This is a genomic window from Lysinibacillus sp. NPDC093197 (genome assembly GCF_044754025.1).
In the GTDB taxonomy this organism is placed as follows: Bacteria; Bacillota; Bacilli; order Bacillales_A; family Planococcaceae; genus Lysinibacillus.
The window spans coordinates 57,672-115,342 of sequence record NZ_JBIVOH010000004.1; the positions used below are offsets into that span (position 1 = coordinate 57,672).

53 protein-coding genes and 2 riboswitches (2 of these 55 cut by a window edge) are annotated in these 57,671 nt (G+C 37.0%); of the genes, 8 read left to right on the forward strand and 45 right to left on the reverse strand.

The annotated features are described in order from the left end of the window. The 10 genes from yunB to sufC all read right to left on the reverse strand — a co-directional run. Window positions 1-450, reverse strand: partial view of a sporulation protein YunB gene (gene yunB, locus ACIP9G_RS12670; protein WP_340822805.1) — the 5' portion only. 321 nt of this gene lie to the left of the window's left edge; the window shows 450 of its 771 coding nt (coding positions 1-450); the start codon lies at window positions 448-450; its stop codon lies beyond the left edge, outside the window. Window positions 451-494: 44 nt separating this feature from the next. Beyond that, window positions 495-1,604 carry an HD-GYP domain-containing protein gene (locus ACIP9G_RS12675; RefSeq protein ID WP_401019736.1) on the reverse strand — a complete coding sequence of 370 codons (1,110 nt, stop codon included), beginning with the start codon at window positions 1,602-1,604 and terminating at the stop codon, window positions 495-497. Between the two features lie 37 nt (window positions 1,605-1,641). Beyond that, a complete protein-coding gene (locus tag ACIP9G_RS12680; RefSeq protein WP_401019738.1) occupies window positions 1,642-3,009 on the reverse strand; it encodes a bifunctional metallophosphatase/5'-nucleotidase in 1,368 nt (455 codons plus the stop codon). 16 nt (window positions 3,010-3,025) lie between these two features. Continuing rightward, window positions 3,026-3,847: a sulfite exporter TauE/SafE family protein gene (locus ACIP9G_RS12685; protein ID WP_401019740.1), complete on the reverse strand. Its 822-nt coding sequence runs from the start codon at window positions 3,845-3,847 to the stop codon at window positions 3,026-3,028. Continuing rightward, window positions 3,847-4,704 (reverse strand): DUF72 domain-containing protein, encoded by an 858-nt coding sequence (locus tag ACIP9G_RS12690; RefSeq protein WP_340822798.1) that lies wholly within the window; start codon window positions 4,702-4,704, stop codon window positions 3,847-3,849. Before ACIP9G_RS12690 ends, ACIP9G_RS12685 begins: the two co-directional genes overlap by 1 nt. A 115-nt stretch (window positions 4,705-4,819) precedes the next feature. After that, entirely contained in the window at window positions 4,820-6,217 is a 1,398-nt protein-coding gene (gene sufB / locus ACIP9G_RS12695) for a Fe-S cluster assembly protein SufB (protein WP_340822699.1), read from the reverse strand. A gap of 24 nt (window positions 6,218-6,241) precedes the next feature. Beyond that, on the reverse strand, window positions 6,242-6,670 hold the full coding sequence (sufU, locus tag ACIP9G_RS12700) for a Fe-S cluster assembly sulfur transfer protein SufU (protein ID WP_340822698.1): 429 nt from the start codon (window positions 6,668-6,670) through the stop codon (window positions 6,242-6,244). Continuing rightward, window positions 6,660-7,889: a cysteine desulfurase gene (locus tag ACIP9G_RS12705; RefSeq protein WP_401019744.1), complete on the reverse strand. Its 1,230-nt coding sequence runs from the start codon at window positions 7,887-7,889 to the stop codon at window positions 6,660-6,662. The genes sufU and ACIP9G_RS12705 overlap by 11 nt, the downstream gene beginning before the upstream one ends. Beyond that, a complete protein-coding gene (sufD, locus tag ACIP9G_RS12710; protein ID WP_340822695.1) occupies window positions 7,889-9,196 on the reverse strand; it encodes a Fe-S cluster assembly protein SufD in 1,308 nt (435 codons plus the stop codon). The genes ACIP9G_RS12705 and sufD overlap by 1 nt, the downstream gene beginning before the upstream one ends. Before the next feature lie 18 nt (window positions 9,197-9,214). Beyond that, window positions 9,215-9,994, reverse strand: a complete 780-nt coding sequence (sufC, locus tag ACIP9G_RS12715; protein ID WP_401012697.1) for a Fe-S cluster assembly ATPase SufC — start codon at window positions 9,992-9,994, stop codon at window positions 9,215-9,217. Window positions 9,995-11,021: 1,027 nt separating this feature from the next. Between sufC and gltC the strand changes: the two genes are divergently transcribed. Continuing rightward, the gene (gene gltC, locus ACIP9G_RS12720) at window positions 11,022-11,924 is read left to right on the forward strand and encodes a glutamate biosynthesis transcriptional regulator GltC (RefSeq protein WP_340822694.1); all 903 of its coding nucleotides are present in this window, start codon (window positions 11,022-11,024) and stop codon (window positions 11,922-11,924) included. A 282-nt stretch (window positions 11,925-12,206) separates the two neighbouring features. Here the strand turns inward: gltC and ACIP9G_RS12725 are convergent, their stop codons facing one another. From ACIP9G_RS12725 to ACIP9G_RS12795, 15 genes are all read right to left on the reverse strand, one after another. Continuing rightward, entirely contained in the window at window positions 12,207-14,261 is a 2,055-nt protein-coding gene (locus tag ACIP9G_RS12725; protein ID WP_401019748.1) for a cellulose biosynthesis cyclic di-GMP-binding regulatory protein BcsB, read from the reverse strand. 11 nt (window positions 14,262-14,272) lie between these two features. Next, window positions 14,273-15,532: a glycosyltransferase family 2 protein gene (locus ACIP9G_RS12730; RefSeq protein ID WP_401019750.1), complete on the reverse strand. Its 1,260-nt coding sequence runs from the start codon at window positions 15,530-15,532 to the stop codon at window positions 14,273-14,275. Then, entirely contained in the window at window positions 15,525-16,964 is a 1,440-nt protein-coding gene (locus ACIP9G_RS12735; protein ID WP_401019753.1) for a hypothetical protein, read from the reverse strand. The genes ACIP9G_RS12730 and ACIP9G_RS12735 overlap by 8 nt, the downstream gene beginning before the upstream one ends. Beyond that, the gene (locus ACIP9G_RS12740) at window positions 16,954-17,811 is read right to left on the reverse strand and encodes a diguanylate cyclase domain-containing protein (RefSeq protein ID WP_401019756.1); all 858 of its coding nucleotides are present in this window, start codon (window positions 17,809-17,811) and stop codon (window positions 16,954-16,956) included. The genes ACIP9G_RS12735 and ACIP9G_RS12740 overlap by 11 nt, the downstream gene beginning before the upstream one ends. Further along, a complete protein-coding gene (locus ACIP9G_RS12745; RefSeq protein WP_340822687.1) occupies window positions 17,786-18,823 on the reverse strand; it encodes a glycosyl hydrolase family 8 in 1,038 nt (345 codons plus the stop codon). The genes ACIP9G_RS12740 and ACIP9G_RS12745 overlap by 26 nt, the downstream gene beginning before the upstream one ends. Window positions 18,824-19,073: 250 nt before the next feature. Further along, window positions 19,074-19,937: a MetQ/NlpA family ABC transporter substrate-binding protein gene (locus ACIP9G_RS12750; protein WP_401019759.1), complete on the reverse strand. Its 864-nt coding sequence runs from the start codon at window positions 19,935-19,937 to the stop codon at window positions 19,074-19,076. Window positions 19,938-19,999: 62 nt separating this feature from the next. Then, entirely contained in the window at window positions 20,000-20,668 is a 669-nt protein-coding gene (locus ACIP9G_RS12755; protein ID WP_340822684.1) for a methionine ABC transporter permease, read from the reverse strand. Beyond that, the gene (locus tag ACIP9G_RS12760; protein WP_340826432.1) at window positions 20,658-21,686 is read right to left on the reverse strand and encodes a methionine ABC transporter ATP-binding protein; all 1,029 of its coding nucleotides are present in this window, start codon (window positions 21,684-21,686) and stop codon (window positions 20,658-20,660) included. The genes ACIP9G_RS12755 and ACIP9G_RS12760 overlap by 11 nt, the downstream gene beginning before the upstream one ends. An 84-nt stretch (window positions 21,687-21,770) precedes the next feature. Continuing rightward, window positions 21,771-21,875: riboswitch (SAM riboswitch) on the reverse strand. Between the two features lie 55 nt (window positions 21,876-21,930). Then, window positions 21,931-22,242, reverse strand: a complete 312-nt coding sequence (locus ACIP9G_RS12765) for a thioredoxin family protein (RefSeq protein ID WP_401019762.1) — start codon at window positions 22,240-22,242, stop codon at window positions 21,931-21,933. Between the two features lie 13 nt (window positions 22,243-22,255). Beyond that, window positions 22,256-22,597 carry a toprim domain-containing protein gene (locus ACIP9G_RS12770; protein WP_401019764.1) on the reverse strand — a complete coding sequence of 114 codons (342 nt, stop codon included), beginning with the start codon at window positions 22,595-22,597 and terminating at the stop codon, window positions 22,256-22,258. 259 nt (window positions 22,598-22,856) lie between these two features. Beyond that, complete coding sequence (gcvH, locus tag ACIP9G_RS12775; RefSeq protein ID WP_401019766.1) at window positions 22,857-23,237, reverse strand: glycine cleavage system protein GcvH; 381 nt, start codon at window positions 23,235-23,237, stop codon at window positions 22,857-22,859. An 81-nt stretch (window positions 23,238-23,318) separates the two neighbouring features. Further along, entirely contained in the window at window positions 23,319-23,672 is a 354-nt protein-coding gene (locus ACIP9G_RS12780; protein ID WP_340822678.1) for an arsenate reductase family protein, read from the reverse strand. Between the two features lie 696 nt (window positions 23,673-24,368). Next, the gene (locus ACIP9G_RS12785; protein ID WP_340822677.1) at window positions 24,369-26,153 is read right to left on the reverse strand and encodes an acyl-CoA dehydrogenase family protein; all 1,785 of its coding nucleotides are present in this window, start codon (window positions 26,151-26,153) and stop codon (window positions 24,369-24,371) included. A 71-nt stretch (window positions 26,154-26,224) separates the two neighbouring features. Beyond that, window positions 26,225-27,397, reverse strand: a complete 1,173-nt coding sequence (locus tag ACIP9G_RS12790; protein ID WP_401019770.1) for an acetyl-CoA C-acetyltransferase — start codon at window positions 27,395-27,397, stop codon at window positions 26,225-26,227. Window positions 27,398-27,441: 44 nt separating this feature from the next. Beyond that, entirely contained in the window at window positions 27,442-29,826 is a 2,385-nt protein-coding gene (locus ACIP9G_RS12795) for a 3-hydroxyacyl-CoA dehydrogenase/enoyl-CoA hydratase family protein (RefSeq protein WP_401019773.1), read from the reverse strand. 460 nt (window positions 29,827-30,286) lie between these two features. Between ACIP9G_RS12795 and ACIP9G_RS12800 the strand changes: the two genes are divergently transcribed. Both ACIP9G_RS12800 and ACIP9G_RS12805 read left to right on the forward strand, forming a co-directional pair. Next, window positions 30,287-30,631 (forward strand): thioredoxin family protein, encoded by a 345-nt coding sequence (locus ACIP9G_RS12800; RefSeq protein WP_340826431.1) that lies wholly within the window; start codon window positions 30,287-30,289, stop codon window positions 30,629-30,631. 300 nt (window positions 30,632-30,931) lie between these two features. Continuing rightward, the gene (locus ACIP9G_RS12805; protein ID WP_340822674.1) at window positions 30,932-31,435 is read left to right on the forward strand and encodes a C39 family peptidase; all 504 of its coding nucleotides are present in this window, start codon (window positions 30,932-30,934) and stop codon (window positions 31,433-31,435) included. On the opposite strand, the gene ACIP9G_RS12810 is transcribed toward ACIP9G_RS12805, so the two are convergent. The 11 genes from ACIP9G_RS12810 to ACIP9G_RS12860 form a co-directional block, all read right to left on the reverse strand. Then, a complete protein-coding gene (locus ACIP9G_RS12810) occupies window positions 31,428-32,315 on the reverse strand; it encodes a 5'-3' exonuclease (RefSeq protein ID WP_340822672.1) in 888 nt (295 codons plus the stop codon). The genes ACIP9G_RS12805 and ACIP9G_RS12810 overlap by 8 nt on opposite strands. A 471-nt stretch (window positions 32,316-32,786) precedes the next feature. Then, window positions 32,787-33,785 carry an agmatinase family protein gene (locus tag ACIP9G_RS12815; protein WP_401019775.1) on the reverse strand — a complete coding sequence of 333 codons (999 nt, stop codon included), beginning with the start codon at window positions 33,783-33,785 and terminating at the stop codon, window positions 32,787-32,789. A 1-nt stretch (window position 33,786) separates the two neighbouring features. After that, a complete protein-coding gene (gene hutI, locus ACIP9G_RS12820) occupies window positions 33,787-35,058 on the reverse strand; it encodes an imidazolonepropionase (protein WP_401019778.1) in 1,272 nt (423 codons plus the stop codon). A 203-nt stretch (window positions 35,059-35,261) separates the two neighbouring features. Beyond that, complete coding sequence (locus ACIP9G_RS12825) at window positions 35,262-36,278, reverse strand: polysaccharide deacetylase family protein (RefSeq protein ID WP_401019780.1); 1,017 nt, start codon at window positions 36,276-36,278, stop codon at window positions 35,262-35,264. After that, window positions 36,266-37,012, reverse strand: a complete 747-nt coding sequence (locus tag ACIP9G_RS12830; protein WP_401019782.1) for a hypothetical protein — start codon at window positions 37,010-37,012, stop codon at window positions 36,266-36,268. Before ACIP9G_RS12830 ends, ACIP9G_RS12825 begins: the two co-directional genes overlap by 13 nt. Continuing rightward, window positions 36,993-38,666, reverse strand: a complete 1,674-nt coding sequence (locus tag ACIP9G_RS12835) for a GNAT family N-acetyltransferase (RefSeq protein ID WP_401019784.1) — start codon at window positions 38,664-38,666, stop codon at window positions 36,993-36,995. The genes ACIP9G_RS12830 and ACIP9G_RS12835 overlap by 20 nt, the downstream gene beginning before the upstream one ends. Window position 38,667: 1 nt before the next feature. Next, a complete protein-coding gene (locus ACIP9G_RS12840; RefSeq protein ID WP_401019785.1) occupies window positions 38,668-39,792 on the reverse strand; it encodes a glycosyltransferase family 4 protein in 1,125 nt (374 codons plus the stop codon). An 18-nt stretch (window positions 39,793-39,810) separates the two neighbouring features. Continuing rightward, a complete protein-coding gene (locus ACIP9G_RS12845; RefSeq protein WP_401019787.1) occupies window positions 39,811-40,446 on the reverse strand; it encodes a sugar transferase in 636 nt (211 codons plus the stop codon). 162 nt (window positions 40,447-40,608) lie between these two features. After that, window positions 40,609-41,061 carry an SACOL1771 family peroxiredoxin gene (locus ACIP9G_RS12850; protein WP_401019789.1) on the reverse strand — a complete coding sequence of 151 codons (453 nt, stop codon included), beginning with the start codon at window positions 41,059-41,061 and terminating at the stop codon, window positions 40,609-40,611. 39 nt (window positions 41,062-41,100) lie between these two features. After that, the gene (locus ACIP9G_RS12855) at window positions 41,101-41,403 is read right to left on the reverse strand and encodes a hypothetical protein (RefSeq protein WP_340822661.1); all 303 of its coding nucleotides are present in this window, start codon (window positions 41,401-41,403) and stop codon (window positions 41,101-41,103) included. Window positions 41,404-41,405: 2 nt separating this feature from the next. After that, window positions 41,406-41,609 carry a helix-turn-helix transcriptional regulator gene (locus ACIP9G_RS12860; RefSeq protein WP_340822660.1) on the reverse strand — a complete coding sequence of 68 codons (204 nt, stop codon included), beginning with the start codon at window positions 41,607-41,609 and terminating at the stop codon, window positions 41,406-41,408. A gap of 201 nt (window positions 41,610-41,810) precedes the next feature. On the opposite strand from ACIP9G_RS12860, the gene ACIP9G_RS12865 reads away from it, so the two are divergent. Then, window positions 41,811-42,416 (forward strand): NUMOD4 domain-containing protein, encoded by a 606-nt coding sequence (locus ACIP9G_RS12865; RefSeq protein WP_401019791.1) that lies wholly within the window; start codon window positions 41,811-41,813, stop codon window positions 42,414-42,416. Between the two features lie 75 nt (window positions 42,417-42,491). Here ACIP9G_RS12865 and ACIP9G_RS12870 read toward each other — a convergent pair whose 3' ends face one another. The 3 genes from ACIP9G_RS12870 to ACIP9G_RS12880 form a co-directional block, all read right to left on the reverse strand. Next, the gene (locus ACIP9G_RS12870; RefSeq protein ID WP_401019793.1) at window positions 42,492-44,180 is read right to left on the reverse strand and encodes a GNAT family N-acetyltransferase; all 1,689 of its coding nucleotides are present in this window, start codon (window positions 44,178-44,180) and stop codon (window positions 42,492-42,494) included. Between the two features lie 253 nt (window positions 44,181-44,433). Then, window positions 44,434-46,122 carry an FAD-binding protein gene (locus ACIP9G_RS12875; RefSeq protein WP_401019796.1) on the reverse strand — a complete coding sequence of 563 codons (1,689 nt, stop codon included), beginning with the start codon at window positions 46,120-46,122 and terminating at the stop codon, window positions 44,434-44,436. 146 nt (window positions 46,123-46,268) lie between these two features. Then, window positions 46,269-46,973, reverse strand: a complete 705-nt coding sequence (locus ACIP9G_RS12880) for a tryptophan-rich sensory protein (RefSeq protein WP_401019798.1) — start codon at window positions 46,971-46,973, stop codon at window positions 46,269-46,271. A gap of 282 nt (window positions 46,974-47,255) precedes the next feature. On the opposite strand from ACIP9G_RS12880, the gene ACIP9G_RS12885 reads away from it, so the two are divergent. After that, on the forward strand, window positions 47,256-47,942 hold the full coding sequence (locus ACIP9G_RS12885; protein ID WP_401020168.1) for a ZIP family metal transporter: 687 nt from the start codon (window positions 47,256-47,258) through the stop codon (window positions 47,940-47,942). A gap of 136 nt (window positions 47,943-48,078) precedes the next feature. Here the strand turns inward: ACIP9G_RS12885 and ACIP9G_RS12890 are convergent, their stop codons facing one another. Then, a complete protein-coding gene (locus ACIP9G_RS12890) occupies window positions 48,079-49,137 on the reverse strand; it encodes an S-layer homology domain-containing protein (RefSeq protein WP_401019799.1) in 1,059 nt (352 codons plus the stop codon). A gap of 471 nt (window positions 49,138-49,608) precedes the next feature. Between ACIP9G_RS12890 and ACIP9G_RS12895 the strand changes: the two genes are divergently transcribed. Then, window positions 49,609-50,508, forward strand: coding sequence for a 3-hydroxyacyl-CoA dehydrogenase (locus ACIP9G_RS12895; RefSeq protein WP_401019802.1), 900 nt, complete (start codon window positions 49,609-49,611; stop codon window positions 50,506-50,508). A gap of 971 nt (window positions 50,509-51,479) precedes the next feature. On the opposite strand, the gene ACIP9G_RS12900 is transcribed toward ACIP9G_RS12895, so the two are convergent. Continuing rightward, window positions 51,480-52,121 (reverse strand): hypothetical protein, encoded by a 642-nt coding sequence (locus ACIP9G_RS12900; protein ID WP_401019804.1) that lies wholly within the window; start codon window positions 52,119-52,121, stop codon window positions 51,480-51,482. A gap of 167 nt (window positions 52,122-52,288) precedes the next feature. Here ACIP9G_RS12900 and ACIP9G_RS12905 point away from each other — a divergent pair, with 167 nt between their 5' ends. Continuing rightward, a complete protein-coding gene (locus ACIP9G_RS12905; protein ID WP_401020171.1) occupies window positions 52,289-52,738 on the forward strand; it encodes an AraC family transcriptional regulator in 450 nt (149 codons plus the stop codon). A 136-nt stretch (window positions 52,739-52,874) separates the two neighbouring features. On the opposite strand, the gene ACIP9G_RS12910 is transcribed toward ACIP9G_RS12905, so the two are convergent. The 4 genes from ACIP9G_RS12910 to mntA form a co-directional block, all read right to left on the reverse strand. Beyond that, on the reverse strand, window positions 52,875-53,561 hold the full coding sequence (locus tag ACIP9G_RS12910) for an ABC transporter ATP-binding protein (protein ID WP_340822651.1): 687 nt from the start codon (window positions 53,559-53,561) through the stop codon (window positions 52,875-52,877). Between the two features lies 1 nt (window position 53,562). Further along, window positions 53,563-54,597 carry an ABC transporter permease gene (locus ACIP9G_RS12915; protein WP_401019806.1) on the reverse strand — a complete coding sequence of 345 codons (1,035 nt, stop codon included), beginning with the start codon at window positions 54,595-54,597 and terminating at the stop codon, window positions 53,563-53,565. Window positions 54,598-54,912: 315 nt separating this feature from the next. Beyond that, window positions 54,913-55,320 carry a type VII toxin-antitoxin system HepT family RNase toxin gene (gene hepT, locus ACIP9G_RS12920; RefSeq protein WP_401019809.1) on the reverse strand — a complete coding sequence of 136 codons (408 nt, stop codon included), beginning with the start codon at window positions 55,318-55,320 and terminating at the stop codon, window positions 54,913-54,915. Beyond that, window positions 55,310-55,720, reverse strand: coding sequence for a type VII toxin-antitoxin system MntA family adenylyltransferase antitoxin (gene mntA, locus ACIP9G_RS12925; protein WP_401019810.1), 411 nt, complete (start codon window positions 55,718-55,720; stop codon window positions 55,310-55,312). The genes hepT and mntA overlap by 11 nt, the downstream gene beginning before the upstream one ends. Window positions 55,721-56,098: 378 nt before the next feature. Then, window positions 56,099-56,182, forward strand: a riboswitch (cyclic di-GMP riboswitch). 241 nt (window positions 56,183-56,423) lie between these two features. On the opposite strand from mntA, the gene ACIP9G_RS12930 reads away from it, so the two are divergent. Continuing rightward, window positions 56,424-57,671, forward strand: the start of a protein-coding gene (locus ACIP9G_RS12930; RefSeq protein ID WP_401019812.1) for an NPCBM/NEW2 domain-containing protein. Its footprint extends 4,557 nt past the window's final position; only the first 1,248 of its 5,805 coding nucleotides appear in the window; it begins with the start codon at window positions 56,424-56,426; the stop codon falls past the right edge of the window.

Sequence of the window (57,671 nt, forward strand, 5' to 3'; positions counted from 1 at the left end):
GACGAAAAAGACAATTCCATCGCCTTCTTGAATTTTATTCATATCATATTCGACATTATCTAAATCAGGTAAATGGGCTAATTCTCCATGCTCTGCTTGCTCTAAATACATTTTTACAAGTTCAAGTGTTTCTGCACGTACTCTATTGATAATTTCAGTATTAAATTTTGTCGTTACAGAGGTGCCAGATGGTACATCTTCGATTATATCATTAACGTCTAATACGTTAGAAGTACGTGAGTTAATGGCTTTACTGACAACATACGACGCTATTTTATTCGTCTGCACTTCGGCATATTCCAAATATGTGGGTTTAAGACGTTCATTTAAAAAATACAGAAAAAATACTATACAAATGATACTCGCAACAATTAATAAGGTTAAACGATTGAGCTGCATTCCTCTTTTATGATTCGTTCGCAATTTCATCCTTTTTCGAGGGAAAAACAAAAAAATCTCCTCCTGTTCTACAACTTATGAACAGGAGGAGCAAATTATACGACTCTCGATGGTACTACATAATCGGTTTCAATACTATCAATTGTTACAGTTGGATAGTCCACTAAATTAATTTCGTATGTCGCTGTGAGTAATTCATTTTGTTCTTCAAAAATTCGAATCCACGGCAAGGAAGAATCCAAATTATTTTGTTTAGAAACAATTCCTCGACGACCGTCTGATAATTTTAAAATCAGTCCATTCGGATAATGTACAACTGATTTTTTCAATGCATTGACAATGCGCGCATCATAAAGTGTACCTGAGCCAGCTTCTACAATGGCTAGCCCTTGTGAAGGAAGCATCTTTTCACGATATACCCGATTTGTAGTCACCGCATCGAATACATCAGCTACACCAATAATTTTAGCAAATGGATGGATTTCAAAATCAACTAAACCACGTGGATAGCCACTTCCATCAATGCGTTCATGATGTTGAAAAGCACAATGTGCAACCAGTAAGGAAATGGAATGTAAATTACGTAATAAATCAAAACCAAAACGCGTGTGCATTTTCATCATTTCAAATTCCTCATGCGTTAAGCGACCTGGTTTTTTGAGTATCTCTTTCGGCACCATAAGCTTTCCAACATCATGCAATAAGGCACCAATACCAATTAAACGAAGATCTTCGGCTGAATGTCCCAATTCTTTTGCAATAGCAATCGAATATAAGGTAACATGAAAAGAATGCTGATATAAGTATTCATCGAATAAATAAGCATCTGTTAAAACCGTTAAAATTTCATTATTACCTGTAACAGCTGAGAGTAGTTCATCGACAATCGTAACAATCGCTTTCGATTGCTGATCAAGTATATAAGAGGCATTAACCGTACTTAAACCATTTATTGATTGAAAAGAATCTTTTATGGTCGAAATGGTTTTGTTTCGGACATCAGCAGGAACCGTTTCCTTCACTTCAATGCCTTCAGAAAGTTTGTCGTCTATATATAAATAATGAGTATTCAACTGTTGAAGTCTTTCAATAATACGTTCATTAATGACAACGTCTTTCTTTAAAAGTGGATGACCTGCCTCATTCCAAATGGTTCTTCCTAATACCATACCTTCTTTTAATACATCGATTGAAATTAATCGCATGACTTCTTCCCCAATCCATTCTTAAAGCTTTGTTTATCTATCGCTTAAAGAAACTTTGCCCATAATCTAACATAATGTTTCGTAAAAAATCAGGTAAAATATATTTTTTCTTTGCATATTTAAAGCTTGGATAAAAATAACCGAACGTAAACAAATCAAGTGTCACTAATTTATAAGTACGATCATTATCTGCCATCTTACCATTTATGAGCAATTGTCGATCCTCATTCATAGCAAAGCCATATGTCAGCATCTTACCAAAAATAACGCCCCTAAAACCTAACCCTTTAAGTTCCATATTGGGCCATTCTTCATTTTTCGATTGCTGAAAAATTTCTTTCATTTCCGAAACTGACAATTCAATTGTACATAAATTAATAGGATGTGGAAAAATTTTATGCAAATCAAGCGCTGTTACCGTTCCTTTTGGAAGGCCGTCTAAAAAAATCCCTGCATTAAATAACGCACAGTCCGCACCACTTTTTTCTAATATTGCTTGCGCAAATAGATGTGATAATTGTGAGTAGTGGAACCATTCTTTATTGTACGTCTTTTTGGTTGAAAATACAGGCTTGTCTAATAAGCATTTACCTTCTTCTTCTAAAGATAGCAGAAACTCTTTTTCATTTTCAACAATTGGCAAGTCCTTATTATGAATTAAAGTATCCTTTTTTTCAACAATTTCCCTCGTTTTTTTATCGTATTCTAGTACGAGGTGTCCCGTATATTGACCAAATTTTCCTCCACCTGTGAGCAAGACACCGTTGATAAACTTACCATTTGGCAACGTATGATGGGTGTGTGAACCAAAAATGACATCGATTCCTGGACATTCCTCCGCTAATAGCTCATCTTCAGTAATTCCTAAATGTGACAGACAAACAACAATATCAACTTCTTTCCGAAGTTGGTGAGTTAAACGAATAAGTGAGCTTCGAGCATCATCTATTTGCCAGTTCAATTCCTTATAATAGATTTCGAACATTGCTGTCGCAGCAATAACTGCAATTTTTGTATCGTATTTCGTTGTTAATATAACATAAGGCTTCAACCACGTTGGATTTACCCCATTAAATGCATTAACATTCCCCACTACGACTTCAAATAGCGCGTCATCGTATAAATGAAAGAGCTCTTCATGCGACAATGTAATGCCCTCATTATTGCCTATTGTGACAACATCATAACCGGCGTTGTTTAATAATTGGACATTGCCCTTGCCAATTGTGGCATCTGTATAAATATTCGACCTATCTAAATGATCCCCAACATCAACTAAAAAGCTCGGTTCACCTAAAGCCTCATACTGAGCACGTTGCGTAGTCACATAGTTTTGCATTCGTGGCCAATACTTAAAATGACTATGCAAATCATTTGTGTGAAAAATATGAATTTTTTCCAGCATTCAAGCCACCTCTTCTTTACAATAAGCCCTCTATAATGGAACGAATTCCTAATAATAATAAAATAATTCGTAGTGCTAGGACAAGTGTATCGGATTTAATTTTTTTATTAAGTGCTGCCCCTAATTTAGCCCCGATATAAGCTCCAGGAATAACAGGAATCGTATAAAGCCACGGTACATGTCCTAAATAAATATGACTCCCAGAGTTCACAATCGAAGTTAGGAATACCATATACATCGAAGTTGCCACTGCAACATGTGGTGGAAATAAAAACAAAATAATCATTGCAGGCACGATCATTGAGCCGCCACCAATTCCAAATAATCCTGAGGCAAAGCCGACTGCAAAGCAAAATAATAACGCAAACCAAATTGGATATCCGTAGACATACGTTTTTCCTGCTTCATCGATAAACTGATGTTGTGTACCATTTTTCACAAACCATTGTACAGGTTTCAATTTATCGCGTACAAGTAAAATTATCGATATAACAATTAATAATATCCCAAAATATAAGTTAAATGAGGGTAAATCCAAACCTTTATTTACCCATGCACCTAATATCGTCCCTGGAACACTACCTAAAAAGAATATAAACCCGCTTTTGTAATCCACTGTTTTGGATTTCATATAGCTTAAAGTGGACGCTAGCCCAGTGAAGATCATCATTACAACCGATAGCCCTACCACTTTTTGCGGTGTAATATCTGGGAGCATCCCGAGGTTTAATCCTACAAATAAAGTTGCAGGTACTAAAATAATTCCTCCACCGAGCCCTACAAGCGAACCAATGAGCCCCGAGGCTAGTGCAATCACTGCTAAAACAATAAACTCCATTATACTTCTCCTTCAAACATATTTAATTGTTTTGGTGCTAGGCCAACATCTCGAATAGCTAGCATCTCTTGAAGCTCCTTCGCATTTTTTGCAGCATGTTGACCAGAATTATTATTAAATAAAACAAATAACTCTTGCACATTAGGCTCTATGCTTTGAAGATGCTTTCCGAGTTGTTGTAGTTCTTCTTTATTGTAATCATATAAAAAACGAACTTTGCGCCAGTTTTCTGAATTGCCCGTATTACGCCAGCCATGAATGTTGCGCCCATGAATACGGACGAGTGCTTTATTTGCCGTTACTTCAGGATAAAATGGGACAGAACCAATACCTGCTTGCGGTTCATCACAAATTGTATGAATAAATTGATGTTCCTTTAAAAAATCCATTGTTTGCTTAACAACCTTCTCTGCATACCATGTCTGATTCCGAAACTCGATTGCCACATCGAACTCTTTTAATTGTTGCCTAATATACAATAAGTATTGTACATTTTTTGACTGACAATCAAACCATGGCGGAAATTGTGCCAATATTATTGCTAACTTCCCGTGACGTTTAAATTCATTAGCACATTCGATAAAAGCATTGAACATATCGTTTTTGGATTCAAATGGAATTTCCCCTCGCAAATGTCCGGTCATTCCTTGGTAAGCCTTTATTACAAAACGAAATGAATCTGGTGTTAGCTCACACCATTTTCGAACATTATCCACTGACGGAATGGCATAAAAAGATGTATCTAATTCTACCGTTAAAAAATGACCTGCGTAATCGAATAATTTGTCCTTTGAGGCAGTCACTCCACTATATAACGAAGGATGATCGCCCCAACCTGTTAACCCAACTCGAATCAAGTGACTCCCTCCTTATGTACATAATGATAGCACACACTTTCTAAGTGCAAATACTTACAAAATAAAAAGCGACTAAAGCTAAAATAGCTCTAGTCGCATGTACATCAACAAAAAATCAGCCGATAGAACCTTCCATCTCAAACTTGATGAGACGGTTCATTTCTACTGCGTATTCCATTGGTAATTCTTTCGTAAATGGTTCGATAAAGCCCATTACGATCATTTCCGTTGCCTCTTCTTCAGAAATACCACGAGACATTAAGTAGAATAACTGCTCTTCTGATACTTTAGAAACTTTCGCTTCATGCTCTAAAGAAACATTATCATTTAAAATTTCGTTGTATGGAATTGTATCCGAAGTAGATTGGTTATCCATGATTAACGTATCACATTCAATGTTGGCACGTGCACCACTTGCTTTAGGACCGAAACGTACTTGACCCATATATGTTACTTTACCACCTTGTTTAGCAATCGATTTAGAAACGATTGTAGAAGATGTATTAGGTGCCATATGAATCATTTTTGCTCCAGCATGTTGGTGTTGCCCTTTACCAGCTAATGCAATTGATAATGTCATACCACGAGCGCCTTCACCTTTTAGGATACAAGCTGGGTATTTCATCGTTAATTTAGAACCGATATTACCATCGATCCATTCCATCGTACCGTTTGCTTCAACAACTGTACGCTTTGTTACTAAATTGTAAACGTTGTTCGCCCAGTTTTGAATCGTTGTATAACGGCAATAAGCATTTTTTTCAACGATAATCTCTACTACTGCTGAGTGTAAAGAGTTCGTTGTATAAACAGGAGCTGTACATCCTTCAACATAGTGTACATGTGCACCCTCATCCACAATAATTAGCGTACGTTCGAATTGACCCATATTTTCAGAGTTAATACGGAAGTAAGCTTGTAAAGGTGTTTCAACTTTTACACCTGGTGGCACATAAATAAATGAACCACCTGACCAAACTGCTGAATTTAGTGCAGCAAATTTGTTGTCAGTGTAAGGAATTACTTTACCCCAATACTTTTTGAAAATATCTTCATTTTCACGTAAAGCAGAATCAGTATCTTTAAACACAATACCAAGATCTTCAAGCTCTTGTTTCATATTGTGGTATACTACCTCAGATTCGTACTGAGCTGATACACCTGCAAGATACTTTTGCTCTGCTTCAGGAATACCTAATTTATCAAATGTTGCTTTAATTTCTTCAGGTACTTCATCCCAAGATTTTTGCGTAGCTTCAGATGGTTTTACGTAGTACGTAATTTCATCGAAGTTTAAATCGCCAAGGTCGCCACCCCATTGTGGCATTGGTTTTGTATAGAAGGTTTCAAGCGCTTTTAAGCGGTATTCAAGCATCCACTCAGGCTCTTGCTTCATATTTGAAATTTCACGGACGATTTCTTCAGTTAAACCACGTTTTGAACGGAAAATTGATACGTCCTTGTCATGGAATCCGTATTTGTAATCGCCAATATCCGGCATTTTTTTAGCCATTATTTCTCCTCCGTTCACGAATTATTATTCTTTTACGCCTTTTTCCATTGCTTTCCAAGCCAATGTCGCACATTTAATTCGTGCAGGGAATTGAGAAACACCTTGCAGTGCCTCAACATCCTCAAGGTCGTATTTATCGCTATATTCTTCACCCATCATCATTTTTGAAAAAATTTCAGCAAGCTCTAATGCTTCTTCTACTTTTTTCCCTTTGACAATTTGTGTCATCATCGAAGCAGAAGACATCGAAATAGAACAGCCTTCACCATCAAATTTCGCATCTTCTACAACACCATCATTCACTTTAAGCGTTAAGTGAATGCGGTCGCCACAAGTCGGATTGTTCATATCAATTGTTACAGCATCTGTATCTAAAGATCCTTTATTTCGAGGATTTTTATAATGATCCATGATAACTGAACGGTATAGTTGATCTAAATTATTAAAAGACATCGCCAAAATACTCCTTCGCAGAACGCAACCCGGCAACTAAGCGGTCAATATCTTCCTCCGTGTTATACAGATAAAAGCTTGCGCGCGCTGTCGCTACTTGTTGGAGACATTTCATTAGTGGCTGAGCGCAATGATGTCCTGCACGAACAGCGATACCATTCATGTCCAGAACTGTTGCAACATCATGTGGATGTACATCATCTAAGTTAAACGTAACAAGACCACAACGTTTCATTGGATCGCGCGGACCAAAAATTTTGAGTCCCTCAATTGTTTCAAGTTGATCCATTGCATAGCCTACAAGCTTATGCTCGTGCTGTGCAATATTCTCTAACCCTACTTCCGTTAAGAAATCGATAGCAGCACCTAAACCGATTGCACCTGCAATGATAGGCGTACCACCTTCAAATTTCCACGGTAATTCCTTCCACGTTGAATCTTGTAGTCCAACAAAATCGATCATTTCGCCACCAAATTCAATTGGCTCCATCTTTTCAAGGTGCTCTTTTTTACCATATAGTACACCTATTCCAGTCGGACCGCACATTTTATGACCTGAAAAGCCTAAGAAATCTACATCTAAATCTTGCACATCAATTTTCATATGCGGTGCAGCTTGCGCACCATCTGCTACCATTACGGCACCATTAGCATGTGCAATTTTTGCAATTTCTTTAATCGGATTAATTGTACCGAGAACATTTGATGCCATTGATACTGACACGATTTTCGTTTTCGGTGTAATCGTTGCTCGAACCTTTTCAAGATCAATTGTGCCATCTGCCTCAAGGTCAATGTACTTTAATATTGCATTTTTTTCTTTTGCAAGTTGTTGCCAAGGAATAATGTTGGAGTGATGCTCCATATGTGTGATGACAATTTCATCACCTTGCTCAACATTTGCACGACCATAACTAGAAGCTACTGTATTTAACGCAGTCGTTGTACCACGAGTAAAAATAATTTCTTCTGTTGATTTCGCATTAATGAAATTGCGCACCTTTTCACGAGCACCCTCGTATTTGTCAGTCGCACGATTTCCCAATGTATGCACACCTCGGTGAACATTCGAGTTATCAAATTCATAATAATGCTTAATTGCTTCAATTACTTGAGTAGGCTTTTGAGATGTTGCTGCGCTATCAAGGTAAACAAGTGGATGACCATTTACTTGTTGATTTAATATTGGGAAATAGCTTTTAATGTCTTTATTGATCATTAGCGAACTTTCCTTTCGATAACCTCCGTCAGTTGCTTTTGAACGCCTTCTATAGGTAATTGCTTAACAACTGGCGCAAGGAATCCATGGATAACAAGGCGCTCTGCTTCTGCTTTCGAGATACCACGACTCATTAAGTAATAAAGTTGTAGTGGATCTACTCGTCCTACAGATGCTGCGTGTCCTGCTGTTACATCATCTTCATCAATTAAAAGAATTGGGTTAGCATCGCCACGAGCTTTTTCAGAAAGCATTAACACACGTGATTCTTGTTGTGCATCTGCTTTTGTAGCACCGTGTTCAATATAGCCAATACCGTTGAAAATTGACTGTGCTGCATCTTTCATCACACCGTGTTTTAAGATGTGACCATTTGAGTTTTTACCCCAGTGACGAACTTCTGTTGTGAAGTTTAGTTTTTGCTCTCCGCGACCAACAACAACTGTTTTTGTATCAGCATGTGAACCGTCACCGACAAGGTGTGTAATATTTTCAGAAATTGTATCTGAATCGTTCATTAAACCAAGAGCCCAGTCAACTTTTGCATCACGTGCTAAACGAGCACGACGATTTACATAAGTAGTATAACCTTTAGCTAGTACATCAACCGCACCGTAAATTACTTGTGCATTATCTTGTACAATTACTTCAGAAATAATGTTAGCTTGAGCTTTTGCTTCTTCAACTGTAGAAATATATGTTTCCACATATGTGACAGCTGCATTTGCTTCAGCTACTACTAATACGTGGTTATAAAGTGAAGCTTCTGCATTATCATTTAAGAATACAACTTGTAACGGTTGCTCAATAATGACATTTTTCGGTACGTAAACAAATACGCCACCATTCACAAGTGCTGCGTGAAGTGCTGTTAATTTATGTTCATCAACTTTAACCGCTTCAGTCATGAAGTACTTTTGAACAAGCTCACCGTGATCACGTATAGCTGTTAACATATCTGTAAAAATAACGCCTTTGTCAGCAAGCTCCTGTGATGTTTTAATAAACGCTGGTGTGTTGTTTCGTTGAATATATAAGTTTTCTTGTGCCTCAAGATCAATTAAGCGACGTGCCTCTTCTGGAAGTGCATCAAGTGAAGCAAATTCTTCACTGACAACTGTATGAGTTGGGAAGTTCATGAAGTCCCATTTTGAAATATTTGTTCTATCTGGTTTTGGCATATCTAAACCAGCTGCTTTGTCTAGTGCTGCCGTACGAAGCTCTGCAAACCAAGTTGGTTCACCATTCGCCTCTGAGAACGAGCGCACGTCCTGTAATGTTACAGGCAAGTTAAGTTCCACTGTCATGCTAGTTCGTCCTCCTTCTTATGCTTCTTGTTCTTCTGTTTCTTCTTCGATACCTAGTTCTTTTTTAATCCAGTCATAACCTTCTGCTTCTAAACGGTGCGCTAATTCTTCGCCACCTGATTTTACAACGCGACCTTGCATCATTACGTGAACATGGTCTGGTGTGATGTAGTTAAGTAGACGTTGGTAGTGAGTGATCATTAAGCATCCGAAGCCTTCGCCACGCATTGCATTAATACCTTTAGAAACAACTTTAAGTGCGTCAATATCAAGACCAGAGTCAATTTCATCTAAAATAGCGAAAGTTGGCTTAATCATCATTAATTGAAGAATTTCGTTACGTTTTTTCTCACCGCCAGAGAAACCTTCGTTTAAATAACGTTGTGCCATGTCTTCGTTCATTTCAAGGAATTCCATATTTTTATCTAATTCACGAATGAATTTCATTAATGAAATTTCGTCGCCCTCTTCACGGCGTGCATTAATAGCTGAACGTAAGAAATCAGCGTTTGTTACACCAGCGATTTCTGATGGGTATTGCATAGCTAGGAACAAGCCAGCTTGTGCACGCTCATCAACTTCCATTTCAAGTACGTTTTCACCATCAAGTTCAACTGTACCAGAAGTAACTTCGTATTTTGGGTGTCCCATAATTGCAGAAGCTAGTGTTGATTTACCAGTTCCGTTTGGTCCCATAATTGCATGGATTTCATTTGTATTAATTGTAAGGTTTACGCCTTTTAAAATCTCTTTCCCGTCGATTTCAACGTGAAGATCTTTAATTACTAAAGTTGACATGAAAATACCTCCATAGTGTGTTCTGTGAATGGGCAACCATTCCTTAATTATCATCATTCTAATCTTAACTGAAAATCGTTCTCTATGCAAACCATTTTGACCACTTTCACTTTTCAATGATGAAATCTTGAATTATAAAGACTTTTTAAGCATTTTCAGATTTTTTAGAATCGAAACTGCTAATGAGAATAGACAAAGTCTATTTTCAATGAAATATCCCTAAATGAGAATGGATTTCATCTAGCTACATAGTGGAAACCTCGCATAAAGCGTTAATTGTAGCGGTTTTGTGACAAAAATGCACAAACAACCATATCTATACTATATCCTATTTCATTAGAATGGAATCACTATAAGAAAATAAAATTATAGAGTAATAGTGCTATTAATTACTATCGTTTTAAAAAAGCTATCTTATAATCCCTTCAAATATTCATACACTTTTTACTGTATGTTAAAAATTCACTTTGCTTTCAGCAGAAGTCATCACATAATTTTCATGTCCAATGAAAAGATGCTATGGGCAAAAGCGAAAAAGTGTTAGATTGGTTGCAGTCAATCTAACACTTTTTCATTAAATATGTATAAAGGCTAACTTTTTTTTGCTATAGATAAAATTCAGTAGATAGCACCAAGTTGGTGGAATCGAAGGCGGTTGCTTTCCGCGGGAGGTTACAGCTTTCTCATATGCTGATTATTAAATGCTAAACCTTCTAACATTGCGATTATCAGTAAAATTAGCAGCCAACTGATTCCTTTCTTTATCATAAATCTCCCCCTGACATTGATTACCCAAGACTTAGCTGCCAAATTACAAACAGAATTTGCGTTCAACTGCTTCTTTCGGATTCATTTTTAACAAATATTGGTCATCTACTTTAAATGATTTAAAATGCATTTGAGTTGACTGTAATCGTTTATTCATTTTTTAGCACCATGATATTTTTTCAGTCTTTTTATATCTTAAATATTATATAATTAAAATATAATTAATCGGATTTTTCGATTAGATAGAGGTGAATATCCAGTGGAGTTACGTCAATTACGTTATTTTGTGGAGGTTGCAGAGCGTGAGCATATTTCTGAAGCTGCTGAACACCTTCATGTTGCCCAATCAGCAATAAGTCGTCAAATTGCTAATTTAGAAGACGAATTAGGTACACCACTTTTTGAACGTGTCGGCAGAAATGTAAAATTAACACCGATAGGAAAAACTTTTCTTGAACATACAATCACTGCTTTAAAAGCAATAGATTTTGCAGCCAAGCAGGTTGAGGAATATTTAGATCCTGCAAAAGGAACCATTAAAATTGGTTTTCCTACGAGCTTAGCAAGTTATGTACTGCCAACCGTTATTTCAGCTTTTAAGCGTGAATACCCAGATTTGCAATTTCAATTGCGCCAAGGCTCTTATCGCTTTTTAATTGATGCCGTTAAAAATCGTGAGCTTAACTTAGCATTTTTAGGACCGCTGCCACCAAAGGACGAATCAATTCAATCAAACATCTTATTCACCGAAAATATTGCAGCCCTATTGCCAGCAAACCATCCTTTGGCGAAACGGGAAAGTATTCAGCTAGCAGATTTACGTAATGATCTTTTTGTTCTTTTTCCAGATGGCTATATATTACATAAAGTTGCGATGGATGCCTGCCGTGCTGCCGGCTTTTTACCAAATGTAATATCTGAAGGTGAAGACTTAGATGCATTAAAAGGTTTAGTGGCCGCTGGAATTGGTGTCAGCCTACTACCTGAGAGTTCACTATACGATTCAGCAGCCCGATTCACTATCAAAGTGCCAATTGAATCGCCCACAATACCAAGAACAGTTGGTATTATTTCACCTGTAAATCGAGAAATTGCACCATCTGAAAAAATATTTTTAGACTTCGTAACTAATTTCTTTTCCCGACTTTCTCAGTTTCAATAACACCGTTAAACTAACATGAAAAGACCCAGTGAAATTCACTGGGTCACACATTGTCTTATAACCGGCATCAAGAAGTTCAACTTGATGCCGGTTATTTTGTTAATTGTAGTGATGGGATGGCGACTCCTGCTCAAAGCGTAAGACACAACAACCGTGTGCATGCGAGGGTTGCAGCTTTCGTTGTGCCCGAAAGAAAACGCCTACCCAGCGAAAATTAATCGCAATTAAATGGAAAAAGACAGTAGACCCAGTAAATTTACCGGGTCTACTGATGCTTAAAATCTACTCTTCTTCATCCTCAACAAGGAGATTTTTTCTTTTTCTACGTAAAATAAAATATAAAATAAGCCCAATTACTAATATCAGTACAGCAAATTCTGCTATAAGTACAAATGAAATAGAATTGTTCTGCTCTGAGGTAGATTTTTCAATGTCTGCTGCACTACTAGCCGCAACTACAAATTTCCCCTCTTTTGTTTCAATCGCAGAGGTTACCTTTTCACTGGTCCCCTTCAATTGGGCTAAAAAGTCCTTTTGGTTTGCTGCTTCATCCATCATTTGGATGATTAATAGCGGTTGCTTATCATCCCAAAAACTTTGGGTAATAAATGTATACTGAGCCATTGTTTCTGGAAGAAAACCTTGCTTTAGTAAATCTTCTGCAGATTGAGGTATATTGTTTTTGTTTCCTATGAGCGTTGTGAAATCGGAGGAAGCGCCAGCAAAAATAATTGCACTTCGTTTTAATTCTTCTTCCTTAACATCTCGTTCTTTCCTCAATATTGTTCGAGCCATTTCACCATTCGTCATTAAGGACTTATACAACAAGAGCATTTGTGTATCGTTTATCACCGTATTATTCGGAACAATAATCAAAGATTGTTCTTGGAAAGCATTTGGAAAATCTCTTAATGTAAATGTTGGTGTTGTAGCTTCTTTTGTAATAGATAATGTACTACTACCATCAATATAAAGCCAATAACGTTCATTCGTCGTTTCACAAGGATCCTCTAATTGAAAACCAGTTACTTCAAATTGGATATCTGTCATCGATTGTTTATTTAACACATTTGTTTGAATAGGCACATTCACTTCATATAAATCTGAAGAAGTTGACTCTAGCTTCCGAAGGTCAACTGCATGCGGTACATCATTAACCCATACAATCAATTCTACTTGTCGTTCATTACTTTTACCTTTTTCAGGTAGGAGAGCTGATTTCTTTAAGACTAATCGCATGTTTGCTTCTTTATTAGCCTCAACTTGCGGTAAAGACACATAATAGTGTGGCGTCATCGTTTCTTGACTCGATAATATTTGATGGTCAAAACCTAGCTGTGAAAAGAGAAGTGTTGAATTAGAAGAATTGTTCACTGTTGGTAACTCATCCACCGTTAACGTACTTCCTGCAAATTGACTATACAATTTAGTATCCGTCAATAACGAAATTCGCTCTTGAAGTGCGTTTGGAGTAGCGGCTGACACAAACAAAATAGGTACACTTTGATTGCTTTCCTCATTTTTTAGACTTTGTACACTAAGTGAAAGACCATCTCCATATTGACTATTGGCAGTCTCGAGCATTTTAATCATATAATTTGTACTAAATTCATCTTTTGCTCCTACAACAATAACCGGTCCAGCAACACGTGCAACAGCAGATTCTCTTTTAACATCAACGTCATTCTCACCTTGCTCTGACAAATAAGCAGCAAGTTGATAACTAGCATTCAATGTTTGTTCTGAAGCTTCATCAGGTACTATAAGTGTTGTTCTATAATCTTCATAGCCTACAAACGCTTCAGGATAGTTGCTCAATGTCCATTGTTGTGTACTTTCATTAAATGATGAAATAGACGATAAAATATCGATACGTAACCAATTGCCCTCATTGCCCGGTGCTACACATACACCTTCTTTCAAAATACCATAAAAACTAGCTGTTATTTTATGCGTTCCTTTCATTAAGGCACTTTCCGGTAAAGTAACAGTCACAGTTTGCTTCAATAAATCTGAAGTTAATGCAATCGATTTAATTGCGATATCATCCACTTTTACCGTAAAAGAGGATGGCGCTATTAACAGCTCTGACTGCTGTATTTGAAATGAAACAGTTTGTCCCTTCGCCTCTACATCTTGACTGAGCGTGTAATAGAAATCTCTTGAAGAGGAAGGCCCTTGTAATTCAATTGCCTGAGACAACAATGGTTTTTTTGCTAAGCTGTTTGCCTCAATAGCTATTGTTTGTTTTTCTACTGTGATTGGCGCAGCTAGGGCATGCGTAGCTAAGAACGGCAAACTGATTAAGACTGTAAAAATATAAAGTAAGACTCTCATTATTGTTCTCCTTATTTTGTTTTCTTTGCAAAGCGCTCAGTTTTATACCACTGCACTTCTTGGCCAGTAAAAACTCTTTTTATCTCTAAAAATAGCGACCAAATAACTAATACTATCCACATTTGTGAATATGTAAAATACATTAAAATGACATAGAAAAAATTTTTACGATTCATTTCTGTTTTTTCAATGCTTAAGGTAATCATCACTTCTCCTAAAAATAACAAGAAAGCCAATACCCATAAAACAATTGCGATATCTCCAACAGTTAGTCCAATATCGTAAAAAAGATTGGTGATAAATAAAATGTTGGATAAAATGACGCCGAAGAAAAATAAAAAGTAAGTAAAAAAGAAATAAAACAAATCAAAAATAATACTTTTTCTTTTCAATGTGAAAAATTGGCTTAAAAACTTTAGCACAACATACTGATTTCCTCTTGCCCAGCGTGTTCGTTGTTTCCACCATACTTTCAACGTCTCTGGTTCTTGTTCCCACGTAATAGCCTTTGGGAAAAAGCGGATATGATAGCCTAAATTATAGACACGAATAGTTAATTCAGTATCCTCCGCTAACGCCTTTACATCCCATCCACCTAATTGTTCTAAAATACTACGGCGAATGGCGAAATTGGTACCTGGAATTGTTGCAATGTTAAACCACTTCCAACGACCACCTTGTGCCATCCACTGAAAACAAATCGTTTCAATATTAATAAATCGTGTTAACCATGTTTCAGTCGCATTTACCACTCGAAATTTCCCCACGGTAGCTGCAGCTTTTGGGTCATTTACAAGCCCCATAACTAAATACCAAATGGCCATACGCTCTGGCGTATTATCTGCATCATAGACAATAACAACTTCCCCAGTAGAATCCGCTAAAGCTGAATTTAATGCAGAAGATTTGCCCTTACCTTTATAAGGTTCTACTGTTTCAATTACTCGTATAAATGGATATTTTTCTGTAAACTTTCTTGCAATCTCTCCTGTACTATCCGATGAATTATCGTTAATGACGATTACTTCCAACTTATCTTTCGGGTAAAACAATCGGGACATTGCCCGTAAAGTTTGCTCAATAACAACTTCTTCATTATGTGCCGGAATGAAGATACTCACTGTTGGAACATCTATCATTTTCTTTGACCATTCATCAATAACCTTTTCATAAGATCGAAAATGCAAATAGCCCCCTTGCATTAAAAACATATGGTATAACAGCATAATCCATATGAGAAACAATGAAATATAAAATAAAATATCAGCCATTACTTTTCCTCTCCTCAAATAATCGCTTACGTAGCGTTATACGTAGTCTCAAAGTATTCATAAAAAATACAATAACAAATAACGATACTATGATTACTAACAGCCATAAAACTACTTCAAATGGCCGCTCATCAAACATCTTTTTTAAGCGATCCAGTTTGGTAAAAGAAAGCTGTATCTTTTGCTCTCCGTTTGCTGATTGCATTATTGAAACGTTAGACGTATGTACAAACTGTTCTGTTTTTCTAAAATCAAGCCATTCTAGCTGTACTTGTTTGTTTAAGAGTTCAACAAGCTCTTGTACATGATGAGCCCCTAAGTAGCTAGGATATTGAATTCCAATAGTTGAACCTGGCGCTTTATTGATATTACGAATCGACTGCTGTGTGGAATACAGTGGATATACATTCACATCATTTATTGCTGCTATCGTATAAGGATAAATTGTTTGTAAATCTCTTTCGGTTATATAAAAATGATTTTCTTGTTGTCGCAATACTCCACTGAAAAATGCGCTATCATTTAGAATTAAAGTAGGGTAAATTTTTTGCAATACTAAATAATCTAGACTTTTTTCTATGTTAGCTTGTGAAGAAGATAAAATAAAAGCTACCCCCTCCTGCTGTAATTGTTGTAAATATTTCAGCAATGCCTTATTGTCCTGTAAATAATAAATTGCACCATCTACTTCATATAGCGGGCTAATCTGTAAGTTGATAGGAACATTCAATTGCTTTAATTGTTCAACTACTTCCTTTAACTTCAAAACATCCGTTTCCACATTAATGTCTGATAACACGATAAATGCAGGATGAATGTTTGGAGATGATATTTTCAATAGATCACCAAATATCGATGGCCAGTCATATACTAAAGGAGATGTTTGAATCACTTTACCTATATAAGACCAATTGCTATTTTTTTCTTTCACAATAAAAGGGAAGTCTTCATTAAATGAAGATGCCATTTGTATAACTTCAGCATCATTAGGTGGCATCATGACCGTCCATTCAATTGGACTCTGCAATTCATGTTCCCCGACTTTTCGAAGCTCGACTTTCTTTCCCTTTTGCCAATGTGAGAATGAGGAAATCTGCTCAATATTCTCCCCTATAGCAACAGCGGGTCCATGGAAATTGTTCATAGCTTGTAATGCTTGGAAAGGTATATGCATCTTATAAGCATTTAAAATGACAATACGTTTATAACCAGCCAATGTATCTTCTTTAATATTTTCCACTGGGATAACATCTACATCTGTATAAGCACTTAGCATTTCACGTAGAATTTGCACATCTTCATCAACTTGTTGATTGCTAGTAACATAAATAAGTGCAATGTCTTTATCATCGGCACTTGCTTGAGAATGCTGAGGCATACTAACTAAATAAAAAAGAACAATGAAGACGAGCAAGCCAAATCTAAAGCGCACTTGTTTTCATCTCTCTTTCCATTTCTGCTAATAAATCATCAAAACTTTGATCCATCTGTGGCGTGTAAGTAAAATAACTTGTTTTGTAGCTTAGTGTCACCCATCGCTTATTTAATAATTGATGGTTTTTTAAAGCTTGATCCAACTTTTCGTAAATAATATCAATGTATTGATCCGATGTATCGATTAATAAAATGGCAAGATAATTTTCACGATAGCGAAATTTTTTATCTGTTTGTCTAACGGATTGTTGTATTTTTTCCGCCAGTTGCTTCCATAAATATTGTGCTTCTTTGAAACCATATAGCTTTTTAAATTTTTCATAGTTTTCAAGCTTTAGCATAATAAAAACAAAAGAATGTTGATGACGATCCGCTCTTCGCATTTCTTCATTAACAATCACACGCATACGGGATTCATTATCAAAACCAGTCTCTACATCAATGGCTACAAAGTTTTTGACATCCTGCTGTAAGTTTTTCATATATTTTTCTTGTGCTAACAATAATTCATGAATCTTTCCGGCGCATAATACTAGGAGTAGTAAAACAACACCATATGCCAAAAATTGTTGCATTGAAAATGCATTACTTAACAATGCTACAGAATCAGTCATACCGATATACAGTAATGTGGAGCCGCTGATAAAAATAAATAACAAACTACTTATTAGCCCAGTAACCGTACCTCTCCATAGTGTTAGGATTACTATAAGTACTAAAAAGATATATAATAATAAGCTTTCAATATCTTGATGTAGTAAAAAATAAGCAGGTAATTGTAGAAGCAAAATAAGTAAAATTCCATAAAGAAATATAGCTTTATTCCATTTTATTGCTGTTCGCATCGTCGACCTCTCTTTCCGCTAGAAGTGGTAATAAATTATCAAATATATGTGTCGCATTTGTTTGCACGTCTACATACCCCGTATTTGCATTGGCCTTGAGCGATTCCATTTTGCGAAAAAATTCTTCAGCCATCATATCATTATGGATTTCCAACATATAACGAGTTGCCATTGCGTAAACAGCAGGCGATTCGAATGTAACAGCTGGTTCACCTGTTTTAGCATCGTAGCGGCCGTACAATTTATGATCTCTACTATATAAAGACAGCAACCAATTGGTAAAGGGCTTCGTTTCTAAACCTAAAGTTGCACTATGGTAAGCAGTATACAATTGATCTATCATATGTAACTCTGTATCATATTCATAGTTTTTTGATACGACATCATAATATTTTGGGAAAAAACCTGCTTGAGCTTTTGGAGCTTTTGCTAAAATAGATAATTGATGCTCTAGTTGCGCTTTAGATAAAACATCATATTGTTGCATCTTTAAAAGTGCAGAAGGCATAATATAACTTAATGTAATAGTGTTAGCCTTTTTATGTGTATGAACATCAACAAAATCTACAAATGTATCTTCTTGCATTCCATACTTTACAATGTTCTTGCCAATGGACTTCCCTAACGTAATATAACGTTCATCATTCCATTTCTCCCCAGCATCAAATAGCGCTCGCATGATTCTATAATCATCAATCAGTGCGTTTACAGTAGCTTGTTTTTTACCGTCAATTCGCCAGACAATAAATTTCTTCTCTAAAAAATAATTATCAATCACTTCAAGCTGCTCATCAAAGCGAGCTTGATCATCTTTTTCTAGTAAATAGGTCAACCATAATCCGACTGATTCAGATAAAAACACATCTTTTTGTTGCGTTAAATCAGTACGTAATAAGTTATCTTCTGTCATTAGTTCTTCAACAACAAACCTCTCAGTTGATGAAATGGGCTTTTTTGTTATTTTTTCTTTTCCTTGTGAGCAGCTCATTAAAACAAACAACAGGCAAAACATGACTAAAATACCACTCCTAAAAAATTTCGTTATAGGATTTCACCTCCGTCAGGACTAAATACCAAATTTTTTCAGTATTATTGGCGAATAATATTATATCAGTAATCATATTAAATGAATCTAAACAAATTCTAAACAATTTTAAAAAAATAAAAGAACTTAATTATTGGATTTCAAACCATTATTTATCTTTCCCCAAAAAAAATAGTACAAACCATTTTCATGGCTTGTACTATAGTGTTAGAAAAATCTATTTTACTGGTACTACTGCGCCTTTCCATTCCTTCAGGATGAAGTCTTGGATTTCTTTAGATTTTAATACTTCTAATAATTTTTTAATTTCTGGCTTATTTTCATCTCCAGCACGTACCGCAATAATATTAACATATGGAGATTCTTTATCTTCAAGCTCAATTGCATCATCAATTGGGTTTAGGCCGTTATCAATTGCATAGTTAGAGTTGATAAGAACAGCATCGCCTTCTTCGTTTTCAAACATTTGAACAAGTAATTCTGGTGCAGTATTTGCATCGAATTTAAAGTCTTTCGGATTATCAACGATATCTTTAATTTCTGCTGCTGTTTTGTCGATACCATCTTTTAATTTAATTAAGCCTTTTGCTTCTAATAATGACAGCATACGGCCATGGTCTGAAACTGAGTTCGATAATAAAATTGTTGCACCTTTAGGAAGGTCTTCAAGAGATTTATATTTTTTAGAGTAAATACCGATTGGCTCGATATGTACGCCGCCAGCATTTACGAAATCATAGCCATTATCTTTAATTTGTTGTTCTAGATAAGGGATATGTTGGAAATAGTTTGCTTCGATTTCACCAGACTCTAAATCTTGGTTAGGTAGTACATAATCTTGGTAAGGTTCGATTTCTAAATCAATACCTTCTTTAGCTAAAATCGGTTTTGCTTGTTCTAAAATAACTGCGTGTGGTGTGTTAGAAGCACCAATTTTTAATGTTACTTTTTCTTCAGTTTTTGCACTGTCGTCTGCTTTATCTCCAGATGTTGAACCTGCTTCGTCTTTGTTACCAGCACCACAAGCTGCTAAAGCTAGTACAAGTACTGATAAAAATAATCCTGCTAATAACTTCTTCATTTGTATACACTCCCTTTATTTGTTCAAACAATATGTTAGCGGTAAAAACCGGGTTAACCTTTTTAACGTTTGTCTGTTTTCGTTGTAATCATATCGCCAATCCATTGAATGATAAATACGACTACTAAGATCAAAATAGTTGCCATTAATGTCACATCTTGGCGATTACGTTGGAAGCCATCTAAAAAGGCTAAGTTTCCTAGGCCGCCAGCACCAATAATTCCAGCCATTGCCGTATACCCAACGAGTGCTACAGCCGTTACGGTAATTCCAGAAATAAGTGCCGGTAATGATTCTGGAATTAGTACTTTCCAAATAATTGTGGACGTTTTAGCACCCATCGAGCGTGCCGCTTCAATAACGCCTTTATCAATTTCTCGTAATGCAATTAATACCATTCGTGCATAGAATGGTGCAGCACCGATAATTAGTGCGGGTAGCGCTGCATTTGCTCCTCGAATTGTCCCAAGTAAAAACTTCGTAAATGGTATTAGTAAAATAATTAACACGATAAATGGTATCGAACGGAATATATTAACGACCGATCCTGTTAAAAAGTTAACGATTTTATTAGCCCATAATTGGTTTGGACTCGTTAAAAAGAGGATTATGCCAATGGCTAAACCAAGTATAAATGTTACGACTGTTGAAAGAGTGGTCATATAAAGTGTTTCATATGTGGCTGTCCACATTTTTTCCCAGTCGACATTCGGAAAGAGACTAGTTAGCATTTGCAATCACCTCCGTTTGTACTTCAACTGTATTTAAATAATTTAGTGCAGCTGCTACATTTGTATCCGTGCCATCAATTTGCACTATAAGAGTACCGTATGCGCCATTTTTAGTTTGTGAGATATTGCCATGGACAATACTAATCTCCACATCAAACTGTTTTACTAAATGCGATATAACAGGTTGCTCTGTTTTTTCACCAACAAAAACAAGCTTAACAAGGTGTCCCGTTGGATAATTTACTCTAAGCTGTGCAACTGTCTCCTGGGTTTCCTTCGTATCGGTAATTTGCGAAACGAATTTTTTAGTAATCGCCGCTTGTGGTGCTTGGAACACTTGTAATACTTCACCACGCTCCACAATTTCTCCAGCTTCCATTACCGCTACACGATGACAGATTTTGCGGATAACATGCATTTCATGGGTAATTAATACAATCGTTAAACCTAATCGTTCGTTAATGTCGACAAGCAAATCAAGAATTGCATCTGTTGTTTCTGGATCTAGTGCCGATGTAGCTTCATCACATAACAACACTTCAGGATTATTAGCAAGTGCTCGTGCGATACCAACGCGTTGCTTTTGACCGCCTGATAGCTGTGATGGATACGCCTTGTCACGTCCTTCTAAACCAACAAGTGCAATCAGTTCTTTCACACGTGCGTCTCGCTCACTCTTAGCTATACCTGCAATTTCAAGTGGAAAAGCGATATTTTCAGCAACAGTTCTTGACCAAAGTAAGTTAAAATGTTGGAAAATCATACTTACTTTTTGTCTAGCATCACGCAACTTTTGGCCCTTAATAGATGAAAATTCTTGATTGTTCACCTTCACCGTACCTGTTGTCGGCTTTTCTAAACCGTTTAATAAACGAATCATCGTACTTTTACCAGCGCCACTATAGCCGATAATGCCAAAAATCTCACCTTTGTTAATCGTAAGATTGACATCTTTAACAGCAGTTAATTCGCCATTTGCGGTTTTGTATTTCTTCGTAATATTTTGAAGCTGTATCATAGCGAATACTCCTTTTCTCATATAGAAAACCCCTTCACTCATAGACAAGTAGAAGGGGTCACGTATTTTATACGCTAAACCGTTCTCTCATCTTTCAAAGAAAAATCTTTGAGTGATTTGGCACCTTTTCACATATGTGATGGTTGCCGGGCTTCATAGGGCACTTCCCTCCGCCGCTCTTTATAAGAGTTCGATATATTTAATAGTTTTTAATATAGTTGTTACTTTACCATGCTAGCAAAGTTCAGTCAATTGGTTTTTTTAACAATTCGTATAAAAACGGTACGGATTGAAATGCATAAACCTTCTCTATAACTTTTCCTCCATCGCTAACGAGTAAACAAGGTACACTTTCAATTTGAAAATCATAAGCTATTTGCTCTAAAAAATTTATATTTGCCTTACCTAATTTCAACTGTGGCAGTAACTGTTCTATGATATCCATCATTTTAGATGCAACTGCACAAGTTCCGCACATCGGTGTATATAAATAAAAGGCAGTTTTTTCACCAGATTTTACAGCCGTTTCCCACTGCTCTTTTGACCATTCTTCCATTTTTCACGCAACCTTACAAAATATATTCATTATGGATGGAAAAATGCGCGCGCAATAAAATCATCGCAAGCACTTTCCTCGGTGTAGTTTCTACTTCTTTATAAGTAGGCATTGTTCGCAAATGCTCCGCCTCAGGAAAATGTCTGTCCATTAATGCTCGTAGTTTATCTCCTGATGCATCTGCATCAAAAAATGTATATAGCTCACAGCCCTCATATGGGTCGAGTAATTCTTCTAATTGATGCACACCAATTGTACCATTTGTACAAAGTATTGTAACATCTTCACTCAAAATAGGTTCTATTTGAAGCTTATCCGAACGGCCTTCCACGATTAAACATTTCCCTTCGAACATCACGCCACCCCCATTTAGACAGTTATCTACTACAACAATTCATCGCCATTACCAGATTCCACACGATGCATAAATCTACATGTTAACAATCATTTTCACATGTCGCTTTACAATTTGGACAACATTTTATGGTGAGTCACTGTACTATCGTTTACTTGCAGAGTCAAGCTTTGTACACATCAAATTACTTACTAATACCTCGTGCTATATAATAAAAAACGCCGGTGTGTATGCCGACGTTTTTCTATTATAGGCTTGTTTATTCTGCAATCATTTCTTCGTATTGTTCTGCAGTCATAAGACTTTCAATCTCTGAAGCATCTGCAGGCTCTACAACGATCATCCATGCTTTTTCATATGGTGATTCGTTTACGAATTCAGGGCTATCTTCTAAATCTGCATTTACTTCAACTACAGTACCTGAAATTGGTGCGTATAATTCAGAAACAGTTTTTACTGATTCTACGCTTCCAAATGGATCATCTGTTTTAATTTCGTCGCCAACTTGTGGAAGCTCAACGAAAACGATATCTCCTAATTCAGATTGTGCGAAATGTGAAATACCGATACGTACTTTACCATTTTCTAATTTTACCCATTCGTGTTCTTCAGAGTAACGTAAGTCTTTAGGTGTGCTCATGCCAAAAACCCCTCCATAAATATGTAATATATTCACTTTCAGTGTGCCATACTTCTTTCATAAAAACAAGGATTAAAGCTGTTATTTCCACGCTTGTTCAAAATCTGATTCCTTAAAACCTAACGTTACTTTTTTTCCATCAGTAACAATTGGTCGCTTAATTAGCATACCGTCAGAAGCAAGTAGTGTGAGCTGTTCATCTTCGGGCATTTCCGCCAGTTTATCCTTCAACCCAAGTTCACGATATTTCATGCCAGATGTATTGAAAAATTTCTTCAGAGGCTGTCCGCTAGCTTGCCAATAACTCTTTATTTGCTCTTTCGTAGGTGGTTGTTCAACAATGTGTACCTCTTCGTATGAAACGCCATTGTCGTTTAACCACTTCTGTGCTTTTTTACAAGTTGTACATTTAGGGTAATGGATAAATTGAATCATATTTATAGGCTCCTCTACTATCATTTCCTGTAGTATACCATCATAACTAGTATGAGCCAAAACGAAACATTTATAGGCTAGTTACGCAAGATAAATTAGTAATGTCGAATGTGGCTACCGCCATTGATTTTCGCTACGGGCGGAAGGTCTGACCAGCATGGAAATTGTTTGAGTGCCTGCCACTTTAGCTTAGATACATTGCATCGTATCGGCTCCTATTTCGTAAAAATCCACTGCGCTTTCCGCGGGCACAGTGTAAGCCGCAACCCTCGCTAGCGCGCGGTTTGTTTCGTCTTACATTCTGTGCTGTTCCCGCAGGAGTCTTCGTGGATTTTTACTTAATAAATTATAAAATGCATGGTGAATTGTTTGAGTGCCTGGCACCCTGCATATGACACTTAACATAGATCCATCGCATTGTATCGGCTCCTATTTCGTAAAAATCCACTACGCTTTCCGTGGGCACAGTGTAAGCCGTAACCCTCGCTAGCGCGCGGTCTGTTTCGTCTTACATTCTGTGCTGTTCCCGCAGGAGTCTTCGTGGATTTTTACTTAATAAATTATAAAATGCATGGTGAATTGTTTGTGTGCCTGACACCCACATAACAAAAGGCAACAAGAATGATTTTCTCGTTGCCTTTTGGGGACACTCTAATCTTAGCTATCCTATAGCAAGTAGCTAGGTCAAAGTTTATATTATACGATGAATTTTTCTGCTTCTATTAGTTTAACTGAAGCTTCACGCTTTTTAGTAATCAGGTTATAAGGATTGTTACGAGTCAGTTTACGTAATGCAGACAATGTCATACGTGCAGCATCTCCATCTGCTGATGCAAGAATTGTATCCTTTGCCTCTTTCTCGATTTCTGCAAATGCTTCTTGGCAGAAGATTTGTGTGTAAAGTAGTTTTTGATGTGATTTTTCTACACCTTCACGCGCAATTGCCTTTTCTGTACGTAAAACCGCAGACTCCATAGCGAATAATTGATTGGCGATATTGGCAATGTTCACCAATACCTCTTGTTCTTGGTCCAGCTTCGCCCCATAGCGTTGTGCTGCCATACCAGCTGCTAACACAGCAATTTTTTTAGCATTTTTCACAAGGTATTTTTCTTGTGCTAGTGGCTCTGTGCCTACATCTTCAGGCATTAGCATAAGAAGTTCTTGTTGTAAATTTTGTGCGACCTGTAATAATGGCAATTCACCTTTTAACGCTTTTTTCATAAATGTACCTGGTACAATCATGCGGTTAATTTCATTTGTACCTTCGAAAATACGGTTAATTCGAGAATCGCGATAAATTCGCTCCACTTCATATTCTGCCATAAAGCCATAGCCACCATGCAATTGCACCGCTTCATCTGCGATATAATCCAATGTTTCCGAACCAAACACTTTCGCAATCGAACACTCAATTGCATATTCAGCAATTGCATTTGCAATAACTTTCCCTTGCTTTTGTTCTTCAGGGCTTAATTGGCTTAAACGATCTTCAAATAATCCAACCGTACGATAATTTAATGACTCAGACGCATATAATTGAGACGCCATTGTCGATAGTTTTTCTTTCGTTAAGTTGAAATCAGAAAGCTTCGTTTTGAATTGTTGACGTTGGTTTGTATATTGAATGGCTAGCTCTAAAGCACGTTTTGAGCCACCGATTGTTCCTACACCTAATTTATAACGACCGATATTTAAAATGTTAAATGCAATTACGTGTCCACGACCTACTTCACCTAGTAGATTTTCTACAGGTACTTCTGCATCCTCAAGCACTAATGTACGAGTTGAAGAAGATTTGATACCCATTTTCTTTTCTTCTGGGCCTACAGAAACACCATTATAGGCACGTTCCACGATGAATGCTGAGAATTTATCGCCATCGATTTTTGCGTACACAACAAAGACATCAGCAAAACCAGCGTTAGTAATCCATTGTTTTTCACCGTTTAATACATAATGAGTACCAGCAGCATTTAGCTTTGCAGTCGTTTTGGCACCTAAAGCATCCGAACCTGAACCAGGCTCTGTTAATGCGTAAGCTGCAATTAATTCACCAGAAGCAAGCTTCGGTAAATACTTTTGCTTTTGATCTTCGTTACCGAATAGCACGATAGGTAATGAACCAATCCCTACATGTGCACCATGTGTAATCGAGAAGCCCCCAGCTACTGACATTTTTTCAGCGATTAATGCAGAAGATACTTTATCTAAGCCAAGACCTTCGTATTCTTCTGGTACATCTGCAGCTAATAAACCAAGTTCACCAGCACTTTTCAGTAGACGTACTGAATGCTCGAACTCATGATGCTCTAAGTTTTCAACTACAGGTAATACCTCATTCGCAACATACTCTTCAGTAGTTTTAGCAATCATTTTATGCTCATCTGTAAAATCTTCTGGTGTAAATACGCGGTCCAATGCCACGTCCTCAATGATAAATCCGCCGCCTTTAATGATATCTGTTGTTTTTTCTGTCATGTTAAATTCCTCCTTATTTTTAGGTGCCAGGCACTCATACAATTCGCAATTCTCAAATAATTTCACATAACTTATAAAATCTCAAATACTCCAGCAGCGCCCATACCACCGCCGATACACATTGTAACGACACCATATTTTTTGCCTTGACGTTTCAACTCGTGAATTAGCTTCAATGTTAAAATTGCACCTGTTGCACCAAGCGGATGTCCTAATGCGATTGCACCACCATTTACGTTTACTTTCTCTTGGTCAATACCTAAATGACGAACCACTTGTAATGATTGAGATGCAAACGCTTCGTTAATTTCCCACAAATCAATATCTTGTATTGTTAAACCTGCAATTTCAAGCGCTTTGGGAACTGCTACGATTGGGCCGATACCCATTACTTCTGGTGGAACTCCGCCAACCGCAAAGCCTAAAAACTTAGCCATCGGTGTCATTCCTTGCTTTTCTGCTTCCTCACGATCCATTACTAGAACTGCAGCTGCACCATCAGAAGTTTGAGAAGCGTTACCTGCTGTAACACTTCCTTTTACATGGAATGCAGGACGAAGTTTAGCTAAGCCTTCAACTGATGTGCCCGGACGAACGCCCTCATCGACACTGAAGGTAAATTTTTTCACCTGTAGTTTATTATTGTTATCCACATAATGTTGTTCCACTTCAATCGGAACAATCTCATCATTGAATTTACCTTCTTTAATTGCTTTTTCTGCAAGCATATGTGATCGTACAGCAAATGCATCTTGATCTTCACGACTCACATTGTACTGACGTGCTACTTCCTCTGCTGTATGCCCCATCCCCATATAGTATTGTGGTGCAGTTTCAGCTAATGTTGGATTTAAGCGTGGTGTATTTCCTACCATTGGCACCATACTCATCGATTCAACACCGCCAGCAAGAATAGCCTTTGAATGACCAAGCATAATACGCTCAGCTGCATATGCTATTGCCTGTAAACCCGATGAACAAAATCGATTAATTGTCAGTGCAGGTGTAGTATCTGGTAGTCCTGCAAGCGCTCCGATACTACGAGCTACATTCATCCCTTGCTCTGCTTCTGGCATTGCGCAGCCTAAAATTAAGTCATCGACAGGACCTTCATAGCCCGCTCTTTTTAATGTTTCTTTGACAACTGCTGCCCCAAAATCATCCGGTCTTACTGTTGCTAATGAACCTTTTTTCGCTTTTCCAATAGGAGTTCGTGCTCCTGCTACAATAACGGCTTCACGCATCGTCTAAATCCCCCTTTGTTTCACGTGCAAACATTTTAGTCTAGTTAGTTACGAAGTGGTTTTCCTTTTAATAACATGTGTTGCATTCTTTGTTGAGATAGCGGATCTGCAACTAAGCTTAGGAATGCTTCACGCTCTAAGTTTAATAGGTATTGCTCATCTACTAATGTGCCATATGGAACTTTTCCACCTGCAATTACGTACGCTAACTTCTTAGCAATTTTTAAATCATGTTCACTAATGAAACCTGATTCAAACATTCCTTGAGCACCAATTAGTAACGTACCGTAGCCAGATGCACCGACAACAGGAACTTTTGTTGGCACTGGTGGTTGGTAGCCTGCATCATAAAGTGCCAAAGCAGCTTGCTTTGCATCATAAATTTGGTGATCTGCATTGACTGAAATACCATCTGCAAAATCTAGGAAGTTATTATCGCGTGCTTCCTCACCTGACGTTGAAACTTTCGCCATCGCAATTGTTTCGAATACTTTATTAGCAATATTTTGATAGTCTACCTCAACGCCATTTGGTAAACCTTTCAAGAATTTTTGGTAAAGCGCTTTATTACCGCCACCACCTGGAATTAAACCAACACCTACTTCTACTAAGCCCATATAAGTTTCCATCGTCGCTTGGATATGTGCAGCAGGTAAACATACTTCTGCGCCTCCACCTAATGTCATCGCGAACGGTGCTGCCACAACAGGTTTGTTAGAATATTTTATTTTTTGCATCGCATCTTGGAATGCTTTAATGACAAAGTCTAGTTCGAAAATGTTATCATCCTGTGCTTCTACTAAAATCATTCCTAAGTTAGCACCGACACAGAAGTTTTTACCTTGGTTTCCAATTACCAAGCCTTTATAATATGCTTCCACTTCATTTACTGCGTAGTTAATCATTTGAATAATATCTAAACCGATGGCATTTGATTGGGAATGGAACTCAAGTAGTGCAATTCCGTCACCTAAATCTATTAAGCTAGCACCTGTATTAGACTTAATAACGCCATGTTTCTTTTTATAGCGCTTTAAGTTAATTTCTTTTTCATTAACAGGAACTTTTACGTATTGTGACCCGTTATAATACGCTACGTCACCTTCAAGTTCTGAATAGAATGAAGTAAAGCCCTTCTCTAACATGTCTTTTACAAATACAGGAACCTCGCGACCTTCCGCTTCCATTTTGGCAACGGATTCTGCAACACCGATGGCATCCCATATTTCAAATGGACCTTGTTGCCAGCCGAAGCCCCATTTCATTGCATTATCTATTGCCACAATATCATCGGCAATTTCACCGTGTAGCTGTGCAGAGTAAATTAATGTCGGTGCAAAAATCCCCCATAACAGCTCACCTGTACGATCTTTAGCATACGTTAATGCCTTAACTTTATTAGCTAATCCTCGCGTTTGTTTCGCCATTTCAATTGAAGGTGTTTGTAATTTTTTTACAGGGCTATAAGCTAATGTATTTGGATCAATTTCTAAAATTTCCTTCCCTTGCTTCTGGAAGAAACCTTGCCCAGACTTAGCACCTAGCCAGCCGTTTGTAACCATTTTTTGCAAAAATTCAGGTACTGCAAATACTTGCTGTTCATCTCCTGACGTTTGGTCATATACGTTTTTTGCCACATGGATAAAAGTATCTAAGCCAACGACATCTAACGTACGGAAAGTAGCAGATTTTGGACGACCGATAAGTGGCCCTGTCACTGAATCTACTTCGCCAACTGAATAGCCGCCTTTCATCATTTCCTGTAAAGTAACGAGCAGACCATATGTGCCTATGCGATTGGCAATGAAGTTCGGAGTATCTTTTGCTAGTACGACCCCTTTGCCAAGAATGTCCTCACCAAATTTTTTCATAAAGTCTACAACTTCCGGTGCAGTTGTTGTTGCAGGGATTACTTCAAGTAATTTTAAATAGCGTGGCGGATTGAAGAAATGCGTCCCTAAAAAATGTTTTTGGAAATCTTCTGAACGCCCTTCCGCCATTGCATTAATACTAATGCCTGATGTATTAGAACTAATAATTGTACCTGCTGTACGTACAGCATCAATTTTTTCATATAAGCTTTGTTTAATTGCTAGATTTTCAACAACAACTTCAATTACCCAATCTACATCTTTTAGTTTGTCTAAATCGTCTTCAAAGTTCCCCACCGTTAGTAGCGATAAATTTTTCTTAGAAGTAAGTGGTGCTGGCTTTTGCTTCACTAACTTTTGAAGAGCACTATTCACAAAGCGATTTCTTACAGCTGGATGCGCTAAAGTTAAACCCTTTGCTTCTTCCTCTTTCGTTAGTTCTTTCGGTGCAATGTCTAATAATAATGTTGGAATACCGATGTTTGCTAAATGTGCTGCAATTCCAGAACCCATTACTCCAGAACCTAGAACAGCCGCTTTTTTAATGTTATAAGTCACAAGCAATTCCCCCTTATTCTCCCATTGAATGAATAGCCATTCATTTTTTGGCCAAAAAAAATCAAAATTTCGCTTTGGCGTTTTTTGCTTCGATTTTGACATTCACGTTGATCTTTTACAATGTATGCTTGCTAGTCGCAAAGTCTTACATTGTCGTAGATTTTTAGCGAAAAGATTTTAACTAATGTCATTTTATAATCTGTGGCAAGCGCCAGAGACTTATCTTCAGTCAGTTGATATGCAACTCAAATCAGCGTGTGAAAAGTCTTCCACTGAATGAAAATAAAACTACTTTTTCTGTTTTTAGTGTAGATTATTTTGTCTAAATTAGCAATCTTTTTTCTTCATTTATTTTTGCAATATACAACTTTTTTTGTTTTTTACGAGCGAAAATAGGACAATAAGTAGAGTCTACATATCCCAAACAGATAACTTTCAGGATGAAGAGAAAATGTGTAAAATGGTTAGCAAGGAGAGTGAACTACTAATGAAAACAATAACTACTGCAGAACAATTTAATGAGCTTATCTCTGGTGAGCAAAAAGTGCTTGTGAAATTTTATGCTGGATGGTGCCCTGATTGCACACGCATGAATATGTTTATCGATCCAATTATTGAAGAGTACAACCAATTTGATTGGTACGAGCTTAACCGCGACGAACTTCCTGAAATCGCAGATAAATACGATGTAATGGGTATTCCAAGCTTATTAATTTTCCAAAACGGTGAAAAATTAGCACACTTACATAGTGCTAACGCTAAAACACCACAGCAAGTTACTGAATTTTTAGCTGCTCAACAATAAATAGATAGTATTAGTTGATTGTAGCAAAGGCGGTGACTCAAGCGGGAACACCACAAAACGTATGACGCAGCAAACTACGCGATCGCGAGGTTTGCAGCCATCGGTGTGTCCGTAAAAAGCGTCTGCCGTAGTGAACATCAACTGTCGCAGCAAAAAAGTGTTAGATTGTTTGCAAACAATCTAACACTTTTTCTCTTTTGTCCCAGCTTGATTCATTATTTAAAGAAGGACTCCACGTAATTATGTGTGAAAGCGCCTAAGAATTACATTTAAACAGTTCTTTTTCGAAGGGAGATTTTTATGAAACAGTATTTGCCGATACACGGAATATCACAATACGAAACATCCATTACACCTAAATATCGTAATTCTGCCTGTGGACCAACAACAATCCATGTCATTCTGCACTACTATAATCCGACTGCTCCATCGGTTAACGAACTTTATGAACTACTCGGTGGCACAAAAATAGGCTTGTTTAAATGGCGTTTAATTTATAATCTTCGGAAACTGTTACCGACCTGGGATATACGCAACTGTACGTTAAAAGAGGCGCTGCAGGAAATAGATGCAGGACGCCCCGTTGCGATGCGCTTTGACCGTTATTTTAGCCTGCAATGGTTTGATAAAAAATCTACCTTTGTCTATCATTGGGTACCACTCATTGGCTATGACGTGCAAGACGGTGAGCTATTGTTAATTTTCCATGATAATGGTGGCAAAAATCGCCCTAGCCAAATTCGTACTGCTCTATTTCAAAATAATGAAAAAGTGTTAAGCTTCGTTAAAGTAGCACCTAAATAAGGGAATACAATGAACGTGCCTGCTTTGCAATAAGCGTAAAGCCACGTTCTTCTATCGCTTTAAATGTTTGTTGCTCATAGTTTGGCACTACTAATTGAGCAATCTCTGCTTCTATCGGTACATTCGTTTGAATTGTTGCTAGTTCGTGTGATAACTTCAGCATGTCAAGATTGTCTTTGATTTTCGTACGTTGACCAGGCTTTAATTCCTCCAAGGAAGAAATAACATTGTCAATAGAGCCGTACATTTGAATAAGTGTCAGCGCCTGTTTTGGACCAATCCCTTTAACTCCTGGATAGCCATCACTTGTATCACCCATAAAAGCCTTTACTTGTGCAAATTGAATCGGTTCTATACCATATTCTTCTTTAAAACGAGAATGTGTATAAAGATCATACTCTGTATAACCTTTTTTCGTAAACGCTATTTGCGTTGTAGGCGTCAACAGTTGCAATAAATCTTTATCCCCACTAATAACTGTAATATCGGCTTCGTCTTGCCATTTGGTAATCATTGAGCCGATTAAATCATCAGCCTCCATACCGACAACGCCGAAATTTTGCCACCCAATATGTTGAGATAAGTTTTTAGCCATATCAAATTGAGGAAGCATTTCCTCTGGCGGTGCTGGGCGATTAGCCTTATAGCCATCATATAATTCATTTCGGAATGTTTGTGAACCCATATCCCAACAAATAGCTAAATGTGTTGGTTGCATAATAGATTGTGCCGTCAAAACATGGCGGACAAACCCTTGCGCACCATTAGATGGTGTGCCGTCCTCTAAGCGTATAAAATGCCCCATTGCAGCTGAAGCAAAAAAAGAACGAAATAACAATGCCATGCCATCAACAATGAGCAATTTTGGTTTTGTAGTCATGATGAAAAATCCTCTCTAATCCATTATTCTAGCGTTTAGACATTATCTAAAGAATAATAAGCATTTTTCTATTATAGCAAACTATCGACTTAATATAAGTGCCAGGCACTCAAACAATTTACATGTTGGTCATGCTTTTTTTCTCTTTACTCACAGAAAAACCCTGGACGTTCTGAGGGAACTGCATAAGTTGAAAAGTGCCAGGCACTCAAACAATTAAGCAGAAATCGCCTGTCCGTAGCGGAAGTCAACATCATTTTTTCCTTATTTACAAAATAAAAAAGTGAGATCTTTCTTCCATTGTCCAGTTGATTGGAGCGGAGGGCGGGCGACTCCTGTGGGAACGCACAAAACGTAAGACGCAACAAGCCGCGCGTAGCGAGGGTTGCGGCTTACGGTGTGCCCGCGGAAAGCGCCTGTCTGTAGCGGAAATCAACGTCAATAAATATTTTTCTTTATGCAAATAACAGACTATGGAGTAGCCCCATAGCCTGCCTTTTCTTTCCTAGATATGCGATTGCGGTGATCCAATTGAATGCCAGTTAGCCATTGCAAAAATGCTGTAACGCCCGTTTTAACTGTTTCTATACGAAGGTCATTATGCTTTGGATCAGCGTAAATAAAATCAATATGACGTACGCCCTCATTTTCGCCAATCAGCTTTAAAATATCAAATAATTCATAGGCTGTTAACCCACCAGGCGTAGCCGCAGGTACATCAGGCGCAAATGTAATATCCAATGCGTCTAAATCAACGGACACATAAATTCTATCTACTTCATGCATAAGCTGACGCAACATTTCACGGATAGTCAACTGTATACCGTCGCGTCGCATTTGCTTTAACGTAATCATATGCATTCCTTGCTCACGGGCATAATAAATCATTTCAGGCGAATTAAAAAAGCCATGCAAGCCGACATTATAAATATGCTTTCCCTCTACAACGCCTGATGCAATCAGTTGATGAATTGGCGAATTCATCGCTAAACCAATTTCTTCTTGATTTCTTGCATCTAAATGTGTATCAAGCTGAATAATGCCAATGCGATCTTTCGGAAAAGCATTTTTAATCCCTCTTAATGAACAAGCTGTAATTGCATGATCTCCACCAATAAGGCATGTGAAGCTTTTTTGATAGGCAATGCTTAAGTTTTCCGCTGCCGCCTCTATTGCCGATTCCGAAAGCATTCGATTTTTCGGATCTATCGCTACGTCACCAATATCAACAATTGCTAATGCACGTAAATCTACTTGTTCGTCTAAATTATAAGATTGGAAACCGGACCATGCCTTACGAAAAGCATTAGGATACTGTGCTTTTTTGGATGGATCACTTGCATATGATAATAATGCTCCATACACAATAATATCCACATCGTTTGCAGTTGGATTTTGTTTTTGCTTAATCCACTGATGCATACTTGAGCCATTTTCTTGTTTCCACTGCCATTCAGGTTGGATGAACATTTTAACCTACCACCTTCACGCCTTTTTTCCAAACTTTTTTCACATGATTCACACCAAAAATATAATGTAGCTTTTGATGATTATGAACATCCCATAAAACTAAATCAGCTTCCTTTCCTACCTCGATAGAGCCAACACGATCTTCAATTTGCAATGCACAGGCAGCATTATACGTAGCCGCACATAAGCTTTCTGCTGGTGTCATTTTCATTGTGATACATGCTAGGTTCATTACAAGTGGAAGCGAAATGGTTGGAGAGGACCCAGGATTGCAATCAGTCGAAATGGCTACAGGCACACCTGCGTCAATGATGTCTCTAGCACGTGCCGGTTTTTCTCCTAAATACAATGCTGTCGCTGGTAATAAACATGCAATAACCCCCGACTTTGCAAGCTCTTCGATTCCTTCGTCTGAAACTTTTAATAAATGCTCAGCAGAAATAGCTCCTACTTTTGCTGCAACATGCGCACCTTTATTTTCTTCAATTTCATCAGCGTGTATTTTAGGGATGAGCCCTTGCGCCTTGCCTGCCAATAAAATACGTTCTGATTGCTCCGGTGTAAAGACATCGACCTCACAAAATACATCAATAAATTTTGCCAGTTTTTCTTGAACAACTGCAGGAATCATTTCATCAATCACTAAATCAACAAACTGCTCTGGGTTGTCTCGATATTCTTCCGGTACTGCATGTGCTCCCATAAAGGTTGGCACAATGTCCACTGGGTGCTTTTTTTGCAAGCGCTGCATAACACGTAGTTGCTTTAGCTCATTTTCTAAATCTAGTCCGTAGCCACTTTTACTTTCTAATGTTGTGACACCATGCTGTAAAAATAAGTCCAAGCGTCTCGTCGTTTGATTGAAAATATGTTCTTCTGTCAATGTACGCATTTTTCGAGTTGTTGCATGAATGCCTCCCCCAGCATTCATAATGTCCATATAGCTCGCACCTTCTAAACGCATCTCAAATTCATGCTCGCGACTTCCACCAAAAACAACATGTGTATGAGGATCAATCAAACCTGGTGTTACAATTTTTCCCGTTGCATCTACAATCTCTGCTTCCTCTGCACGGGGTAAATATTTAAGTATCATGTCACGAGTCGTACCAAGATCTTGAATAGTACCATCTTCAATCCAGACGCTTCCACCTTCAATAATTCCGAGCTCTCGCATTTCTTCACGTACACGAGGTCCCTTCTTATCACTTGCAACTGTCACTAATTGAGAAATATTTTGAATCCAAATCGGCCTTTGTTGCTTTTCCATCATCCCTAACTCCCCTTTGTTATGTAGAAAGCTACTTCTTTCCTTCTGCTTGTTCTATATAGAATTCTAAATTAACACGAAGTAACTTACATCTTCGTCACGCTCAGGTAATTTCCCTCTTATTCTCTTAAAAATTATACAAAAGCAGAGCATCAATTAAGTAGAGGATGAATTCTGAGCAACTAAAATAAAAAAGCAATAACACTCTATTCAGAAATGTTATTGCTTACATTACATAGTCTGGCTACCTCATGCATGGAATAGCTTTGAAAATTATAATCCTGCTGTAATTCTTGATAATATTGCAAAAGCTCCTCAAGCATCGCCAAATTTTTATCAATATGTTTTCCAAAGTTATGCGGATGCCACCACAAATGATAAAAAGCCCCTTCCTTTGCAGCAGCAAGCATTCCTTCTTTAATTCGTTTTACCTTGAGGTGCTCAAATGCACGCAACAAGCTACTATATGGTCTTAAAAATGCACTTGCTCGAACATTAATAAATGCATCCCCTTGCATCTCTTCTAGACTTACCATATGATTGCCAGTTACATTAACATAGCTATCCAGCCATTTCATTACACCAAAAGATAGTCGATTTTTTTTAGTGAACTTTTTAGGATTGTATAAATCATGTAGTTCATTTCCTCTATAGCAAACAAATCCTGCTTGCTGACAAATTGTAAAATAATTATCATTCACTTGATTACGTGGAAAAACAATGGACTTCATCGGTTCAATATACCCGTCACATATCATGTTCATTGCTTGTAAATCCGCAAGAAAGTCCGTTTCTGTTTGTCCACTTTCTAAACAATAAAAATGGGAAAATGTATGACTACCAATTTCCTGATGAGGGGTTTGAATAATTTCTTCAATTAATGATTTGCCAAAGTGCAAAGAATCTTCTTGCTCATTTTCCCCTACTTTCGCAAGCTGGGAATGTGCTGCATACCGCATTTGTTTATATTTCACTGGAATGCCTCGCAAGTAATGAGCCATCTCACCTTTGGATTCTGCAAATAATAAACCAACAGTAGCCCATGTCGCATGTATTTCATATTGCTTAAACAGCATCAAAATTTTAGGTAATGCCTGACGAACACCATATAAATTTTTATTATATTGTCCATGCCGAAATACATCATGAACACCCCAATTTAACTCAAAGTCCAGTGAAATCACTAAACCACCATGATTTGCATTGCTTGCTATTTTCTCCACTTTTGCACGCCCAATAACAACGCACTCATTTTCGATTGTGCGATGTAGCCTGAATATACGTTAACAACTTGTCCACCGAAGCTCAATTTAAATTGACGAATCGTTTCGACATCTGTTAACTCGCCCATATCGTATAGTACAAATCCCTGCTGCTTTAAATACATTAAATTGTGCCATAACAAGAAACGATTCGCATAACGTAATGGACGCTTTAAATGGGCAGGCAATGATAAATCATCACTTGTCGCTACGTAATAGGACATCGCTTTTTGTGCATGTACAATATCCAATCGATAACACAATGTTTGTCCACATATACTACGTACTTCTGACAAAAACAAAGCGTTTTTTTGATTTAAAAGCATAATGGATTCCATCTGCGATTTAGTAATTTGTTCAATTTTTTTCCTTTTTGCAAAATCATTATAAAACTGTTGAAAAGCTCGTAAGTTCTCTTCTGAAGGCTCTGTATATAAAAATACTTGATAGGGCTCTTCCTGTGCGCGACGTAGCAACTTTCGATTGTTTTTCGAAAGTGCTGTATACATCGAGCACTCATGATTTGTTAATGGAATATGAACCGCTTCACGTTTAACAAGCTTACGGCTCGGAACAAGTGAATGTGTGTGACAAACTAACTTCATTGACTTTCTAGTATTTGCCAACTTTTCTGCAAAGTAAATATGCTGCATCGCGATATTCCATCGCTTACTTCTAATGGATAGAATGAACACCGCCCCCACTCTCTGTGTAATTTTCTACATGATTGCGCTCATAACGAGCACATTTAAAATGCTTCATTCGAGAAATACGTTTATAGCCTAATTGCTGCAATCGTTTTCGCTTACGCCATTGCCAAAAGCTTGCCGTTACCCAAAGTGTTTCATTTGGCTTTATTTTTTGAATAAATGCTGTAACAACGTCTATCTCTTTATAGAGATCGTAGCTCAAAAAGTAGGTTTGTTTAGGCAACGATTCAACGATTTGCAATGCATCCACACGTAAGTTTTTCGTATGTAATGCAAATGCAGGCTTCGTCGTCTGTGCAAAGGAATCTTTATAAATGGTATATCCCTTATAAAATAATGAAATAATCTCTTCCTGATCGAGTGACATTGCCTCTTGAATCGACATTTCCTCAAACAACTCCCCTACTGGTTGTTGTGGAACGACCCGATCAGAGGGGGATAACTCGTACAATTCCACTTGCTTAAAACGAACAAACTTTTCAACGAATTGTTGTCCATATTCTAGCCAATCTTTCGCTTTTCCATACTTTACTAAATAACGCAGTTCACCAAGAGTGTGACGTTTCCATCCAACGAAACGCTGACTACTTTTCAGCATTTCCTTTAAACGTTCCTTCATTACAAACCAACCAAGCAAAACCTTTGCTCGTTTTGTCTTACTACTTGCAACGATACGCCTCGTAAAATCGATGCCAGAGCGCCAATCAAATTTATAAGCCTCATAACCAATACTCATATCGAACATATGATAATTTTCTGAAAAAGTACGCTTTATCGTAGTTTGATTAAGTAAACGACCAATTCCAAAAATATTGAAGTTCGGCTCATGTCCGAGTGCATAAGTGACATAGCGCCCTCGACAGCAAATACCATAGTTAAAGGCAAGCCATTGATCTTCAAAAACAAGTGCGTCTACTTCTACTTGCATCGCTTCCCCTTTAAGGTTGAAAATGCGTTCAAAAAATTCCCTTTTCTTTCCTTTTGTAAAGCCGCTCGTATCCATCTTTTTTTTCCAACGTCGATCAAATAATCTAAACATTTGCCAAAGGTCTTCTTGTTCAGGTGTTTTTGTCCGTAAAGATCCTAAATTACGTAGCTTTTTTTCTCTTCGATCTATACCATGCATTTTTTTACGGTTATTGAAATGGCTATTGAAATCGACGTCTTGAAAAGTAAGGTATGGTGTTACTACTCTGAAAATATGTGGCGGTAATTGCCTTTCTACGAAATACTGTTCAATTCCCTTCGAGGACTCTTTACTTTCAAGTAATCCATGAAATGAAAATAGTACATGACGATGCTTTTTCATTAGCTCATCAAATACAAATGTTATAGCAGGCAATTGCCATTTTTTCCTTGCGATAACACCCGAATAATTAGCGATGTTTTCACCTGTAAAGGCATATAGACGAACACCCCAAAGCATTCGAACCGTAAATGGCAAAAATGCAATAATATCCTCATCCTTTTGCACAGCATATAGCTCTACTCGCTCTTTTCTTCCAATAGTAATCCACCAGTTATAAAACCATGCATATTCAATAAACGGATTATCATTGTGTTCATTCGCTAATATCTCATCCCAAATCCCCTTATAATACGTAAGTTCATCTTCTGTTCTAATGCGAATTAATTGCAATTTAATCACCCTTTTTAGCAAACTTTGAAATTGCCTGTTCATAGATTGATAATGTTTTTTGATACATAGGAATAAACGTAAAATCACGTAAAAAACGTCGTTCACTTATATCGCCCATTTTTTCACATAGCGTTTCATCCGTTAAAAGCTGTTTAAGCCTTTCTTTCAGTAGGCTTGGTTCGTCACGAGCGATTAAAAATCCATTTTCTTGATCAGTCACTAACTCATTGACTCCACCAACATTCGTGGCAATGATAGGAAGTCCTGCTCTCATCGCTTCAATAATTGAAATGGGTAAACCCTCCCAGTCTGATAGCAGTGCAAAGATATGACTGTGAGCAAGCAATTTTGTGACATCTAATTGATTGCCTAAAAACGTAACTCGCTCTGAAAAACCTTTGTCTTTAACATAACTTTCTAATTGGGGACGCAAAGAACCATCACCAATAAATTGAAGGTGCCAAGGTATATCCGATAACTCCATCAAAGCCTCCAACAGTAAATCTTGCCTTTTTGGCACCTCAAAGCGAGCAACCATTACAATTTGCGGATGCTCATTTTCCGCTCTATTTGGTGCTATTTTCATTTCTAATTGTTCAATGCCATTATGAACCGTCTGCATTTTATGAGCAGGTGCAATGCCTTTTGTTAATGCCAACTTACGATCATAATCAGAAACGGTGATGATCTTAGTTGTTAATGGCTGGACCGTTTTTTCAAGTTGGCGATACATCAGTTGCTTTTTTTGTGGCACTCCTTCTGTAAAACTCCAGCTATGTGCGGTAAAAATCGTCGGAATGCGCAAAAGACCACCGATAATACGTCCAATTGCCCCTGCCTTAGAAGAGTGTGTAGCAATGACATCAGGCTGTATTTTTTTAAAAGCAGCTCGTAATTGCCAAAGTGCTTGGATATCTTTTGTTAGATGAATTGCCCGCTGCATGGCAGGAATACTGATTACATCAATTTGCTCATCTTGTAAACGCCATAATGAAGCATCATAATAACCTGTAACAATCGTAACTTTATGGGCATCTTGCTTTAACTTTATCGCAAGTGCCTCCACATGTTTTTGAGCGCCTCCTACTTTATCCATACGTGTTATTAGTTGAACAATCTTCAGCATCCTTCACCTCTTGCTCTTTTAGTAAGCCCCTGTTCTACCTAGAACGACGAAAAAGGTTTTCATAACAATTTTTAAATCCATCCAAAACGTTACGTTTTCTACATAATGAATGTCATAGGAGATTTTTTGACCATGCGAAATATTAGATCGTCCGTTAATTTGTGCAAGCCCTGTTAAACCTGGTTTTACTTCCAAACGGCGTGCCTGTAACGCACTGTAACTATTTGTAATTGTCGGTACTTCGGGCCTTGGTCCAACAATACTCATATCCCCCTTTAATACGTTTAAAAGCTGCGGAATTTCATCGATGCTTAATTTACGTAATATTGCTCCTACCTTTGTAATGCGCGTATCTTGGTCAGTTTTGAAATAGTAATCATCTGGAATACCTTCTGTACATATTACAGGCATGTTGACAGGTGTTGCCTGAATAGCCATTGTTCTTAATTTCCAAATGATAAAACGTTGATGTTCGTAACCAGTTCGAATTTGTTTGAAAAAGATGGGGCGTCCTGTAGTAACGAATAATAGGAGGAGTACACCTAACATAAGAGGAATTGTAATAAGTAATAAAATAAATGCCCCGACTATATCAAAAATTCGTTTACCATACTGACCGTAAAATGTGATTGTCTCAGCTGTCTGTACGTGCAATACATCATCCTTTACATTTTTTTAGTGCTTAACTTTATATATTCATTTCGCCCATTTATAGAACTATTTCAGACAAAGCAAATACCCTGTAAATATGACAAAAGGAATTACACCAGAAAAATTTTTGGCATAATTCCTTTAATAATCAAGAGATTAAGTTAATTACTGAAAATCAGACACCTGCTCAATTTGAAGGTGACATTCGATATGAACATTTCCCTTTAATGCTTTACTAATCATACACGTTTGTTCTGCTTTTTGAGCTAGCCGATTAATAAGATTTTCATCACGTTCGGTTAGATGCGGTACTTTCACATTTGGTTTATGGACAATTCTCTCATATGTAAAAACACCATCCGTTACATCTACAAACCCTTCTGACTCCATCGACAATGCCTCAACTGGTATTTTGGCGTTTTCCAGTAATGCTGCAAATGTAATTAAATAACAAGTTGCTGAAGCACCTAATAACATTTCATCTGGATTTGTTCCGATTCCTGGTCCATTCATTTCCCGAGGAATAGATACGATTGTATTCAAATTAGTTGATGTTAAGTTCCCTGTACCATTTCTTCCTTGCGACCATGATAAATTCATACCAAACTTGTGCTGCATTTACATTGCTCCTTTTTATTTTATTTCCATTAATTGGAATTAATATTTTAAATTATAATATACTGTTGAAAATGCCCATCCAGCCATATGAATTAGTAAAAGGATTCCTAAAGCTTGAGCGGTAGATAACTGAACACCTGCTATTAACAACAGAAATAGAGCATAAATGGAAATAACCGTTATTTTCCACCCATTCGCTAGTGAGCTTACTGTAATTTTTTCATATCTTTCATCGAGTCCATTTTTACGTGCCGCCATCCTACGTCCCCACCAAAGTCCAAAAAGACCTCCTGAAATGCCAAGCACTATACCAAGAAATCCTAACATTTGTTCCAAACTCATATTTAATCACTACCTTTCTCAAAAATAAATACTTCTTCAATACTTAGTTGAAATGATTTTGCGATTTTATACGCAAGTTCTAAAGATGGATTGTAACGACCATTCTCTATAGAAATAATTGTTTGCCTTGAAACTCCTAGTTTTTCGGATAGCTGTTCTTGAGTCCAGCCAAATGATGCTCTTAATTCTTTAATACGTTGTTCCATTTTTCACCACCCCGATGTAAAGCAACCTTTACGCAAAGTGTACTTTACTATTTTTTATTTGTAAAGCATACTTTACATTTTTTCTCGAATTTTCGGAAAACAACACAAAACTTCCTCGCTTTGTATAACAACAACCATCGAAAAACAGCGAGCCTTATTTTATGGTAAAATAGAAAAAACAATTATTTAGGAGATTTAGTAATGACTTTAACTAAACAACAAGCACTACAAGCACTTAATAAAAACAAATTTATCGGTTTTACGATTTCAACAGGAAATATTATTATAAAAAAGATTAATAAAACCGACTATAATATTTTCGTATATGAAGAAGGTAATGAAAAACCAATGCATTATGTAGGTTCCATTATGAACGTAATGGCGACGATGAGTGATAAAGCTTCAAATAAGGATTTTATTATCGTCGAGCAACTTCCTGAGGAAAATAAAACTGAAACGCCTGCCAATGGGGCTAATGAACAAAAGTCTGTTAAAAAAGCTGTTATAAAAACGGCTAATTTGGATGAACAAAGCCGTGCAATCGCAGGCTATGAAGAACTCTATGAAATAACTGAAAGCGGACGCATTATTACAGTGCGTGAAAATCGTGCTTTAGCTCGTTGCAATGATGAATATGGTTTTCATATTGTCCGTTTAACAAAAGATGGCACAGCATCAAACCATAATGTATTCGAACTATGGAAGCAAGCATTCCCAGAGCTTGAACAAACAAACTTTAAAGGTGCCTTAAAAGCGAAATATGGCACAGGCTGTAAGCTAATTGACAAGCCAGGCATTCACTTTTAACAAGAGCATATACAGCTCCAAGTCGAGACAAGTAAAAATCCTCAGCGCCTATAAACAGACGCTAAGGATTTTTTGTTATATTAGAAAGGAAAGTAGTGCTAGGTGCCAGCTATGTTCTGATTGCTGTCCTTGTTTTGAAAAAAATTTCACCCATTTCTTTTCTTGACGATGCACTTTTTTCCACTTCAACAGTTGATTTACCCATACACGTTCTACCCTTCGAAAACCTAATGCATTCAACGTCCTACGCTTTCGCCACTCAAACCAATTAGCCGAGGTACAAATTGCACGCCCTTCTCGTTGCACTTCATCTACAATAATTTGGAGTTTAGGTAGTTCATAATTTTTAATATATGTAGTATTTGGTGGCAATTCTTGCATAAACCCATCCGCTTCCTCTTGGATTAATTTATCATGTCGCAAAAATGAAATTTCCTGTTTCTGTCCATAGAGCTTATAGCCTTTAAAATAATGAGCAAGGAGCTCAGTTCGCTGATCGTGGTCTAGCACCGATTGAATATTTATTTCCTGGAAGTTAGATTTATTGTGGCATATTTTTTCATCCAAATAATAAATATTAAATACATGTCCATTAAAAACCTTACATTTCAGCATCGAAAACCACTCATTCATATTAGCTTTTGTGAACAAGTATCTTAATTCTCCCAATGTATTACGTTTCCACTCTACAATCCTGCGATTTGTTTTCACCATGGCTAACATCGATTCTTGCAGCACCATTACATTACGAAGCGCTTGTTCCCTCATCCCTGTAGTACTCATAATAAATTTTCTTGTAAAATCTAAATGTGTATACCAGTCAAACTTATAAGGCTCATACCCAATACCAAAATCGTATAGACGAAAGTTCATACTTTGTGCCTTTAGCATATTTTCCTTTTCAATTAAACGTCCAGGTCCAAACATATTGAAATCAGGTTCATGCCCCATAGCATGACAAAAATTTCTCCCTCGACAACAAATATCTAATGTAAAGCCAATCCAAGTATTCTCAAATTGCAAACTATGAACTTTTAAACATAGTGCTCCATTTTGCTGCTTTGCAAGCTGTTCAAAAAATGCCTTCGTTCGTTCGTCTGTAAATCCACTCGTATCCATTTTCTTTTGCCATCTTCTTTCAAACAATCGAAACATATTATCTAAACTTCCAGCATGTGCTTTTTGATAAGTTATGTTTCCAAATTCCTTCAACCGCTTTTCTCGACGATTAATACTCTTTAATCTTCGCTTATGCTGTGCTAAAAAATCGGGTAATTCAATCGACTTAAAATCTATATAAGGCGTGACAACACGAAAAACTGAATAGGGCAATTGATGTGCTAACGTATATTTTTCTAATATTTGAGATGTATCCTTACTTTCGAGTAAGCCATGTAATACGAAGAGGACTCGGGAAAATTTGCTTGTAAGTTCCTTTAATAAATAATGCACAGCCTGCTCTTTCCATCTTTTTTCGGCAATTACCTCCATATAAGAGGCAAGTCCTTGTCCTAAAAAGCCAAATTGGTGGATACTACCAAATCTTCTTGTATGAACTAACGGGAAAAATGCTATAGCTTTCCCCTTATGCTCAACAATGTAAATTTCCACATTCACATCGTGCCCAACTATCATCCACCACGTCGAAATCCATTCATATTCTATAAAAGGATTATCGTTTTTTTCACGTTCAAGTATTTCAGACCAAGTATCCTTATATGTCTCTAGCTCGTTAATCGTTGTCACGAGTCTATACTCTAGCACGTGTGTAGTCACTCCTTTTTCACTTTCAATAACAAAGCATTGCCTTCCTTATAACCCAGTTATTGTTTTTAGCATTTCAATGTACTGTCCTATTTCTTCACCCAGTAGCCACTATATTCAAAAACGAACAAAATTAGAACGATTGCACATACCAATAGCCTGATTCCATTAGTAAAAAGGCATTCCACATATACTTCTCGAGACAAAAAAACCTCCTTATCGAAAGAAGAAGAAGGTTTTTATATAGTACAAATTAAGCTTCAATAAGAGTTGCTATTTCTTGTTTACTGCTTTTCGCCATATGTGACGTTGCGATATAGCTCATCGTCATTCCTGGTCCTAGTGTAGCACCCGGTCCTGGATAGGTTTCGCCCATTATCGAAGCTGAGCAATTACCAGACGCATACAAGCCTTCAATTGGTGTTCCGTCCTTCTTTACAACCCTAGCATGTTCATCTATAACGAGCCCCCCCTTCGTGCCAATATCGCCTGGATATAACCGTAGTGCATAATAAGGTGCATCCTTCAATTCAGCTAAATTTGGGTTTTTTAATGTAGGATCACCGTAATAGTTATCGTAAGCACTTTCCCCTCGATTGAAATCATCATCGTGTCCATTACGTGCAAATGTATTAAAACGCGCAACCGTTTCAATTAAATTTTCTGATGGTACACCCATTTGACTTGCCAATTCCTCTATTGTTTTCCCGCTTTTCACAATATCATTGTCAAACCAGCTTTTTGGGAAAGCTTGTCCAGGGAACAAACCTGTAAATATATATCGACTCTTCGCAGTTGCATCAATAAGAATCCACGAAGGTATTCCAGTATTCGTTTTTTTATGATGTGCAAACATATTATCTACAAACTCATGATAAGGGGCAGCTTCATTTAAAAAACGATTGCCTAAATTGTCTACCACCATCATATTCGGTACCCCACGGTCTGCTACTAAAAAGAATGGATGACCTTCTGGATCTAATACTGAAGGCGCCCCCCATACTTTATCCATTAAATCTAACGTTCCCCCAATTTTAACGCTTGGTTCAATACAATCACCTGTTTGTCCTTCTGGAGTCGATGTCCACTTGGCATTGGTTGGGGAAGGCAAATATTTCTCTCGGTACGCTTGATTGTGTGAAAAGCCACCAGATGAAAGCACTACACCTTGTTTGGCTTCAATCTGCATTTCTTGTCCATCCCGTTCTACGATTAAACCAATCACGCGATTATTCTTTACGATAAAATCTTTAAATGCCGTCGAAACCCATAACTCCCCATTCGCTTCTGCAAGTGACATACGTAAGCGTGCAATTAATGATTGTCCTAACGCTACAGGCTCACTACCTGTTATTTTAGACTTCACTAAGCGCATCCCTAGTTTTAGTGCTGTTGTTTTTCCTTTCATTGTACGTCTTATCATATTTACCTTATGGAATTCATAGCTATTCATCGTGAAGCCTTTAGTCGACATAGTAGACCGGCGCATCGTATCAGCTAAAGTTCCCATCTTCTGCAAATCAAAAATAAGTGGCTCAATAGAGCGCCCTTGTGAAAGGCCACCTGGTTTTTCAGGATAATAATCCGAATAGCCTGTAGCATATTGGAAACGCATGTGATTAGTATGATGATTTAAAAACATTAACATTTCAGGTCCTTGCGTTATATAAGCCTCTTTTAATGTGGTTGGCACACGATCACCAATAGTTGAATCTAAGTACAAACGTGCTAGTTCATGCGTGTCAGGAACACCTGCACCTTTAATGACATGATTATTTGGAATCCATAGTGCTCCACCCGATAGGGCAGATGCTCCACCGTAACGATCAGTTTTTTCAATGACTAATGATTTCATCCCTTGCAACTTTGCTGTTAGTCCTGCTGTCAAACCTGCAGCGCCTGATCCTACTACTACTACATCATAACTCGCATCCCATTTCATACTTACATTCCTCACCTTCATTAGTAGTTGACTAAATCAATGAATCTAGTATTTCTATTCAAAAGTATAGAATTAAAGTAATATTCAGTCAATTTAATACAACCTCTTTTTTCCAAATAATACTTTACGTATACAGTGACGCTTCATTATCTTCGCTTTCCGATAAAAATCCATATAACAAGCACAGCACTATACAGTAAAGGCATATAAAATAAGCTTCCAGCATCTACCCCATTTTTCACAGCAATGCCGATAAAAGCCCAAATAATAACTATTGGAAACAAAAAATCTACTTCAACATAGCGAATATAAATAGCAAGACATGTGGCAACGAAAAGCAACAAATTTGCCCACCATACATCTGATATACCAAAGCCATCCCACATATAGTACGTCAGAACATAACTAATATTCGCCATTAAGGCAACACTAATCCAGCCCAAGTAAATCGAAAAAGGTAATCTCCCTGCAAAATGGGTATCCCCTTTCGGATAACTTCTATAAATAAAAATTAAACTGAATAGAAGTCCAATCATCATGACGATCGATAACGAAAAGTATTCATAATGCCAACATAAAAGCCAAGCAATATTATACAGACAAGTTGACGTTACAAGACTTATGATGGCTGTCTCTTGATTGGCTTTCTTCCGGAATAAATGAATAACAAGCCATATTCCTAAAACTATATAAATAACAAGCCATATAGAAAAAACATAGCCTGCTGGCATAAACAGCACCTGTAGTTGGTTAGATACTTCTCCTGTTGTTTTGCCATTAATACCTATTGTACTTGCTATAACATTAACAGTAATCATGATTAAAAAGCTCAAAAGTGCAGCCCATTTCATAGCAATCCCCCTATTATCATAATTAAGCTACTATATAACTAATTAATTTATAAATATAACTACCCTATTAAAAAAAAAGAAATCTTTTTAGGAATGCTTAGTATCCAGCTTCATTTCTTTTATACGCACTGTTTCGATTTGCGTGTATAGTTTTCATTATTTAAATGCAAACGTGGTCATTTATTTTAACTGTGCTCCATCATATAACCCTTTACGTTGCATATATTTTGTAAAACGGACTTCAGTTTATTATAGGGCGGAGGAATTTCGCAGTTGAGTGCAATGATACTTGGTGGATTTCTTTTTTTCAGCGTTAGCATAGGTGGAACAATCGCTTGGGTTTTCTCTAAGCTGTTTCAACATACAACCCAAGGTTTATCATTATTATGTGGTGGTTTTTTAGTAGGATTGCTCGTACTAGATATCATTCCCTCCTCTTTTCAAATGTACAAGTCTTTTGGCATACTATTAGGCATACTTATTGGCTATTTAATATTTCAATTACTTAGTAGTTTATTTCACCCTACAAATCATCAAAACTCCTCCGTTTCTTTGCTTGCAATAGCAATGGTCATCCATACAATTCCTATTAGTCTTACCATTGGAAACTTACTTGGTAATTCCGCCCTTAGTATTACAATGACAGCATCAATCATTCTTCATCATCTTCCGGAAGGGTTTGCACTTACAACAGCATCTCTTTCACAAAGCGGAAGACTATGGAAACTATTCATTTATTTCATCGGATTTTCGATATTCTTTGTATTTTTCGTTTTCATTGGTCAATATTGGAATTTAACAATTAAGGCACAAGGAATGTTAATGGGCCTCTCAATAGGATTAATCGGCACGGCTAGTATTTCAGAATTTATTTTGCATCATGTACGATCAGTAACCTTAAAATCCTTTATGACATATACTTTATTCGGCTATTTTTTAAGCTATATGTTTCATACATTTGTAGGCTAAGCACTTATTTTGTTTGAATTTTCCGAATTGCTTGGGTGACTGGCACTTAGAAAAAATGTAAAAAATCCACTTCGCCTATCAAAGCACTGCGAAGTGGATTTTTACATTTTAAATTTAGCTTAGTCTACAGGATGTATTACTCTTCACTCACTAGCATCAACGTAAGTGATAAAATTTTAGAAAACTGCGCACGAGTCAGATTGCCTTTTGGATTAAACTTGCCACTTGCACCTTCAATAATTCCCAATTGCTGTAATAAACCAATAGATTCCACAGCTTCCTTACGCATTTGATCCTTATCCGTAAAGGTATTATTTTTGTTAGCCTTTGCGATATCGAATTCCATTGCTTCTAAGTAACTTGCCGTAACATGAGCCATCTCTTCACGTGTAGCAGGTTTGTTTGGCTCAAAATAATTACCATCGAAAATTTCGAGTAACCCGTACTCTTGTAAAATCGCTACTTCCTTAGCTCCCCAGAAACCTTGCATATCTTTGTAAGAAGCAGGTCCTTCATAATCTTCATTTACATCTAATCCTGAAGCACGGAAAATCATCGCAGCTAATTGACCACGTGTTACTTGTCCGTTCGGATTGAAAGTTGTATCAGTAGTACCAGTTACGATTCCAGCCTGATAAAGCAATTGGATATAGCTTTCAGCCCAATGGCCAATCGCATCTGTAAAATACCCACCTGGTTTTAAATCAAGGTCAGCACGGTTTAATACCGTAATTAAATCACCCATATCTGTATTACTTGCTGCTTCCCATTTCCCCGCTGTAAAAATTTCAGCCTTGAAGCCATTACCAGATTGAGTAATGCGCATTTGAATCGCATCACCATACAGCTTTTTAAACTCATCAAAGTTTTCTTGTAATGCCTGTTCACCTTCTGGGAATAAGTTTGTCCCATCTGTGTAGGATGCCATTAATCCTATAAGGGACATTTTTATAATAATACTATCTTTAGATGTAACTATTGTTACATCATCATCCTCATTGACTAGCTTAAAAAGTAAAAACATTTTGTAAATATCTTGATAGGACATCGATTGTACTTGATTAGTCGATGCAACGACTTGTTTAGGATGAATAATGTTTGCAACATCGACTTTTTCTTGTGCATATGCTTGTAAGCCAAAACCTCCTGTAAAACATGCAATACTTAAGGCTCCAGCTAAAATTGTTTTCTTCATTCCCCTTACCCCTTTCAATTCATAACTTCAGTGTACTAAAACACCTATTAACAAATCTATAAATATATGTAAATCATTGAAAATTATAAAATAGCCCTATTTTTGCAAATCAATTTACTCCGACTAAATCTTTACACTTCTAAGTCTAAATGCTTGAAGATGTTATTAATAAAAGACAAAAATACCCTAAAAATCCAAATGATTAATAATAATTCATTTGTACTAAACCGTATATGTTCCTAAAGTCTCCTTTTAAAATTATTAAGGCTGACGGTTATTTTTATTCTCAATAAGCCATACTTGAAGCGTATAAATTTCAGTAGAAATCGGACATATTTTTATATCATTATAATAATTGAGTTTATAATTTGATTTTCATTCAACGAAAGAAGTAGTATGAAATTGTAATAAGAAAATTATTCTACATCGAAACTATTATACTAACGTAACAATATCAGAGGAGGAATTCAGATGAACTATCAAAACATTACTGTAGCAGGAAGTGGCGTTTTAGGAAGTCAAATTGCTTATCAGTCTGCTTTTAAAGGATTTAACGTTACTGTGTACGATATTAATGACGAAGCTTTAAAAAATGCGCAGGATCGCATTACAAAGTTAAAACCATTATACCAACACGATTTGGGTGCGACACAGGAAGAAGTAGATGCTGCTTATGCGCGTCTTTCATTTAAAAGTGACTTAGCCGAAGCTGTAGCAAATGCAGACCTTGTTATCGAAGCGATTCCTGAGGTTGTAAAAATTAAAACAGACTTTTACACTAATTTAGGCAAAGTTGCTCCAGCAAAAACAATTTTTGCAACTAACTCATCTACTTTATTACCAAGCCAATTTGCTGAAGCTACAGGTCGCCCTGAGAAATTTTTAGCATTACATTTTGCTAATACAATTTGGGTAAACAATACGGCTGAAATTATGAAACATCCAGGTACAGATATGAAAGTGTTTGATGAGGTTGTTGAATTTGCTCGTGCTATTGGAATGGTTCCACTAACATTATATAAAGAACAACCTGGCTATATTTTAAACTCTCTACTCGTGCCATTTTTAGATGCAGCTGAAATGCTATTAGTAAAAGAAGTATCTGATCCTGAAACAATCGACAAAACTTGGATGATTGGGACAGGTGCTCCTCTTGGACCATTTGCTATTTTAGACGTTGTAGGTATCAATACCGCTCATAACATTGTCGAGGCAAAAGCTGCTGCAACTGGTGATGAAAACATGAAAAAGCTTTCTAACTTGTTAAAAACAGAGTATATCGACAAAGGCAAATTAGGACGAGCAACAGGAGAAGGATTCTACAAATATCCAAACCCAAGCTTCTCAAAACCTGATTTCCTTAAAGGATAAGTGCCTGCCACTCAAACAATTCACTACAATTTACTACGCTAGTTATGTATTTGATGACTAACACAATAAAAATCCACTGCGTCTCCAGAAAGCGCAGTGGATTTTTACGATTTTAGGAGCTATGTGCCAGGCACCCAAACAATTTGTATCTAAATAGCTCTGCCAGAAAGATTTACTTAGTAAAAATCTACGGAGACTCCTGCGGGGACGCACGGAACGTAAGACGCAACAAACCGCGCGACTGCGTGGGTTGCGGCTTACGTCGTGCCCGCGGAAAGCGCAGTGGATTTTTACGATTTCAGGAGCCCGTACTATGCAGGAGCTATGTGTAAAACTAAGTGTCAGGCACTCAAACAATTTTGTTTCTAAATAGCACTGCCAGAAAGATTTACTTAGTAAAAATCTACGGAGACTCCTGCGGGAACGCACGGAACGTAAGACGCAACAAGCCGCGCGTCAGCGAGGGTTGCGGCTTACGTCGTGCCCGCGGAAAGCGCAGTGGATTTTTACGATTTTAGGAGCTAGTACTATGCAGGTTCTAAGTGTGGAGCTATGTGCCAAGCACCCAAACAATTTTGTTTCTAAATAGCACCGCCAGAAAGATTTACTTAGTAAAAATCCACGGAGACTCCTGCGGGAACGCACGTAACGTAAGACGCAACAAACCGCGCGTCAGCGAGGGTTGCGGCTTACGTCGTGCCCGCGGAAAGCGTAGTGGATTTTTACGATTTCAGGAGCCCGTACTGTGCAGGAACAAGTGTCAGGCACTCAAACAACTCCCAGAAGGATTTACTTAGTAAAAATCTACGGAGACTCCTGCGGGAACGCACGTAACGTAAGACGCAACAAGCCGCGCTACTGCGTTGGTTACGGCATACGTCGTGCCCGCGGAAAGCGTAGTGGATTTTTACGATTTCAGGAGCTAGTATTATGCAGGAGCTAAGTGTCAGGCACCCAAACAATACTATCTTCTACTTATTTAATACTTCCCCTTGCGAATTCACTACTTTAACCTGAAATTCATTTATCGACGTTACTTCATTTCTCTCTTGTGAACGTAAAATTCCATATATGATTTCTTCCATTTCTAATGCTACCTTTTGTGCATCTTTCTCCGAACCAATGATAGAAGTTTGAACAGTGATAAAGGTGTGTTGATCCGTCGTTACATTTTTAAATACATCAAATTCTTTAAGACCTTCTACAATAGCTTTTAAAAAATAGGATAATTCTTTATCTATTAGTTTTTTTCCTTCATTTTCTGTTGTAAACTCCCACCTTTCAAAAATAACTGTATAGTCCTTAAATGGTGAAGTTTCCATAACACGTTTGGCAATCGGCTCCATATCTTTTTTAACAAAATTAAAATAATCTTCATCCGCCACAACTTGTAACACCAATTCTTTCTTTGTCGTCGTTTTCACATCAACTCCAACATATATTTCATGCAGTTTTTCTTTCAATTTAGCAATACTTAACTCTTCTTTAGTAACGAAAGATTGCTGCGCCTCTTTATTTTCAGAACTATCCACCTCAAAAAGTCTAGCGACTAGGCTAACTATAATTATTACCATAGTAAGTGTTCCTACAAGAATCCATTTCCTTTTGAACATGTTATCCCTCCTACTTAAGAAGGTATGTCATCGAAGATATAAAAAATGCCCTAACCGAAAGTCTCTTTTGTTACCACTAGCGTAAGTTCCACAAAAAAATACTTTTAATAAGCACTTGAGAAACATTTTTAATCATATTACCTTTACTTAAGAAGGGGGATGAAATGATGAAAATAACTATTGAAGAATTAGCAGAATCAAGAATTGCCTTTTTTAGAAACGTCGGTGAATATGGTGAAAAGCAAAACAAAGAACTAATGGAATCCTTTAAGCAATGGGTACTGGAAAATGGAGTATTTGATAATTCACCAATTTTAGCTATTCCACAAGATAATCCAGAAGTTACACCGAAAGAAGAATGTCGTTATGATGTTTGCGTCATTATTCAAAACGATTATCATGTGGCAAAGCCTGCTCAGGTTGGTACATTCACTGGAGGGAAATATGCGGTTTTCCTGTTAGACCATACGAAAGAGGCAGTCAGCGAATTTTGGGGCAATATTTTTTCTGAAATCGCAAAACATAATCTATCCATTAGACAACAACCAATAATTGAAAGATATACCTCGCAAATGATTGAAAATCATCTATGTGAAATATTAGTTCCTATTCAGTAACGAAACTTGATATTTCCATCTTCCATTTAACAATAAGTTGTTGTTAGTGAAGGCGATAACTACTGTAGGAAAGCAACGCATACAGAAAAAAAGTGTTAGATTGATAACAGACAATCTAACACTTACACTTTTCAGCCTATAATTGATTTTGTACAATTTTACCATCATTCATTTTAATGACCTGATCTGTATATGACAGCATTTCTTCGTCATGTGTAACCATTAAAGTTGTAATGTTTAATGTTTTTGTTAAATCCCTAATTAACTCCATGACATCCTTAGATCTTTTGGAATCTAAACTTGCAGTAGGTTCATCCGCAAAAAGAACTTTCGGTTTATGAATAATTGCTCGCGCAATGGCAACTCGTTGCTTCTCTCCACCTGATAATGATGAAGGATAGGCATTTTTCCGATGATCCATCCCGACTAATTTTAAAAGTCGCTCTACCTCTCTTTGCTGCTCGTGTTTCTTTAATGCTGATTCAGACACTTCAAGCATAAGTAAAAGCTGTTCTTCTACTGTTAAAAAAGGAACTAAGTGAGCAAATTGAAAAACAAAGCCGAATTTACTTGCCCGAACTTGTCGCACTTGTTCTTTAGTCAAAGCTGTCATGTTTTTCCCTTCAAAAATAATTTGGCCATCAGATGTAGGTTGCAACCCTGCAGCAATCGTTAGAAGTGTACTTTTACCAGAGCCAGATGCACCTACTAACGCCGTTACCTCTCCTTCTTTAAGCGTCATATTAATCCCTTTTAATATTTCTTCTTGCACTTCACCATTCGTAAACGTTTTTCTAACATTCTCCATTGTAAATAGCGTCATATTAGACCTCTCCTTGCTGTATCGCTTGTAATGGTTGAATTTTTTTAATTTGGATACCTGAAATTGTTGCACCAATAAAACCAATAATGATGAATACAATCGACAATTGTGTTGTCGTTGCTAAACTTAAACTAAATGGCATTCCTTGTGGTGCAAATTGATTGAAAATTTGACTTAGCGCAATAGATAACGCAAGTGAAATAATCGTAATAACGACCATTTGCGTCCAAATCATTTTAAATAGCTTACTCGTTTTTAAACCGATTGCTTTTAAAATACCGTACAAACCAATCTTTTGAACGTTCATCATGTAGAAAAAGATTGCAAACAGCATGCCACTAATCACAACTAAAAACCAAACAATCATATTAAGAGACATTTGCTCTGCGCTATAACTAGGAATTGTATTTAAAAAATCATTTTTTGAAAATGCTTGTAATCCCGTATAGGCTTGAGTAGCATCCCCATCTGGAGCGAAAACTAATTGCATTTCTTCGACACGATAAATTTCTTTGTAATCCTCCATGCTAATATAAGCTACAGGCGCATGACTATATTTCTTTTGCTCAACAAAGCCTTTTACAATAAACTTGCCACTAAATTGATTATTTGTAACTGTATCGCCTACCTGTATACCTTTATCCTTTAATGAGCTATCTAAAATAATTTCCTCATGTTTCACATTTTCAAATAGTGGTGAATCGGTAGCAGTTACAAAGGCTACGCTTTGCTGCTTCCCTGCCTTATCATTTATAAAGCCCATTTGAATTGAGAAGGCTACAGCATCCTTTTGTTTGTTTAACATTTCATTTTGGGTACTGCTATCTATTTTTGACAGATTGTACGTTTCATCTGCATCCTTATTCATATAAAACTGTCCTGCTGGTAAATCTTTTATTAGCGCCGCATTGTCTTGCGATAGTCCATTTGCTAAACCTGAAATAATAAAGGTTAATAAACTCACCAGAAAAACAATGGAACCTAAAATCAAAAATCGTACTTTATTTTTCTTCATTTCTTTTATAGCTAGGTTCATCTTAAAACCCCTCCTATTTCTTTTCACATTCTTAGAATATAGAGCCTAAATGAACAGAACATGAACTGAAAATGAACGGAAGATGAACAAACTATTACAATTGAATCCATGCTGAAATTATCAATTATTTTTATACAGGTTTTGCAAGTGTACGAACGATTGCCAGCACTGGTTTAATTGGCATTTCACCAAACCTGCTTTCAACGAAAAAACCTTCTACTCATAAACTGAAGTAGAAGGTTTAAAACATTGTATTTAAATTTGAGCACAATAAGTAAACAGCTTTTATAGACATTCATCAATAGCTATAGCAATTTAAATTAAAGCTAATAGTTGTTTCGCAAAAGTTTTAAAATCATCAAGATGTTGCTCTATAATTGCCTGTAAAATATCTAGCTTAATCGCCAGATAATCATGTACAGCAATATTTCGGAATCCAACCATGTTCATCAACGATTTTGCTAATTGTGCATTAATGATACCATCTTCTTGCAACAAAAAAAATGCTTCTCTACTCGTCTTAGGTAAACCTAACTTTCTCTCACTTACAAGGTGCATTCCTAAATCAATACTTGCTTCACAAGCACGCTGAATATTTAAAATAATACTATCCTGTTTAGTAAAATCCTTTAAATTGTTTGGATCTTGCTCGTAAACCTCATGAATCCTTTTTATACAGCGCTCAATTGTGGCCACTTTATTTAAAATAACCTCATGACTCATCAAGTACACTCCCTCTCTCCTTAATTCCTTGAAGGATTTCGGTTCGCTGCTCATTCAACGTTGCATACATAGAGTAAGCTTTCATACGCTGCTTAATAAACTCATTGTCATCTACACAATTTAACAAAATACCAGTTGAAAATATTTGTGCCACAAATACTGTATCAACTTGCTGCAAATCCACCAAATCTACATCAACATGACATTTCTCCGCTAAATCCCCAGCTAGTAAAAATCGTTCATAATTCGTTAAGATTGTTTCTGAAAAGTATGCAATATCTAAATCACTGTCCCCACGCGCCACCCCTTTTGCATGGGAACCAAACAATAAAATAAAGGATGGCTGAACACGCGCTTGTAATACTTCTTTAATTGTATTTTTTAGCTCTTTAGATAACACTTTCAGCCCCCCTTAATGTAATGTAATGAATACATTCATTATACCGATAGGTGGTGAAAATTACACAGCTCTTTATAACGACAGCCAACTACTTCATCAACAAAAAACTCCTAAAAGCATTCGCCTTTGCCCAAGTTAAATCCTTTTCACCTGCTGTAAATATTTTTCATAATCACTACCACGACAAAAGTAGTTTACAACTAAACTACCTTCCTCTTACTAAAGTAATTTACACATACCATAATGCCTATCGATAAATTACACTATTATACTATTTAACATTAAACCTTCACCATATTACCCTAATGAAGGGTGGTAAAATATAGGACAAATTGTTCTTTGGTAATTATTTTCACTATGCTATTCTTTATAGTAGAAAAATTGAATAGGCAAACTTAAAGAAATTTAGGGACGCAAAGCTATAGGGACTAAGGTTTATAACTATGTCAGCCAGTTGCCGAAGAGTACATACTACTTTTTGTTTAGTAAGGTCATAAAAAACAAATTACTGAAAAAAATATTTTTTTAATATAACATCTGAAAGGTGAATTTTTATCTTTTAGTCTTTTCAGCGCCCATATATAATGGGTATATTTGTATGTTTTTATATTATCCTTATTTAAAATAAAACTACTCTTTTATGAGTAGTTTTTTTATGTACTCCGTAGGAAGAAATTCAAAACTTCATAAGGAGGAAGAATAGATGAAAGTTGTAAAGATTGTAACAGTATCTGCTCTAGCTTTAAATTTAGTCGGTGGTCCATTGAACGTTTTGGCAAGTGAAAATCCGAATGGAAATATTGTCAAAACTTCAGCTGAAATGAGTACTAAACATACGATAGCATCGGTGAAAAAGTTTGATTTGTACGGAAAAGATATTTTAAAGGCATACGATGACGTATTTAAGATGGCTAATACTAACATTAAATCGATTACGAACAACGGTGGAAAATATGCAAGTTCTACTATTGATAAAGCGATTGATGGCGACATGAATACCCATTGGGAAACAGGGACACCGAATAGTGCATCATTCACAAATGAAGTCGTAATACAGTTCAATGACGCAGCTACGTTAAATAGAATTGTTTATGCTGCACGTCAATCAACTACAAAAGGTAAAGGTTTTGCACAGCAGTTTGAAATTTATAGCTCAACAACAGATTCAGGCAATGATTTTACCCTCGTTTCATCCGGTGAATACAAAGGTTCTACTGGTGATATCGTCGAAATCCAGTTTGACCCAACAGAATTTAAACGCGTAAAGTTTGTTTTCACTAAAGCAAATCAAGATTGGGCAAGTGCATCAGAGTTTCAATTTTATAAAGAAGATGCAATCTCTGACAAAATGGCAACACTATTTACTGATGACACAATGAGTGCTGTTAGTGACAAGTTCCATTCAATTGATGCACTCAATCAATTAGATGCTAAAGCACAAGGACACCCCTTCTATGCTCAATTTAAAGAAGATATCGACAATGCTAAAGTGCTACTAAGCAACGAAGCGATTAAAGCTACAACAGCAGTAACTTCATCATTTAGCCATTACGCAAACGAAGCCTATTCTAAAATATTTAGAATGGACTACAAAAATATTAGGAGCATTCGCAATAACGGTGGACACTATGCTAGCGCTGTTATCGAAAATGCCATCGATGGAAATGTCAATACATATTGGGAAACGAATACAAGCAACACTGCTAAATTCGCAAATGAAGTTGAAGTGGAATTTATCGAACCTGTAACATTAAATCGCATTATTTATGGAGCAAGACCATCCGACCGTAAAGGCTTTGCGGAAGAATTTGAAATTTATGCTTCACAAACATCTAAAGGCGATACATACGAGCTTGTCTCAACAGGTAAGCATAATATGGTTGCTGGATTAGTTGAAGCAAAGTTCGATCCAACAATATTTAAACGCGTGAAGTTTAAATTCACAAAATCC

Coding starts and splice junctions, on each gene's coding strand:
- ACIP9G_RS12755 (WP_340822684.1), bottom strand. CDS start 20,668: ATGCTAACTAGTCTCTTTCCGAATGTCGACTGGGAAAAAATGTGGACA.
- sufD (WP_340822695.1), bottom strand. CDS start 9,196: ATGACAGTGGAACTTAACTTGCCTGTAACATTACAGGACGTGCGCTCG.
- ACIP9G_RS12675 (WP_401019736.1), bottom strand. CDS start 1,604: ATGCGATTAATTTCAATCGATGTATTAAAAGAAGGTATGGTATTAGGA.
- ACIP9G_RS12915 (WP_401019806.1), bottom strand. CDS start 54,597: ATGAACCTAGCTATAAAAGAAATGAAGAAAAATAAAGTACGATTTTTG.
- ACIP9G_RS12785 (WP_340822677.1), bottom strand. CDS start 26,153: ATGACAGAAAAAACAACAGATATCATTAAAGGCGGCGGATTTATCATT.
- ACIP9G_RS12765 (WP_401019762.1), bottom strand. CDS start 22,242: ATGGAAGAATGGTCAAAAGAGCAGTGGGAAACGGCTGTAAAATCTGGT.
- ACIP9G_RS12800 (WP_340826431.1), top strand. CDS start 30,287: ATGGTTAGCAAGGAGAGTGAACTACTAATGAAAACAATAACTACTGCA.
- ACIP9G_RS12815 (WP_401019775.1), bottom strand. CDS start 33,785: ATGTTCATCCAACCTGAATGGCAGTGGAAACAAGAAAATGGCTCAAGT.
- ACIP9G_RS12780 (WP_340822678.1), bottom strand. CDS start 23,672: ATGATTCAATTTATCCATTACCCTAAATGTACAACTTGTAAAAAAGCA.
- ACIP9G_RS12790 (WP_401019770.1), bottom strand. CDS start 27,397: ATGCGTGAAGCCGTTATTGTAGCAGGAGCACGAACTCCTATTGGAAAA.
- sufC (WP_401012697.1), bottom strand. CDS start 9,994: ATGTCAACTTTAGTAATTAAAGATCTTCACGTTGAAATCGACGGGAAA.
- sufU (WP_340822698.1), bottom strand. CDS start 6,670: ATGTCTTTTAATAATTTAGATCAACTATACCGTTCAGTTATCATGGAT.
- ACIP9G_RS12685 (WP_401019740.1), bottom strand. CDS start 3,847: ATGGAGTTTATTGTTTTAGCAGTGATTGCACTAGCCTCGGGGCTCATT.
- ACIP9G_RS12760 (WP_340826432.1), bottom strand. CDS start 21,686: ATGATACAGCTTCAAAATATTACGAAGAAATACAAAACCGCAAATGGC.
- ACIP9G_RS12850 (WP_401019789.1), bottom strand. CDS start 41,061: ATGCAGCACAAGTTTGGTATGAATTTATCATGGTCGCAAGGAAGAAAT.
- ACIP9G_RS12895 (WP_401019802.1), top strand. CDS start 49,609: ATGAACTATCAAAACATTACTGTAGCAGGAAGTGGCGTTTTAGGAAGT.
- ACIP9G_RS12680 (WP_401019738.1), bottom strand. CDS start 3,009: ATGCTGGAAAAAATTCATATTTTTCACACAAATGATTTGCATAGTCAT.
- ACIP9G_RS12885 (WP_401020168.1), top strand. CDS start 47,256: ATGATACTTGGTGGATTTCTTTTTTTCAGCGTTAGCATAGGTGGAACA.
- ACIP9G_RS12890 (WP_401019799.1), bottom strand. CDS start 49,137: ATGAAGAAAACAATTTTAGCTGGAGCCTTAAGTATTGCATGTTTTACA.
- ACIP9G_RS12750 (WP_401019759.1), bottom strand. CDS start 19,937: ATGAAGAAGTTATTAGCAGGATTATTTTTATCAGTACTTGTACTAGCT.
- ACIP9G_RS12860 (WP_340822660.1), bottom strand. CDS start 41,609: ATGGAACAACGTATTAAAGAATTAAGAGCATCATTTGGCTGGACTCAA.
- ACIP9G_RS12855 (WP_340822661.1), bottom strand. CDS start 41,403: ATGAGTTTGGAACAAATGTTAGGATTTCTTGGTATAGTGCTTGGCATT.
- hutI (WP_401019778.1), bottom strand. CDS start 35,058: ATGATGGAAAAGCAACAAAGGCCGATTTGGATTCAAAATATTTCTCAA.
- ACIP9G_RS12725 (WP_401019748.1), bottom strand. CDS start 14,261: ATGAGAGTCTTACTTTATATTTTTACAGTCTTAATCAGTTTGCCGTTC.
- ACIP9G_RS12805 (WP_340822674.1), top strand. CDS start 30,932: ATGAAACAGTATTTGCCGATACACGGAATATCACAATACGAAACATCC.
- ACIP9G_RS12865 (WP_401019791.1), top strand. CDS start 41,811: ATGACTTTAACTAAACAACAAGCACTACAAGCACTTAATAAAAACAAA.
- ACIP9G_RS12910 (WP_340822651.1), bottom strand. CDS start 53,561: ATGACGCTATTTACAATGGAGAATGTTAGAAAAACGTTTACGAATGGT.
- ACIP9G_RS12905 (WP_401020171.1), top strand. CDS start 52,289: ATGAAAATAACTATTGAAGAATTAGCAGAATCAAGAATTGCCTTTTTT.
- sufB (WP_340822699.1), bottom strand. CDS start 6,217: ATGGCTAAAAAAATGCCGGATATTGGCGATTACAAATACGGATTCCAT.
- ACIP9G_RS12875 (WP_401019796.1), bottom strand. CDS start 46,122: ATGAAATGGGATGCGAGTTATGATGTAGTAGTAGTAGGATCAGGCGCT.
- ACIP9G_RS12900 (WP_401019804.1), bottom strand. CDS start 52,121: ATGTTCAAAAGGAAATGGATTCTTGTAGGAACACTTACTATGGTAATA.
- ACIP9G_RS12840 (WP_401019785.1), bottom strand. CDS start 39,792: ATGCTGAAGATTGTTCAACTAATAACACGTATGGATAAAGTAGGAGGC.
- ACIP9G_RS12705 (WP_401019744.1), bottom strand. CDS start 7,889: ATGATCAATAAAGACATTAAAAGCTATTTCCCAATATTAAATCAACAA.
- ACIP9G_RS12880 (WP_401019798.1), bottom strand. CDS start 46,973: ATGAAATGGGCTGCACTTTTGAGCTTTTTAATCATGATTACTGTTAAT.
- ACIP9G_RS12745 (WP_340822687.1), bottom strand. CDS start 18,823: ATGTTTTGCCTGTTGTTTGTTTTAATGAGCTGCTCACAAGGAAAAGAA.
- hepT (WP_401019809.1), bottom strand. CDS start 55,320: ATGAGTCATGAGGTTATTTTAAATAAAGTGGCCACAATTGAGCGCTGT.
- gcvH (WP_401019766.1), bottom strand. CDS start 23,237: ATGAGCACACCTAAAGACTTACGTTACTCTGAAGAACACGAATGGGTA.
- ACIP9G_RS12730 (WP_401019750.1), bottom strand. CDS start 15,532: ATGGCTGATATTTTATTTTATATTTCATTGTTTCTCATATGGATTATG.
- ACIP9G_RS12770 (WP_401019764.1), bottom strand. CDS start 22,597: ATGTTCGAAGGGAAATGTTTAATCGTGGAAGGCCGTTCGGATAAGCTT.
- ACIP9G_RS12740 (WP_401019756.1), bottom strand. CDS start 17,811: ATGCGAACAGCAATAAAATGGAATAAAGCTATATTTCTTTATGGAATT.
- ACIP9G_RS12810 (WP_340822672.1), bottom strand. CDS start 32,315: ATGACTACAAAACCAAAATTGCTCATTGTTGATGGCATGGCATTGTTA.